This is a genomic window from Hymenobacter cellulosivorans, assembly GCF_022919135.1.
GTDB lineage: Bacteria > Bacteroidota > Bacteroidia > Cytophagales > Hymenobacteraceae > Hymenobacter > Hymenobacter cellulosivorans.
The window spans coordinates 5,522,550-5,580,220 of sequence record NZ_CP095049.1 but is presented as its reverse complement, the minus strand read 5'-3'; the positions used below and the strand labels follow the sequence as shown (position 1 = coordinate 5,580,220).

Annotated in this window: 48 protein-coding genes (2 of these 48 cut by a window edge); 26 read left to right on the top strand and 22 right to left on the bottom strand. The window is 60.6% G+C overall.

The genetic code is table 11. The features are described 5' to 3' along the window. Positions 1-2,317 carry the 3' portion of a TonB-dependent receptor gene (locus MUN80_RS23585; protein WP_244716968.1) on the top strand. 131 nt of this gene lie to the left of the window's left edge, so only the last 2,317 of its 2,448 coding nucleotides appear in the window; its start codon lies off the left edge, out of view; its stop codon occupies positions 2,315-2,317. A 261-nt stretch (positions 2,318-2,578) separates the two neighbouring features. Here the strand turns inward: MUN80_RS23585 and MUN80_RS23580 are convergent, their stop codons facing one another. From MUN80_RS23580 to MUN80_RS23570, 3 genes are all read right to left on the bottom strand, one after another. Continuing rightward, positions 2,579-3,151 carry a DUF6438 domain-containing protein gene (locus MUN80_RS23580; RefSeq protein WP_244716966.1) on the bottom strand — a complete coding sequence of 191 codons (573 nt, stop codon included), beginning with the start codon at positions 3,149-3,151 and terminating at the stop codon, positions 2,579-2,581. 363 nt (positions 3,152-3,514) lie between these two features. After that, entirely contained in the window at positions 3,515-5,395 is a 1,881-nt protein-coding gene (gene yidC, locus MUN80_RS23575; protein ID WP_244716964.1) for a membrane protein insertase YidC, read from the bottom strand. A 271-nt stretch (positions 5,396-5,666) separates the two neighbouring features. Further along, positions 5,667-6,083 (bottom strand): winged helix-turn-helix transcriptional regulator, encoded by a 417-nt coding sequence (locus MUN80_RS23570; protein WP_244716962.1) that lies wholly within the window; start codon positions 6,081-6,083, stop codon positions 5,667-5,669. Between the two features lie 172 nt (positions 6,084-6,255). Between MUN80_RS23570 and MUN80_RS23565 the strand changes: the two genes are divergently transcribed. Next, on the top strand, positions 6,256-7,119 hold the full coding sequence (locus MUN80_RS23565) for an SDR family oxidoreductase (protein ID WP_244716960.1): 864 nt from the start codon (positions 6,256-6,258) through the stop codon (positions 7,117-7,119). A 209-nt stretch (positions 7,120-7,328) separates the two neighbouring features. Here MUN80_RS23565 and pyrG read toward each other — a convergent pair whose 3' ends face one another. Beyond that, entirely contained in the window at positions 7,329-8,975 is a 1,647-nt protein-coding gene (gene pyrG, locus MUN80_RS23560) for a CTP synthase (RefSeq protein ID WP_244716958.1), read from the bottom strand. Positions 8,976-9,254: 279 nt separating this feature from the next. Here pyrG and MUN80_RS23555 point away from each other — a divergent pair, with 279 nt between their 5' ends. The 3 genes from MUN80_RS23555 (at position 9,255) to MUN80_RS23545 (ending at position 13,303) form a co-directional block, all read left to right on the top strand. After that, a complete protein-coding gene (locus tag MUN80_RS23555) occupies positions 9,255-10,610 on the top strand; it encodes a D-alanyl-D-alanine carboxypeptidase/D-alanyl-D-alanine-endopeptidase (protein WP_244716956.1) in 1,356 nt (451 codons plus the stop codon). Positions 10,611-10,655: 45 nt separating this feature from the next. Continuing rightward, on the top strand, positions 10,656-11,351 hold the full coding sequence (locus tag MUN80_RS23550; RefSeq protein ID WP_244716954.1) for a hypothetical protein: 696 nt from the start codon (positions 10,656-10,658) through the stop codon (positions 11,349-11,351). A 332-nt stretch (positions 11,352-11,683) separates the two neighbouring features. Beyond that, the gene (locus tag MUN80_RS23545; protein WP_244716952.1) at positions 11,684-13,303 is read left to right on the top strand and encodes an RICIN domain-containing protein; all 1,620 of its coding nucleotides are present in this window, start codon (positions 11,684-11,686) and stop codon (positions 13,301-13,303) included. Positions 13,304-13,746: 443 nt separating this feature from the next. Here the strand turns inward: MUN80_RS23545 and MUN80_RS23540 are convergent, their stop codons facing one another. Continuing rightward, entirely contained in the window at positions 13,747-13,983 is a 237-nt protein-coding gene (locus tag MUN80_RS23540) for a hypothetical protein (protein ID WP_244716950.1), read from the bottom strand. Positions 13,984-13,992: 9 nt separating this feature from the next. Beyond that, positions 13,993-15,924, bottom strand: a complete 1,932-nt coding sequence (serA, locus tag MUN80_RS23535; protein WP_244716948.1) for a phosphoglycerate dehydrogenase — start codon at positions 15,922-15,924, stop codon at positions 13,993-13,995. A gap of 107 nt (positions 15,925-16,031) precedes the next feature. Here serA and MUN80_RS23530 point away from each other — a divergent pair, with 107 nt between their 5' ends. Next, on the top strand, positions 16,032-16,745 hold the full coding sequence (locus MUN80_RS23530; protein ID WP_244716946.1) for a hypothetical protein: 714 nt from the start codon (positions 16,032-16,034) through the stop codon (positions 16,743-16,745). Between the two features lie 32 nt (positions 16,746-16,777). Here MUN80_RS23530 and gloA2 read toward each other — a convergent pair whose 3' ends face one another. Beyond that, positions 16,778-17,167 carry an SMU1112c/YaeR family gloxylase I-like metalloprotein gene (gene gloA2 / locus MUN80_RS23525; RefSeq protein WP_244716944.1) on the bottom strand — a complete coding sequence of 130 codons (390 nt, stop codon included), beginning with the start codon at positions 17,165-17,167 and terminating at the stop codon, positions 16,778-16,780. Positions 17,168-17,237: 70 nt separating this feature from the next. Then, on the bottom strand, positions 17,238-17,951 hold the full coding sequence (locus tag MUN80_RS23520; protein ID WP_244716942.1) for a DUF421 domain-containing protein: 714 nt from the start codon (positions 17,949-17,951) through the stop codon (positions 17,238-17,240). Positions 17,952-18,138: 187 nt separating this feature from the next. Here MUN80_RS23520 and MUN80_RS23515 point away from each other — a divergent pair, with 187 nt between their 5' ends. Next, positions 18,139-18,819: an alpha/beta hydrolase gene (locus MUN80_RS23515; RefSeq protein ID WP_244716940.1), complete on the top strand. Its 681-nt coding sequence runs from the start codon at positions 18,139-18,141 to the stop codon at positions 18,817-18,819. Between the two features lie 73 nt (positions 18,820-18,892). Here MUN80_RS23515 and MUN80_RS23510 read toward each other — a convergent pair whose 3' ends face one another. Next, the gene (locus MUN80_RS23510) at positions 18,893-19,177 is read right to left on the bottom strand and encodes a hypothetical protein (RefSeq protein ID WP_244716938.1); all 285 of its coding nucleotides are present in this window, start codon (positions 19,175-19,177) and stop codon (positions 18,893-18,895) included. A gap of 248 nt (positions 19,178-19,425) precedes the next feature. Here MUN80_RS23510 and MUN80_RS23505 point away from each other — a divergent pair, with 248 nt between their 5' ends. From MUN80_RS23505 to MUN80_RS23490, 4 genes are all read left to right on the top strand, one after another. Next, the gene (locus MUN80_RS23505; protein ID WP_244716936.1) at positions 19,426-20,649 is read left to right on the top strand and encodes a helix-turn-helix domain-containing protein; all 1,224 of its coding nucleotides are present in this window, start codon (positions 19,426-19,428) and stop codon (positions 20,647-20,649) included. A 107-nt stretch (positions 20,650-20,756) separates the two neighbouring features. Further along, positions 20,757-21,287: a hypothetical protein gene (locus MUN80_RS23500; protein WP_244716934.1), complete on the top strand. Its 531-nt coding sequence runs from the start codon at positions 20,757-20,759 to the stop codon at positions 21,285-21,287. A gap of 44 nt (positions 21,288-21,331) precedes the next feature. Continuing rightward, the gene (locus MUN80_RS23495; protein ID WP_244716932.1) at positions 21,332-21,907 is read left to right on the top strand and encodes a YceI family protein; all 576 of its coding nucleotides are present in this window, start codon (positions 21,332-21,334) and stop codon (positions 21,905-21,907) included. 116 nt (positions 21,908-22,023) lie between these two features. Next, positions 22,024-22,881 (top strand): pirin family protein, encoded by an 858-nt coding sequence (locus MUN80_RS23490; RefSeq protein WP_244716930.1) that lies wholly within the window; start codon positions 22,024-22,026, stop codon positions 22,879-22,881. Between the two features lie 223 nt (positions 22,882-23,104). Here MUN80_RS23490 and MUN80_RS23485 read toward each other — a convergent pair whose 3' ends face one another. Next, positions 23,105-23,515, bottom strand: a complete 411-nt coding sequence (locus MUN80_RS23485) for a DUF983 domain-containing protein (protein WP_244716928.1) — start codon at positions 23,513-23,515, stop codon at positions 23,105-23,107. Positions 23,516-23,708: 193 nt separating this feature from the next. Beyond that, positions 23,709-24,662: an aldo/keto reductase gene (locus MUN80_RS23480; protein ID WP_244716926.1), complete on the bottom strand. Its 954-nt coding sequence runs from the start codon at positions 24,660-24,662 to the stop codon at positions 23,709-23,711. Positions 24,663-24,900: 238 nt separating this feature from the next. Between MUN80_RS23480 and MUN80_RS23475 the strand changes: the two genes are divergently transcribed. From MUN80_RS23475 to MUN80_RS23465, 3 genes are all read left to right on the top strand, one after another. Next, positions 24,901-25,305 carry a YciI family protein gene (locus tag MUN80_RS23475; RefSeq protein ID WP_244716924.1) on the top strand — a complete coding sequence of 135 codons (405 nt, stop codon included), beginning with the start codon at positions 24,901-24,903 and terminating at the stop codon, positions 25,303-25,305. A gap of 139 nt (positions 25,306-25,444) precedes the next feature. Further along, positions 25,445-26,248, top strand: coding sequence for a penicillin-binding transpeptidase domain-containing protein (locus MUN80_RS23470; RefSeq protein ID WP_244716922.1), 804 nt, complete (start codon positions 25,445-25,447; stop codon positions 26,246-26,248). A gap of 28 nt (positions 26,249-26,276) precedes the next feature. Further along, complete coding sequence (locus MUN80_RS23465; protein WP_244716920.1) at positions 26,277-26,729, top strand: hypothetical protein; 453 nt, start codon at positions 26,277-26,279, stop codon at positions 26,727-26,729. An 83-nt stretch (positions 26,730-26,812) separates the two neighbouring features. On the opposite strand, the gene MUN80_RS23460 is transcribed toward MUN80_RS23465, so the two are convergent. Then, positions 26,813-29,818, bottom strand: a complete 3,006-nt coding sequence (locus MUN80_RS23460) for a TIM-barrel domain-containing protein (protein ID WP_244716918.1) — start codon at positions 29,816-29,818, stop codon at positions 26,813-26,815. Positions 29,819-29,938: 120 nt separating this feature from the next. Here MUN80_RS23460 and MUN80_RS23455 point away from each other — a divergent pair, with 120 nt between their 5' ends. Continuing rightward, positions 29,939-30,328 carry a hypothetical protein gene (locus MUN80_RS23455; RefSeq protein ID WP_244716916.1) on the top strand — a complete coding sequence of 130 codons (390 nt, stop codon included), beginning with the start codon at positions 29,939-29,941 and terminating at the stop codon, positions 30,326-30,328. Between the two features lie 39 nt (positions 30,329-30,367). Continuing rightward, positions 30,368-30,721 (top strand): hypothetical protein, encoded by a 354-nt coding sequence (locus tag MUN80_RS23450; protein ID WP_244716914.1) that lies wholly within the window; start codon positions 30,368-30,370, stop codon positions 30,719-30,721. A gap of 235 nt (positions 30,722-30,956) precedes the next feature. Here MUN80_RS23450 and ggt read toward each other — a convergent pair whose 3' ends face one another. After that, on the bottom strand, positions 30,957-32,753 hold the full coding sequence (gene ggt, locus MUN80_RS23445; protein ID WP_244716912.1) for a gamma-glutamyltransferase: 1,797 nt from the start codon (positions 32,751-32,753) through the stop codon (positions 30,957-30,959). Between the two features lie 108 nt (positions 32,754-32,861). Next, complete coding sequence (locus MUN80_RS23440; RefSeq protein ID WP_244716910.1) at positions 32,862-33,641, bottom strand: hypothetical protein; 780 nt, start codon at positions 33,639-33,641, stop codon at positions 32,862-32,864. 300 nt (positions 33,642-33,941) lie between these two features. Between MUN80_RS23440 and MUN80_RS23435 the strand changes: the two genes are divergently transcribed. Beyond that, positions 33,942-35,984 (top strand): alpha-amylase family glycosyl hydrolase, encoded by a 2,043-nt coding sequence (locus MUN80_RS23435; protein ID WP_244716908.1) that lies wholly within the window; start codon positions 33,942-33,944, stop codon positions 35,982-35,984. 78 nt (positions 35,985-36,062) lie between these two features. On the opposite strand, the gene MUN80_RS23430 is transcribed toward MUN80_RS23435, so the two are convergent. Both MUN80_RS23430 and MUN80_RS23425 read right to left on the bottom strand, forming a co-directional pair. Further along, positions 36,063-36,536 (bottom strand): YdeI/OmpD-associated family protein, encoded by a 474-nt coding sequence (locus tag MUN80_RS23430; RefSeq protein WP_244716906.1) that lies wholly within the window; start codon positions 36,534-36,536, stop codon positions 36,063-36,065. A gap of 29 nt (positions 36,537-36,565) precedes the next feature. After that, entirely contained in the window at positions 36,566-37,624 is a 1,059-nt protein-coding gene (locus MUN80_RS23425) for a glycosyltransferase (RefSeq protein WP_244716904.1), read from the bottom strand. Positions 37,625-37,815: 191 nt separating this feature from the next. Between MUN80_RS23425 and MUN80_RS23420 the strand changes: the two genes are divergently transcribed. Further along, on the top strand, positions 37,816-40,257 hold the full coding sequence (locus MUN80_RS23420) for a glycoside hydrolase family 31 protein (protein WP_244716902.1): 2,442 nt from the start codon (positions 37,816-37,818) through the stop codon (positions 40,255-40,257). A gap of 978 nt (positions 40,258-41,235) precedes the next feature. Here MUN80_RS23420 and MUN80_RS23415 read toward each other — a convergent pair. The 4 genes from MUN80_RS23415 to MUN80_RS23400 form a co-directional block, all read right to left on the bottom strand. Further along, a complete protein-coding gene (locus tag MUN80_RS23415; protein WP_244716900.1) occupies positions 41,236-42,315 on the bottom strand; it encodes an esterase/lipase family protein in 1,080 nt (359 codons plus the stop codon). Further along, a complete protein-coding gene (locus tag MUN80_RS23410; protein ID WP_244716898.1) occupies positions 42,312-43,226 on the bottom strand; it encodes a T9SS type A sorting domain-containing protein in 915 nt (304 codons plus the stop codon). Before MUN80_RS23410 ends, MUN80_RS23415 begins: the two co-directional genes overlap by 4 nt. Before the next feature lie 136 nt (positions 43,227-43,362). Beyond that, positions 43,363-44,211, bottom strand: a complete 849-nt coding sequence (locus MUN80_RS23405; RefSeq protein WP_244716896.1) for a rhomboid family intramembrane serine protease — start codon at positions 44,209-44,211, stop codon at positions 43,363-43,365. Between the two features lie 46 nt (positions 44,212-44,257). Continuing rightward, positions 44,258-45,349, bottom strand: a complete 1,092-nt coding sequence (locus MUN80_RS23400) for a porin family protein (protein WP_244716894.1) — start codon at positions 45,347-45,349, stop codon at positions 44,258-44,260. A 156-nt stretch (positions 45,350-45,505) separates the two neighbouring features. Between MUN80_RS23400 and MUN80_RS23395 the strand changes: the two genes are divergently transcribed. The 4 genes from MUN80_RS23395 (at position 45,506) to MUN80_RS23380 (ending at position 49,062) form a co-directional block, all read left to right on the top strand. Further along, positions 45,506-45,814 carry a hypothetical protein gene (locus tag MUN80_RS23395; RefSeq protein WP_244716892.1) on the top strand — a complete coding sequence of 103 codons (309 nt, stop codon included), beginning with the start codon at positions 45,506-45,508 and terminating at the stop codon, positions 45,812-45,814. Positions 45,815-45,921: 107 nt separating this feature from the next. Next, positions 45,922-46,221, top strand: a complete 300-nt coding sequence (locus MUN80_RS23390) for a hypothetical protein (RefSeq protein ID WP_244716890.1) — start codon at positions 45,922-45,924, stop codon at positions 46,219-46,221. Between the two features lie 182 nt (positions 46,222-46,403). Next, a complete protein-coding gene (locus MUN80_RS23385; RefSeq protein WP_244716888.1) occupies positions 46,404-47,150 on the top strand; it encodes an arylamine N-acetyltransferase family protein in 747 nt (248 codons plus the stop codon). A gap of 169 nt (positions 47,151-47,319) precedes the next feature. Continuing rightward, positions 47,320-49,062 carry a glycoside hydrolase family 10-like protein gene (locus MUN80_RS23380; RefSeq protein WP_244716886.1) on the top strand — a complete coding sequence of 581 codons (1,743 nt, stop codon included), beginning with the start codon at positions 47,320-47,322 and terminating at the stop codon, positions 49,060-49,062. Positions 49,063-49,341: 279 nt separating this feature from the next. Here MUN80_RS23380 and MUN80_RS23375 read toward each other — a convergent pair whose 3' ends face one another. Further along, a complete protein-coding gene (locus MUN80_RS23375) occupies positions 49,342-49,920 on the bottom strand; it encodes a hypothetical protein (RefSeq protein ID WP_244716884.1) in 579 nt (192 codons plus the stop codon). Between the two features lie 649 nt (positions 49,921-50,569). On the opposite strand from MUN80_RS23375, the gene MUN80_RS23370 reads away from it, so the two are divergent. Further along, the gene (locus MUN80_RS23370) at positions 50,570-53,533 is read left to right on the top strand and encodes a SusC/RagA family TonB-linked outer membrane protein (RefSeq protein ID WP_244716882.1); all 2,964 of its coding nucleotides are present in this window, start codon (positions 50,570-50,572) and stop codon (positions 53,531-53,533) included. Positions 53,534-53,656: 123 nt separating this feature from the next. After that, positions 53,657-55,312: a RagB/SusD family nutrient uptake outer membrane protein gene (locus MUN80_RS23365; protein WP_244716880.1), complete on the top strand. Its 1,656-nt coding sequence runs from the start codon at positions 53,657-53,659 to the stop codon at positions 55,310-55,312. A 213-nt stretch (positions 55,313-55,525) separates the two neighbouring features. Here MUN80_RS23365 and MUN80_RS23360 read toward each other — a convergent pair whose 3' ends face one another. Further along, the gene (locus tag MUN80_RS23360; protein WP_244716878.1) at positions 55,526-55,957 is read right to left on the bottom strand and encodes a Fur family transcriptional regulator; all 432 of its coding nucleotides are present in this window, start codon (positions 55,955-55,957) and stop codon (positions 55,526-55,528) included. Positions 55,958-56,278: 321 nt separating this feature from the next. Here MUN80_RS23360 and MUN80_RS23355 point away from each other — a divergent pair, with 321 nt between their 5' ends. Both MUN80_RS23355 and MUN80_RS23350 read left to right on the top strand, forming a co-directional pair. Continuing rightward, a complete protein-coding gene (locus tag MUN80_RS23355) occupies positions 56,279-57,376 on the top strand; it encodes an acyltransferase family protein (protein WP_244716876.1) in 1,098 nt (365 codons plus the stop codon). A gap of 118 nt (positions 57,377-57,494) precedes the next feature. Then, a protein-coding gene (locus MUN80_RS23350) for a hypothetical protein (protein ID WP_244716874.1) crosses the window boundary here: on the top strand, positions 57,495-57,671 show its 5' portion. Its footprint extends 384 nt past the window's final position; the window shows 177 of its 561 coding nt (coding positions 1-177); it begins with the start codon at positions 57,495-57,497; the stop codon falls past the right edge of the window.

Here is a 57,671-nt window from a genome sequence, read left to right as displayed (position 1 = left end):
GGTGCTGGAAGGCACGGACTTCGGTACGGCCACCGACGAGCAGGGCCGCTACAAACTGGCCGGCGTGCCTACGGGCTCCTACAACCTGCGGGCTTCTTTTGTGGGCTACGAGGCCCTGCTGCGCAGCAACGTGAGCGTAACCAGCGGCAACGCCAACATCATCAACCTGGAGCTGAGTGCCGGAGCCAAGCAGCTGGGCGAAGTCACCGTGACGGCTAGCCGGGCCATTCGGGTGGCTACGGCCGAAACGCCCCTGAGCGTGCAGCGCCTCAATACCGAGGAAATCAAGACTTACCCGGGCGGCAACTTCGACATTTCGAAAGTGGTACAGAGTCTGCCCGGCGTGGGTGGGGGCGGTACCGGGGGCACGGCCGGCTTCCGCAACGACATCATCATCCGGGGCGGGGCCCCCAACGAAAACGTGTACTACCTCGACGGCATTGAGGTGCCGGTCATCAACCATTTTGCCACCCAGGGCAGCACCGGTGGCCCGGCCGGCATCCTGAACGTGTCATTTATCGAGGACGTGACCTTGAGCAGCTCGGCCTTCGAGGCCCGCTACGACAACGCCCTGAGCAGCGTGCTGCAATTCCGGCAGCGCGACGGTAACCCCGAGCGGATTCAGGGCAACGTGCGCCTGAGCGGGACCGAGGTAGCCGGCACCCTGGAAGGCCCGCTGGCTAAGAACACGACCTTTCTCGTGTCGTTGCGCCGCTCGTACCTGCAGCTGCTCTTCAAGGCCCTGGACCTGCCCATCCGGCCCAACTACTGGGATTCGCAGTTTAAGGTCACGACCAAGCTCTCGGAGAAAACCACGCTGACGGCCCTGGGGCTGGGCGCTTTAGACCACTTCGAGCTGGCCGCCCCGCGCAACTCCTCGCCCGACAAGGAGTACGTGCTGCGCTCCACGCCCACCTACGACCAGTGGAACTACACCACTGGCCTGGCGTTGCGCCACTTGCTGCCCAACGGCTACCTGAACGTGGCCTTGAGCCGCACCCAGCTCGAAAACAAGCTCGATTTGTTTGAGTCAGGCAAAAGCAAGGACGAGGCCAACCGGGTGCTGCTCACTCGCTCGGGCGAAACCGAAAACAAGCTGCGCGTGGACGTAAACCGCACGGCCGGCCGCTGGCAGTACGCTTACGGGGCCAGCGGCCAGCTGATTCACTACGACAACCGCTTTCAGCGCCGCCTGCGAAGCGAAATTCGGGATGCGCAGGGCGCGGTGGTGGCCCCGGAAGTCACGGTGCGGTTTGCCTCCGACCTGAATTTTGTCCGCTTCGGGGCCTTTGCCCAGGCCACGCGCACGTTGCTGCCCTCGGGCCGGCTTACGCTCTCGGCCGGGGTGCGCACAGATGGCAACTCCTTTACCAACGACGGCCGTAACCTGCTCCGCACCCTCTCGCCCCGGGTATCGGCGGCCTACGCCCTGACCGATAAGCTGAACCTGAACGCCTCGGTGGGCCGTTACTACAAGATTCCGCCGTCCACGATTCTGGGTTTCCGGGATGCTAATGGAGGGCTGGTCAACCAAGACAACCGCTACATTCGCTCCGACCACTATGTCGCTGGCCTGGAGCTGCTGCCCCGGCCCAACACCCGCTTTACCCTGGAAGGCTTCTACAAGAAGTACAGCCACTACCCGGTGAGTGTGCGCGACGGTATTTCACTGGCCAACCTGGGCGGCGACTTTGCGGCCCTCGGCAACGAGGCCGTGACCAGTACCGGCCGGGGCCGCACCTACGGCGGGGAGTTCTTCTTTCAGCAGAAGCTGACCCGCAAAACCTTCGCCGTGGTGTCGTACACCGTGTTTCGCAGTGAGTTCAGCGGCCTTGATGGGCGCTACAAACCCTCGGCCTGGGACTCGCGCCACTTGGTGTCGGGGCTGCTGGGGCGGAAGTTGGGGCGCAACTGGGAAGTGGGCCTTAAGTACCGCTTCGCCGCTGGTTCGCCCTATACCCCCTTCGATTTGGAGGCGTCACGCCAGAATTACCTGGCCATCGGCACCGGGGTTCTGGATTACAGTCAGCTCAACACCCAGCGCCTGGGCTCCTTCCAGCAGGTCGACTTCCGTCTCGACAAGAAGTACAACTTCCGCCGTCTGACCCTGGACTTCTACGTCGACGTGCAGAACGTGCTGCTGGCTAAGTCGCCGGCCACGCCCAGCTACAGCTTCCAGCGTACCCCCGATAACTCGGCCTTCGTGAGCACCGACGGTCAGGCCCTGCGCCCCGACGGCGCCAACGCCCTGCCCATCCTCATCGACAACGAAAGCGCCCTGGTTACGCCCACCATCGGCTTTATCGTGGAGTTTTAGGTTCGTGATTAGTTGTTGGTTGTCAGTTGTCAGTCGTTAGGGCTGCCATCCTGAACGCAGTGAAGGACCTTCCTTACCTTCCCCTGCAAAGGCTAGTATCAACGCACAGAAGCCCTTTACCACCCGCGCGGTAAAGGGCTCTTGCACATTTAAGGGTACTTGTCACTCAGGAAAGGAAAGGTCCTTCACTGCGTTCAGGATGACCGCCCTAACAACTGACAACGAACAACCAACAACTAATACCAAACAACCAGCAACGAACTACCGGTCAGCGGCGGCGTTGGTGCCGCCCGATACTTTCTCGATTTCGGCGGCTACGTATTTCATCAGTGCTTCGAGCTCGGGCGGGGTGCCTTCTTCGGCCTGCACGGTTTTGAGCTGCCCGTTAGGCTGGCGTATGCTCAGGATAGTGGCGGGCAGGTCGGTAGAGCCCTGGGAGTAGCGCTCCTCGTAAGTGGCAAAGTTGAGGCGGCGGGCATCGTCCATAATCGTATTGACGGTTGCCACGGGGATTTTCAGCTCGTGGGGCCCCGTCAGGGGCACGTAGCGGTAGCCGATGTAGGACACATGACCATCGGAGAAAACCGTGGCCTCGTAGTGGGGGCAAGTACCAAAGCAGGGCGTGCGCCGAAAGACGATGACGGGCACGGCCTCTACTTTCTTGGCTGCCACAGGCTTTTTGGTCACCACTTTCACCTTGCCTTTGACCGGGGTCCGGCTCAGCGAAACGGTTTTGGTCTTGGTTTTATTTTTATCCGACACCAGATTCTGGGCCGGGGCACTACTGGCGGCCCCGAGCAGAGCGGCCAGCAGAAACAGGAAGGAGAGGCGCATAGTCGGGGCGTTAAAGAGGTGAGCGGCCAGGTAAGTTCCAAAAAACGAGCCACTAACCAAGAGCTCCCTGCCACCTACTACCTACGAAGTTGTGCTTTACCTGGATGGAAGGCGGCGGGTAAAGTCAGGGTAGAACCATGCTGCTTCTCGTCTGCTTCCAGAATGGCTCTAGACTGCTTCTAGACAAACTTCAGTCAGGGCTTATGGTGAACCGAGAGTAAGTGGCTGATAATTGAGGGAACGGAGTTGGACAAAACCCTGGCAAGCCGCCGGTAAGCGGCAGCGAAAAAGCCCGAAATGAACAACGCCCTTCCACCGGGCGGCAGAAGGGCGTTGGGAAAAAAGAGCGGAGCTCAGCGTGGGCTACGAGCGGCGGGTGGGCTTGCGGGGCTTGTCGCCTTTGGGCTCGCGCGGCTCCCGCGGTTCGCGGGGCTCGTTGCCGCCCTGCTTGGCCTGGGCCTCGCGCTCCTGAGCGGCCTTCATGGCCTCGGCCAGGCGGGCCTGGAAGCCCGAGGGCTTCTTGTCCTTGTTCTTGACCTTGTTGGCTTCGAGCTGGGCGCGCAGTTTGGTTTCATCCACAAAGCTGCGGGTAATGAACTGCTGCCCAAACGTGACCATGTTCGAGACAAAGTAGTACCAGGTCAGGCCGGCGGCGAAGCTGTTGAGCACGAACATGTAGATAACCGGCATTACGTAGCCGATTACCTTCATCTGGCCCTGCATCTGGGTGTTGACCTGGTTACTCTGCCAGGTCATGAGCAGGGTGGAAGCCGTCATCAGCAGGGTGAAGAGGCTGACATGGTCGCCGTACCACTTGATGTAGAAAGGAAGCTTGATAAATACGTCGTAGCTGCTCAAGTCCTTGGCCCAGAGGAACTGCTCCTGGCGCAACTCAATGGCGTTGGGGAAGAACTGGAACATGGCCAGCAGAATCGGGATGGTGAGCAGCGTGGGCACGCAGCCGGCCAAGGGGCTTACTCCGAAGGTGGAGTAGAGCTTCATCGTCTCGCTCTGAATCTTGGTCTGGTCGTCGCCGTACTTTTCCTTGAGCTGGTCGATTTCGGGCTTGAGCACCTTCATGCGGGCCTGCGACACGTAAGTTTTATAGGTCAAAGGCCAGGTCACGAGCTTGATGAGCAGCACGAGCAGGGCGATGATAATGCCATAGGAGCCGATAAACTGCTCCAGGAAGTGAAACACGGGCAGAATCACGCCCTTGTTGACCCAGCGGAAAATACCCCAGCCCAGGTACACGTTGCGCTCGAAGCCGGGCGCTACGTTTTCCAGAACCGGCAGGGAATTGGGGCCGAAGTAGTAGCGGAAAGTCGCCTTGTTAGCTTGCACATCGGCCACCGGAATAGCCAGCGTGGAGCTCATCGTCTTGAGGTAGGTCGAGTCTTCCAGGTCGACCTTGGAGTTGAACTGTCCGTTGCTGAACTGGTTGTCGGCGATGATACCGGCAATAAAGAAGTCGTGTTTGTGAGCGGCCCACTTCAGGGGCTCCGCAATCTTGATTTCCTCGGGATTCTCGGAAGCCTCGGCCAGGGCGCCGTGGTCATCAGAGGCCAGGTAGTGATTGATGGTCGAGTGGTTGCGGTTCTGCTTGGCGTCCTGCTCAGTCTGGCGCACGTGGTCCAGGAAGCTGAAGGTAAGTGGCTCGGCGGCCAGCGTGTTGGCTATGCCGGGCATACGCAGGGCATAGCCAACTTCGTAAGAATCGTCAAACAAGGTGTATTCCTGCTCGATGCTGCCCCCAGCCACGGCGGCTGTGAAGGTCAGGCGCTGGCCCTTCCGCTCCCCAACCGTAACGGCCTGGGCGGCCGCGGGCTGGAAGTAGAGGTCCGAGAGCTTGATGGTGCGGCCGTCGGTGGTGCGAAAGCGCGTGTCGATTTGGGCGCTCTGAGCGTCGAGCAAATCCATCGGCTTGCCGAAGAAGGTCTTGTACTTGTTCAGGCGCACGGCTTCCACCCGGCCGCCCTTCGTGGAGAAGGTCACCGTCAGGTTGGGGTTCTGGAGCTGCACCTGCTGGGCCGTGCCCTGGCCGGCAGCGGCAAAGGCACCCAGCGTGCGGGCGGCCGTGGCCGAGTCGAGGGGCGCGGCGGCCGCGGCCGAACCATTTTTGCTGGCGGCGGTGGTCGCCTTAGCGGCGGGTTGTTCTTTCGGCGGCTTAGGCGAGAAAAAGAACAGGTAGACGAGGAGCAAGGCCGAGATAATAAACAGGCCGGTTGCTTGGTTTTTGTCCATCGAAGGAAGGTACTGACGGGAAAAAGTGAGGGGCGCCGGGCGGCGCGAAACACAAAGGTACGGGGAAAGCCGGGCTTGCCTCAAAAATCCGGCTAGCCGGGGCAAAGGTCGGGAATGGCAGTAGAATATTCGCCAACCGGCGTATTTGGCAGAAGGCCGAAGGTGCGGTATGGGACCCTTCTTCCAAAAGGACAGACTTATACGCCAAGACTCTGACTTGCTACGTTCCGGTGGGTTGCGGAAAGCAGTCGGTGGGAAAGGCGCATGCTGGTTACGCCAGGGCCTTTTCGCGGGCCATCTGTTGGTACTTCTCCACGGCTACACCTTTCTCAGTCTGGAGTTCTGCCAGCAAGCCAGGGTCAACAAGGGTGGAGCAATGCTGAGCTCCCCACAGGATGAGTTCAACCATGATGGGGACGATAGCCACGCCTTTTTCCGTCAGGCGGTAGGTGAACTTTGATTTCTTGTCGGCGGCCACGGCCTTGGATACAATACCCTGCGCCTCAAGGCCAGCCAGGCGGTCGGCCAGGATGTTGGTCGCCATTTTTTCGGCCGACTGCAGGAATTGCCCATAGGTTGACTTACCCGCAAACACCATGTCCCGCACAATCAGCAGAGTCCATTTATCCCCGAGTACATCGAGCGACGTGCTGATGGGGCAGGTAGAACGCTGTTTTAGCTCTTTCATAAAAAGTGTTTTTACTTGCAATTCGCAAGTAATATGTTGCATATTTACACTTGCAAATTACAAGCAAATATACGCAGGTTTGGTCCCTGCCGGTAGCTGCTTGGTGTAGCCTTCTTTTCACCACATCGCCTTCTTGCCGACCAAGCAGGAGCGGTTTTTACTTTCTGTTTCCATGATTCTAGTAACTGGAGCCACCGGTGGCCTGGGCCACGAAACCATCGACTGCTTGCTCACAACCACTCCGCCTACGGAAATCGCCGCCCTGGTGCGCGACGTCAGCAAAGCCACCGACCTTGCGGAGCGGGGCGTAGACGTGCGGCAAGCCGACTACTTTGACTACCCCGCACTGGTACGAGCCTTTCGGGGTATCGAGAAGGTGCTGCTGGTTTCTGCCGTAGCCTTTACCGACCGGGTGAGCCAGCACCGCAACGTCATCGACGCCGCCAAGGAAGCCGGCGTGAGTCATTTGTTCTACACCAGCATCCAGCGCAGCTCCGATTTTGTGCTGGCCGAGGTCACAGAAAGCGACCTAGCCACGGAAGCCTACCTCAAAGCGTCGGGGCTGGTTTACACCATTCTCCACAACGGCTATTACTTCGAAGGCCTTGGGTACCTGATTGGAAGCCAGGTGCCGGATGCAGAGATACGTTTTCCGGCGGGAGAAGGCAAGATAGCATTCGTTAAGCGCACCGACCTGGCCGCCGCCACGGCCGCCCTGCTGACCAGCGAAGGTCATGACAATCAAGAGTATACTCTAACTGGAAGCAAGGCCTATTCGTTTCACGACATCGCCCAAGAATTATCCGGGTTAGCGGGCCGGCCCATCACCTACCACAGCAGCGAACTGGCGCCCTATATCGCGCAGCAAGTAGCCGCCGGCTTCCCCGAACCCGTCGCGAACTTCTTCGCCCAATGGGGGGCCGCCACCCGGCACGGCATGCTGGCTGAGCCGCACGATACCGTCGAGCGGCTGCTGGGCCGCAAGCCTATTTCGCTCCGGGAGTACCTGAAAACAACGTATTTCCTGAGTGCCTGACCACTCATAGCGGCAGCCAATGCCTGGTGCCGCTACCAAACTGGGTCCGGCAAGCTAGCACCGAGCCAGTACGTGCGATGCGCCCACGAAAAAGCCCTTTACCGCGCTAGGTGGTAAAGGGCTTTCTAGTAAATGGCAGTGTCGTATTACGCAGAGGACGGATGGCTTCGGCTCTGCCTCCTCGCAATGACACGGGTAACTCTAGTTTTCTACAACTCGTTCTTGTGGTGCTGGATGGCAGCTTTCACGAAGCGCACGAACAGCGGGTGGGGGTTCTGGACCGTGCTTTTCAGCTCGGGGTGAAACTGCCCGGCCACAAACCACGGATGGTTCGGAATTTCGATGACCTCGACCAGCCCGGTGTCGGGGTTTACGCCCGAGGGCACCATGCCAGCTTCCTCGAATTGCTGCAAAAACTGGTTGTTGAACTCGTAGCGGTGCCGGTGCCGCTCACTGATGTGGTTGCGGCCGTAGGCTTTGGCCGCCTTCGAGCCCCGGCGCAGTTCGCAGTCGTATGCCCCCAGACGCATGGTGCCGCCTTTCTGAGTTATATTCTTCTGCTCTTCCATCATGGCAATGACGGGGAAGGGCGAAGCCAGGTCCATTTCGGTGGAAGAGGCGCCTTCCAGGTTAAGCACGTTGCGGGCAAACTCCACTACCGCGCACTGCATGCCCAGGCAGATGCCAAAGAACGGAATCCGGTTTTCGCGCACGTACTTGATGGCCGCTACCTTGCCCTCGAAGCCCCGCTCCCCGAAGCCGGGCGCTACCAGGACGCCATCCACACCGTGCAGCAGCTGCCCGATGTTTTCGGCTGTCACGTGGTCCGACTGAATGCTGCGCACCGTGACTTTGCACTCATTCTGGGCGCCGGCGTGCACGAAGGCTTCGTTGATGGACTTGTAGGCGTCGGGCAGCTCCACGTACTTGCCCACCAGAGCAATGGTGATTTCCTCGGTCGGGTTCTTGAGGCGGCCCAGGAAATCTTTCCAGATTTCCAGGTCGGGGTGGGCACTGCCGCCCGTGAGCTTCATTTTCTTGATAACCCGCTCGTCGAGGTGCTCCTTGAGCATGAGCAGGGGCACCGAGTAGATGCTGTCGGCGTCGAGGGCCTCGATAACCGAGTTGATTTTCACGTTGCAGAACAGCGCAATCTTCTTGCGCATCTCCATCGGAATGGGGTGCTCGGAGCGGCACACCAGGATGTCGGGCTGCAGGCCGGCCTCGCGCAGGTCGCGCACCGAGTGCTGGGTAGGCTTGGTTTTGAGCTCCCCGGCCGCCGCCAAGTAGGGCAGCAGGGTGAGGTGAATCACGATGGAGTCGTTGGGTGGCAATTCCCAGCGCAACTGGCGCACGGCTTCTACGAAGGGCAGGCTCTCGATGTCGCCGATGCAGCCCCCGATTTCGGTGATGACGATGTCGAACTCACCTTTTTCGCCGAGCATGAGCATCCGGCGCTTGATTTCGTCGGTAATGTGGGGCACTACCTGCACCGTTTTGCCCAGGTAAGCGCCTTCGCGCTCCTGCCGGATGACGTGGTCGTAGATGCGGCCGGTCGTCACGTTGTTGGCCTGGGAAGTCGGCACGTTTAGGAACCGCTCGTAGTGGCCCAGGTCGAGGTCGGTTTCGGCCCCGTCGTCGGTCACGTAGCATTCGCCGTGCTCGTAGGGGTTGAGCGTGCCCGGGTCGATGTTGATGTAGGGGTCGAACTTCTGGATGGTGACCCGAAAGCCGCGGGCTTGCAGCAGCTTGGCGAGGGAGGCGGCAATGATGCCTTTACCCAGGGAGGAAGTCACGCCGCCGGTAACAAAAATGTACTTGGCGGTAGTCGCGGGGGGAGGGGTTCTGTCTGGCATAACAGGACGCAAAGCTACTCAAATATGTGGGAGGGGCGCGGCGCAAATTCGAATGTTGCAAAGAATAGTTGTCGAGCGGGCCGCCGAAAAAGGCCGGTTTCGGGCCGGTTGACCAGGGCGCAAGCATCTGTTTTAGTTCTTGTCGGGCGAGTAGTTTCAGTTGGGCCCGTACTGCAACTCTCTGGCTTTAAGTGCTACCAGAGACTAGTGCTCTGCCGCGTGAAAAGCCGTAGAAGTTGTAGTTGAGTTTGCATATTGCGCGGCCCAAACCCGCCGCTCATGTCCTGCCGCCTGTTGCTCGTAATTTTTCTGCTGTGCGCCGGTCTGCTGCCGAAGGCCCGGGCCCAGAGCCGGGCCGACGACAACGTGGGCGAAACCGCGTTGCGGCGCGGTAAAGGGCCCCGCTGGCTCAACCGGCTGTTGACCGGCTCGGCAGTGCTGAGCCCGCACCACGTGGGCCTGAGCATCATCGACGTGACGACCGGAGAGCCGGTGTATGAGCTCAACGGGGCGGAATATTTCCAGCCGGCCAGCACCATGAAGCTCTTTAGCCTCTACGCCGGCCTGCACCTGCTCGGCGACTCCCTGCCCAGCCTGCGCTACGTGGTGCATTCCGACTCGCTTATTTTCTGGGGTACCGGCGACCCCACGCTGCTCCACGGCGATGTGCCCTCGCGCCGGGCGTTTGCGTTCCTGCAAAGCCGGCCCGAAAAGCTGTTTTACACCACTATTCCCAGCGTAGAGGCTTTTGGGCCAGGTTGGAGTTGGGACGACTACAATTATTACTTCCAGCCCGAACGCAGCCCCTTTCCGCTCTACGGCAACACCGTGCGCTTTCGGGCGGCACCCAATCAGGCCCTGCGCGTAGCGCCCCGCAGCTTCGCGGCTCTGGTGGAGCCCGCGCCCCCCGGCACCACCAGCCCCGACCATGTGCGGCGCCCCTTGCTCGAAAACCGCTTTGTGGTGTATCCTTCAGCCCGCAGCTGGACCGATGAAACGCCTTTTCGTACTGACTCCGAGCTGGTAGTCAAGCTACTGCAGGATACGCTGCGCCGCCCGGTGCTGGCCCTGCCGTGGCGCCCCTGGCCTCAGGAGAGCATCCGCACCGTGCAGGGCGTGGCCGTCGATTCCTTGTACCGGCGTATGCTGCAGGTGAGCGACAATTTCCTGGCTGAGCAGTTGCTGCTGCTGTGCTCCAGCCGCCTGGGTGCTGACTCCCTCAGTACAGCCCGCGTCATCCGGACCATGCACCGGCAGTTTCTGGCCGACTTGCCCGACGCCCCGCGCTGGGTAGATGGCTCGGGCCTCTCGCGGCTGAACCTGGCCACGCCCCGCGACCTGACGGCTCTGCTTCTGAAGCTGCACCAGCAAGTACCCGAGCCCCGCTTGCTCAGCCTGTTGGCTGCCGGAGGTGGGCACGGCAGCCTGCGCCGCGGTTACCACGACGCCCGCGGCACCTGGTTCTGGGGCAAAACCGGCACGCTGACCAACGTGCACAATCTTAGCGGCTACCTGCGCACCCACAAAGGCCGGCTGCTGGCAGTGAGTTTCATGAACAACAACCACGTGGCTGAAACCAGCGCAGTCCGCCGGGAAATGGAGCGTATCCTGGCCCAGGTGCGGGAGCGGCTGTAGCGGCGGCAGCTAATCCGGAGTTTCTACAACATTGATTCGAGCGTTATGCGCAAATATTCTCCCAACTATGTTCTAATTGTTGGAGTCGGTATCGGCCTGCTGAGCTTATCCGCCTGTCAGCCGGTGGGCAATGATGCCAAAACCGAGGCCATCAAACCCCGCCCGGGTAAGGGAATTGAACCCACTGCATCGGCGCCGGCTTCCGTCGCCAGTGCTGCAGCTACGCCAGCGGATTCGGTGCGGGAACTGGCCCGCTTTACGCCGGCTGGCTACCGGGTCGAAGCCGTAAGCCAAGGTGATTTAAACCGGGACGCCTTTCCTGACCAGGTAGTAGTGCTCCGCCTGTTGGCGGCCGATAGCAGCATGATGGGCGACGAAACGGCGCGGCCATTGCTGTTGCTGCTGGGCTCGGCCTCGGGCCGCTACACCCTGGCCGCCCGCAACGATCAAGTAGTACTATGCACTGGCTGCGGGGGCATGATGGGCGACCCGTTTCAGGGAATTACCATCAAAAATGGCTACTTCTCCCTGGAGTACTACGGCGGCAGCGCCTGGCGCTGGACCCACGTCACCACGTTTAAATACGACCCGACCGGGCACAGCTGGTTTCTGCATCGGGAAGGCGGGGAGAGTTTTCACGCCACCGACCCCGATAAAGTTGAATCCTACAGCCGCACTACCCGGGACTTCGGCCGCGTGGCCTTCACTAAGTACGACCACGCCAAGGAGTTTGGCCAGTAAGCAGGGTGGCCCGCTGCGGGCCTCAATCCCAACCCTTCACCGGGCTTAGAGGCCGGTGGTTAGTAGTGGTTGCCGGCCTTTTTGGCAGAAACCGAAGACTGGGCAAATGGAGCCTCGGGGAATCGGCTGGTAGTCTGTTATTTGCATTTTATCCAGAACCGTGAGTTAGTTATCAAGGTAAAGCATGGTTGAGTTGGCATGGCTCCCCGATTATCGGTAGATTCATGCCGTCATTTGCTGCTTACTGGCCGCCAAGCTCATCAAGCTGCCGGTTTGTCAACTGTAAAACCTTAAATTATTCCGCTGTGCGTCGCTTGATACTTTGCTCGCTGGTGACCGGTCTTTGGACCGGCGCAACAACATTGGCTCTGGGTGCCACCACGTCTGGTCATACTCCTGGCGACTCGCCGGTACTGCTGGCGCCGCTCCCCGCTCAGGGTGCTGGCACAGGCCTGACGGGCAGCTACTTTGCCAACGGCAGCCTGGCCGGGATGCCCCTGCAGCAGCGCGTCGATCCTTCCATCAATTTCAACTGGGGTAATGGTGCTCCCGGCCCCGACCTGTCGGACGACAACTTCTCCATCCGCTGGGAAGGACTGCTGGCCGCTCCCTCGACGGGCAGCTACCGCTTCATCGGTAAAACCGTGGATGAAGTGCGCGTGTGGGTCAATGGCAAAAAGATAATCGACACCTTCAACGGCAACAAGATCGGGGCCACCGGCAGCAGCGGCATCGGGCTGGCAGCGGGCGAAAAAACCACCATCAAAATTGAATTTGCCGCTGGTGAAGGTGAAGCGCAGTTCCAGATGATGTGGGCCCCGCCCGGCCAGGCGCCCCAGGTGATTCCGACGGCGTATCTGTATCCGCAGGGCTCTTCGAGCATGCCCGACCCGGCCGGAACTGCCGTAGCAGCAGCTCCGGCGGCGGCTCCCAAGCCCGCCCCGGCTCCGGAAAAAGTGGTAGCCAAGGCCAAGGTAGAGCCCAAGCCCCGCGAAGCAAAGCCTGCGCCAGCCCCGGCTCCGGCGCCCGCCGCAAAGCCGGAAGTGAAAGTAGCCAAGGCTACTCCGGCTCCGCCTAAAGTAGACCCTGCCGTAGCTAAAGCCGAAAAAGCTACGGCCAAAGCAGCCGCCAAAGCAGCCAAAGAAACCCCGCCCGCTCCGGCCCTGGAGCCTGGACTGTACGTGCTGACTTCGCGCACCACGGGCAAACCTTTGGAAATTGATGACCCTTCGCGCCCCAACAGCCACGTTTACAACGGGCTGGGCACCGCCAGCAAGGAGGCCGACAGCCGTAACCAGGAGCCGCAGTGGCGCGTGGAACGGTTGGCTGATGGCTACTACCGCCTCGTAGTGCCCGGCAACAACCGGGTGCTGGAAGTATTGGGCAGCTCCACTTCTAACGGGGCTGAAATGGACCTGTGGCCTTATTACAGCGGCAACAACCAGCTGTGGCGCATCGAGCCCACCGAAAACGGCTATTACAAGCTGCTGGCCAAGCACAGCAACAAGGCCCTAACTGCCCGTGACTCGGCTGCCGGCACCGTGCAGCAGTGGCGTTACAGCGGCAAAGAAAACCAGATGTGGAAGCTCCGGCCCGCCAAATCGGAGGAGCCGACTGCCCAGGATATGGCCAGCAGCCGCCCCGGGGTGGGAGCCAACAAGATGAGCATCTACCCCAACCCCAGCAATGGTGTAGTGCAGCTGCGCTACAACCTGCCCGAGGAAATTCCGATGGGCTGGGTACTTTACAACCAGAACGGCGCGCCGGTTCGGGTGTCGGACTACCGTCGTCAGACGGCCGGAGCCCACCACCAGACCCTGGACTTCACTGGCCTGCCCGCCGGCGACTACAACCTGCGCATGACCGTGGGCACCGTCACGACCCGGGAGCAACTGCAGCTGCGCAACCCCAAGGCCGACCCGGTACCGACCGCGCCGATTGGCAGCAACTAAAGCTCGCAGCCAGACTTACATAAGCAAAAAGGCGGCCCTCACCGGGGCCGCCTTTTTTGTTGGTCGCTAAGCCAGGATAATCGGCGGAGGCACGACAACTGACTACCGGAAAAGCCTGGTAAAGGCATCGAGCAAGGACCATGCTGACTTGGAAGCAGGTGAGGGGTTGCTCGCCGGCAACTGCACCGGGCCCAGACTTGCGGTGGCAGACTTCGGAGCTTGAAATTTAGTGGGCAAGTGCGGTAAGGCCTGCTCAAATGCTTCCCGCACCTGCACCTCGAAGTCGGGCAGAAGAGCAGGCAGTTTCGTCTCGTCGGTTATAGAAGCTGCTTGCTCATCAAAGTGCAAGATAATATTGCGGTACTTTGGCCTTATTTCATGCCGCCAGGCATCCCAGGATTCGGAAACGCCGTCGGGAAATAGGGGCGCCAACTTGCCCGCTACTAGGTGCCACCACTTTTCAGGAAGTCAGCATCAGCCGCCGCCAACGCCAGCGCCGCGGCCACGTCGGGCAACAGTGCTACTTTGCTGAGCATCGGCTGCTGGACAACCTGGCCTTGGGCCAACTCAATCAGCAGCGGCTTGGCCCCGAGCTGTCGACAGACGGCCACGAAATCGTCGAGCCGGTGTGTCGGCAGGGCGTCGGTGGTCAAATGCAGCTCGAAGGGAACAAGGTTCACAGCTCGGCCTTAGTAGAGCACCCGAAATTTGATGGTGTGCTCTACCTCGCGCAGGGCTTTGATCACCTCCTGGTCGTACTCCTGGTTGATGTCGGTAATCACGTAGCCGATCTGCTCGTTGGTTTTCAGATACTGCCCCAGGATGTTAACGTGGTGGGCGGCCAGCACGTTGTTGATACGGGCCAGCACGCCGGGCACGTTGGCGTGAATGTGAATCAGGCGGTGGGCCTGCTGGGTGGGCAGCTGAATGTTGGGGAAATTAACGCTTTGCTGGGTGTTGCCGGTGTTGATGTACTGCATAATCCGCTCGGGCACAAACTCGGCAATATTGCGCTGGGCCTCGGCCGTGCTGCCGCCGATGTGGGGTGTGAGCAGCACGTTGGGCAAGCCCCGCAACTCACTCTCGAAGCCTTCGTCGTTGGTTTTGGGCTCGTAGGGAAACACATCCACGGCCGCGCCGCCGAGGTGGCCACTGCGCAGGGCCGCCGCCAGGGCCGGCACATCCACGACGTGGCCGCGGGCGTTGTTGAGCAAAATGGCCCCGGGCTTCATCATAGCCAGCTCGGCGGCCCCGATAAGGTTGGTGTTGTCCTTGCGGCCGTCCACGTGCAGGGTCACGATGTCGGCCTGCTGCAGCAGCTCCGGCAGGGTGCGGCAGCGCACGGCGTTGCCCAGTTGCAGCTTTTCAGCCACGTCGTAATACAGTACCTGCATGCCCACGGCCTCGGCCACCACCGAGAGCTGGGAGCCAATATTGCCGTAGCCGACGATGCCGAGCTTTTTGCCCCGGATTTCAAACGACCCTTTCGCCGACTTATCCCACTCCCCGGCGTGCATCTTAGGGCTTTTTTCGGGGATGCGGCGGGCCAGCATGATGATTTCGCCCAGGGCCAGCTCTACCACCGAGCGGGTGTTGGAGAAGGGCGCGTTGAACACGGCCACCCCGCGCTTCATGGCCTCGGTCAGGTCAATCTGGTTGGTGCCGATGCAGAAAGCGCCGATGGCAATCAGGCGGTTGGCTTTGTCGAGCACCCGCTGCGTGACCTGGGTTTTGGAGCGAATGCCGAGGATGCTTACGCCCTCGATGCGCTCCATCAGCTCTTCTTCGTCGAGGCCGCCGGGCACGGAATCTACCTGGTAGCCTTCAGCGCGGAACAGCTCGGCGGCGCGCACGTCGGGGTTTTCGAGCAGCAATACCTTAATGCGGTTTTTGGGGTAACTCAGGGTCATGGGCAGCTTGTTCTGGTAGAGAAACTCGTCGAAAGAGGGCAGTACTTCGTCGGCGCGGGCCACTACGGCTTCGCGGCTGATATTTTCGGTGAAGGCGTAAAAGCGGTTGGCCAAGCCAGCTTCCCGGATCTGATAGTCAGTATAGCCGTCGCCGAGCACGTACACGTCGCCGCTCAGGTCCAGCTCCCGCAGCTGCAGAATCTTGCCCCCGTCGCGGCTCAGCACGTTGTCGGGGTCGAAGCCGGTGATGCGGCCGTCTTGGTCGAAGGTGAAGGTATTGGCCAGCACGTGGTCGGCCTGGATGCCGAAGTCGGCCACGACGGGCTCGATAAACTCCCGAAAGCCGCTGCTCACGATATAGACCCGCCCCGGAAACCGCTCGAAGAAGCTGCGGTTGCGCACGATGCTCTCCGACACCTTGCCCTTGAGCTGCTCGACGAGTACAGGTAGATGCTCGCGCCGGGCCGGCAACAAAGCCAGCCGCTGCTGCAACGACTCCGAGAAACTCAGACTGCCGCTCATGCCGCGGTCGGTCAGGGCCCGGATTTCGCCGACGACTTTTTCGCGGTCGGGGTGGCCCTGCAGGGCAATATCGGCCAGCTCATCCAGGCCCTCGACCTGGGTGAAGGTGCTGTCAAAGTCAATAATCAGGTAGGGCAGCGGTGTGGTCGGTTGGGGCATAGCGGCGGTAATATCGGGCACAAAACCCATTCGGAGGCGGAAAAAAGTGTGAAAGGAAAATATCGAAGCAGATTTTACAACCTTTGGGGCAAGCCGCGGCTCATTACCCTAACCATCCTTATTTCCTTGCTGGCATTATGAAGAAGTATACTCTGTTGTTCTTCGGGGCTCTGACTGCCCATCTTAGCTACGGGCAGCAAACCGAAATTTCAGCCCATCTAACATCTGGCGCAGCCAATTTCCGGGGCTCGTCGGTTGCGGGGAGCTCCTCCATTATTCTGTCGCAAACGGCCGGCTCCGGGCCGTATACCAACAATGCCTACGGCTCCCGGATAGCCTTTTCCTACGGCGTGGCCGGGCAGGTGCAGCGCCTTACGGCCGGCAGCCGAACGCTAATGGGCGTGCAGGCCGGCTACGAGCTGCTGCGCAGCCGCGTGCAGATTGTCAGCGTCGTTGACCGCACCAATAAGCTGATTCCAACCGCGGGGAAAAGTACCCTGACTAACTCCTTTATCAATGTGCATCCGTTTTTCGGCCACCGCTTCGATTTCTCGAACGTAGACCTGGACCTGACGGCGGGCCCCGAAATGGGACTGTTGCTGCACAGTCAGGAGAAAGGCGAAGCGGTGAACCTAGCTGGAAACCGCTATACTACCAGCCTCGGCCACGACCACCCCGAACTCGACATTCGTTTCCGGGCCAACCTGACGGCCCAGTTCCAGCACGTGGGTGTGTCGCTCGGCTATTCCTACGGGCTGACCAACTACCGGAAAAGTGAGCTGGGCGGCACAGGCGAAGCCTACTCCCAGGTTTTCCGGGTGGGCCTGTCGTACCGGCTGGCAGAGCTATAAGCGGCTAGGCCAGTGCCAGCTTGGTCGGGTAACTACGCCTCGTAAAACTCTACTGGCAGCCCGTCGGGGTCCTGAATGAAGGTGAAGCGGCGGCCGGTAAACTCGTCGGTCCGGATAGGCTCCGAGGTTACCTGGTACTGGTCGAGCCAGGCTACGGTGGCATCCAGATCGGCCACGGCAAAGGCCAGGTGGCGCAGGCCGGTAGCTTCGGGCTGGGTGAGGCGGGGCGGGGGCTCGGGAAAGGAAAACAGCTCGATGACGTATTGCCCCCGCAGGGCCAGGTCCAGCTTGTAGGATTGGCGCTCAACCCGGTACACTTCCCGAATCACCTCCAGCCCCAGCACCTGGGTGTAAAAGCGCTTCGACGCGGCGTAGTCGGCGCAGATGATGGCGATGTGGTGAACGTGCAGCAGTGGAATCATGTCCGAAGGTACGAGTCGTTGCAGCGCCGGGCCGTTTTTACCTTGCCCATATAAGCAGCCGCGGCCCTGACTAGGTAATTCGCTGGGCGTCGCAGGCCGGAATCCACTGGTCGTCCTGGCAGACGGGGCAGCGGGCTACGCCGGCGGCCGGCAGCTCCCGCACTTTGCCGCAGGTAGCGCAGGCGTACGAGCCCGCCTCGGGGGCGCGCTGCTGGGTTTGGCCAAGGCGCTCGGGCCAGATGGGCAAGCCCGGCTGCACGTCTTCCTCACTGAAGAAATAGGCGCTGACTTCTCCCGTGGCCTCAATGTAGGCGCGGCGCACCTGCCCCAGGTGTTCTACCTGCAACTTGCGCAATTCTCCAAACAGCTCTTTCTGGGTCAGGTTTTGCTGCCGAAATTCCTCGATGCAAATACTGCCGTTTTCCACGAGCAGTACCGGTTTGCCTTCCAGCCAGTCGCTGAAGCGCGGATACTTCTCGGTGGCTTTGTTGAAAAGCAGGTACAGCATGGGCACCACCACGAACACCACCGCCGCGTGAAGCAGGGGCGTGTCGTCGTAGAGCATGGCGTCGCCGGCGGCCGAGCCCAGGGCCAGGATGATACTGAGCTCGAAAATGGACAGCTGCCGCACCCCGCGCCGCCCCGTCACGCGCAAGGCCCCGATGACCATGAAGTAGGTCAGGACGCAGCGTAGTGCGACTTCGAGCAAAAACAGGGGCGGGGCATCCTCCGAAAACAGAATTCGATTCCAATCAAAGGGCTCGATAGGGACGGCTAACAACATAGAGCGGCAGAATAGTTGAGCTTGCTAACGCAAGCCCGCCGCCTATAGTTGATCTGTTCTGGTTAGAAAAACCTTAATAATCAATTAAAAAGCAATTAGAACTCCGGCTTTGGCCTAAGCCCGGCTATATCATAATGGCGGCCGACGAGTATACCAGGAAAGGTACTTTCCCAGCCGGCCCCGCGCCATGACACGCAAAAGCAAACCCATCGAATTCATTCTGGAAACCGTGACCCTACACGGCGTTGCGGGCAATGTGGAGGAACTGACCCTGCACACCAACCACGGGGAAATGCCCGCCCGCTTTCACCCCGCCCAACCCACGGCGCCGGTTGTGGTGTGGGTAGGTGGCGCCGGTGGAGGCCTCGACGGCCCGGCCTGCGGCCTGTATCCGCGGCTAGCGGCCCAACTCAGCAGCTTCGGCATAGCCTCCTTGCGGGTGCATTACCGCCGCCCCAACTACCTGGAAGAGTGCGTGGCCGATACGCTGCTAGCGGTACAATACGTGGTGCAGCAGCGCCAGGCTCCGCAGGTAGCGCTGGTGGGGCATTCCTTCGGCGGAGCTGTGGTCATTGCGGCCGGTGCCCTGAGTGCCGAAGTAACCGCGGTAGTCGCCATGAGTAGCCAGACCTACGGTACCGACCTGGCCCCGCAACTGAGCCCCCGGCCGCTGCTGCTGCTCCACGGTACGGCCGACGAAATTCTGCCAGCTGCTTGCTCCGAACTAATTTTTGCCCGGGCCCGGGAGCCCAAAGAGCTGGTGCTTTATCCCGACTGCTGCCACGGCCTGGATGAGTGCCGGGAGCAGGTCGACCGGGATGTGGTGGCCTGGCTTCGGCAGCAGCTTGCCGCCCCGCATCAGGCCTAGGCCAAACAGCACAACGCCCGGGCGCACTGCTGCGGCCGGGCGTTGGCTTAAGGAGAAGAGCTAAGCGGACTGCCTAGTCTTTGGGCTTGATTTTGTCCTTGCGGCGCTTGTCTTTCACTTTCACGTCGCTGGGTACGGTTTGTACCGGGGGGGCCTGCGTAACGGTGGCCGGAGCCTGGTCTACCGTAGTTGTGGTCGACTCCACAGTGGTTGTGGCGGGCGTAGACGGGGTGGCAGGCACGGCCGGAGTAGCCGGCGTTACGGTCGTCTGCTTGGTTGTAGTGGTCGTAGTCGACTGCGCTTGGGCCGAGTATGCACCCGTGGCGAGCAAGGCGGCGAAAACAAATAGCTTCTTCATGGGAGCAGGATTTTCGTTAAACCATCAAACCGGCCCCTAGAAAGGGACGGTTCCGAGTTGCCTTTAACGGAGCTCGACGGCGAAGGTTTAGCTACAACTATAGATTAATCTTGATATTTATATTATTGCCCTGAAAACCAACGAGAAAAAGCGGGCCTACCCCAGGCTAGGCCCGAAATCTGGACCGCCGGAGCCAGTGCTCGGGAGCGGCGTTGCTCGGGGAGTTTGGTTTACTATCTTGCCCGTCTATGCTGCTCACCTTCACGCCCCTGGCCGCTTTGCTGTTTGCCGTTATTGCGCAGGCGGGCTTTGCGGCGGGCCTGCTCTGGGTTGGGTCGGCCAACCGCCAGCCCAACCGGTTTCTGGCCCTGCTGATGCTGACCATTGCTTTGTGGCTGCTCGACGGATTTTTCCGGGTGGCCGGCGTGTATGGGCAGCGGCCAGAGTGGTATTTTCTGCCGATTTACTACTCTTTCGCCTTTGGCCCGCTGCTGTATTTTTACGTGCAGAGCCTAATAAACCACGATTTCCGGTTTCAGCGCGGGCAGTTGTGGCATTTTGGGCCCGTATTGGTGCAGGCGGCACTGTATAGCTGGCTGAGCCTGCAGCCCTACGACTTTCGCAATTGGTTCTGGCAGCACGTACACCGGCCCTACACTTACCGGCTGGAGTTTCTCGGCACCTGGGTTTCTCTTATTCTCTACCTGGTGCTGAGTTTGCGGCTGTTGCGGCAGTACCGGCGCTGGTTGCCCGAGCATTTTTCCGAAATCTCTCAGCTGCGGCTGCAGTGGCTGCGCGGCCTGCTGCTGGCCCTGGCCCTGGTAAGCGGGCAGTGGCTGGTGGAGCTGGTGCTGCGCGAGTTTTTCGGCCTGTACTACCGCTACGACTTTTCCACCGAGTTGCTGGGCATCGTCGTCTTCATCATCGGGGTGGTGGGGCTGCGGCAAGCCAACATGCAGGCCGTGCAGTTCACGCCCGAGGCGCCGGCCGATGAAGCCCTGGAACTAACTGCCCGCCCGGTGAGCAACGTTGGCGCAGAACCCGATGGGGCAATGCGGGCTCCGTTCCCGGCACACCCAGAGGCCCCGCCTCCAACGCCAGTAGCCCCCCGGGAGCCAGTGGAAGTAGATGCCCAAGTACGGGAGCGGATTCGGCGGGCGTTGGAAGACGAGCAGCTTTTCCGCAACCCCACGCTGACCTTGGCCGAGCTGTCGGCCCACACCGGACTGCCGCCCCGCCTGATTTCGTTTACCGTCAACCAGGGCTTCGGTAAGTCCTTCAACGACCTGGTCAACGGGCTGCGGGTGGCCGAAGTGCAACGCCGCCTGTCGACTACCGACGATGCTGCCCGCCTCACTCTGCTGGGTATTGCCTTCGAGTGCGGGTTCAATTCCAAAACGACGTTTAACCGCATTTTCAAGCAGTTTGCCGGGGTTTCGCCAAGCGAATATGTCGCTGGCCGGCGCCCGTAACCTGGTGCCAGATCCGGATATGGGACGTCCCGGCCGCTGATGTGGGGCGCTTTGGCCGGCTGGGCCGCTCACCTTTGGACCGTACTTCAACCTTCCCGAATACGGTCATGAAAAAGCTACTGCCCGCGCTGCTTTTACTCGGCGCTACCACTTCCGCCACGGCTCAGTCGGCGGCTCCGCCTACGGCCTGGACCAACCACAACCGGGCCCTGCCCGACCAGCTGCGCCGGGTGCCGGTGGGCCTGCAGCTCTGGCACACGCCCAATCCCAACTACCCCGAGGCCGACCCAACGCAGCCCGGCCATTTTCTGTGGAAACACAGCACAATGGTGCGCAACGACACCGGCCAGGAGCTGGAAATCGTGGCCTGCGGCAGCTTCATCTGGTACAACGCGGCTGGGTGGCAGGCCAATCTGACCGAAACGCCCGCTGAATTTGCCGAGCTCTTCAACTGCCCTCAGGGCCGGCTCAAGCCGGGTGCTACCTACACCTTTGCCAAAAATTACCGCTACGCCAACAGTGCCCAGAGCCTCTACGGCGGCGACGCGCTCTGGTACATCCTGGCCAAAGACGCCAGCGGCAAACTCTACAAAGGCCTGGGGCTGATTGAAACCGAAGCCGAGGTACTAGCTAAATAAGCCGCTCTGGCAAGTCCTGTTCCACCCATTTCAGCCTACCTATCATGAAACTCAACCCGCTATTCTGCTTTTTGCTCCTGTTCTACTGCCTGGCCTTTCGCCCGGCACCCGTGGTGTACCGCGTGGATACTGCTGCCAGCAAGCTAACCTGGACCGGCTATGCCGAGGTAGGCGCCTGGGCGCCCTCGGGCACGGTGCAGCTGCGCCAGGGCCAGCTGGAGTACGATCAGAAGACGCTGCGCAACGGCCGCTTTGAAGTCGATATGCGCACCATTGCCCATACTAACGCCGACTTGCAAAACCACCTGCGCGGCACCGATTTTTTTGCCGTGGAGCAGTATCCCACGGCCGTGTTTGAGCTGCGCGAAGTAGTAGGTGCCGAGGCGGTGGGTCAACTTACGGTCAGAGGCATTGCCCGGCCCCTGCGCTTTCCGGTGCGCGTCACGCGGGAGGCGGGCAGCAGCCTGCGGGTGCAGGGCACCGCTTCCGTCGACCGGACCCAGTTCGGGGTGCAGTTCAACTCCAGCTCTTTCTTTCAGAATCTGGGCGACCATGCCATTCGCAACGACTTCCAGCTCGCCTTCGATATTGTGGCGGCCCCGGCGCTGGCCCGACGGTAAGCGGCATCTTCCGGGAAAAGGCCACGTAGAGCAGGAATCAACAGATTAGTCGGCGCGGACCGGGACAAAATGGCCCGGCGCCGGTTTATCAGCCGCAACTCTGACTTTCGCCTTTCATGCGCACCATCCAGAAAATTCACCGGGCCGGGTATTCGCCCATTGCCGATTTGATAACCTACTCGCCGCTGCCCTCGCGCACCCTCGACCAGGTCGACCCGTTCCTGTTTCTGAACCACCACGGCCCGCAGGTATACAAGCCCCGCAACAACGGCTTGCCGTTTGGTCCGCACCCGCACCGCGGCATGGAAACCGTCACCTTTATTCTCGACGGCGACATTATGCACAAGGACAGCGGCGGCCACGAAAGTGTTATTACCGCCGGTGGGGTACAGTGGATGACGGCCGGCCGCGGTCTGATTCACGCCGAGGTGTCATCCCAGGAGTTCAAGCAAAACGGCGGCCCCTTGGAAATCCTGCAGCTGTGGGTCAACCTGCCCGCCCGCCTCAAAATGACCGAGCCACGTTATATCGGCCTGCAAAAGGAAGACATTCCCAGCCTGACCCTGGACGGGGGCAAAGTAACGGTCAACCTGATTTCTGGGGAGTGGGAGGGGCAGAAAGCGGCTTTCGAAACGCTGTCGGATGTTGCGCTGAACACGATTTTCTTCCAGCCCGGCGGCCAGCTGACCATTCCCGTGCCGGCCGCACACAACGTGTTTTTCTACATCATTCGCGGCCAGCTCACCGTTGGCGGCCAAACCATTGATGCGCTAAACCTGGTAGAATTCAACCACGACGGCGACGCGCTTCACATCCAGGCCGGCCCTACCGACAGCGTGCTGCTTTTCGGTCATGCCCGGCCCTTCAACGAGCCAGTAGTAGCCCAGGGCCCCTTCGTGATGAATACCGAAGAGGAAATTCACCAGGCCTACGACGACTACCGCCACGGCAAATTCGGTCAGTGGCAGCATTAGTGATTAAGCGAATGAGTGCCTGAGTGAGTTTGTGTGCAGGCAGTGTGAGCAGCGCGCAGCAATCCGTATTCTACGCAGTATGACTCGTTCTTTTACCACAAAGCCCTTTGCTGCTCGTGCGGGAAAGGGCTTTGTGCTGTTACACGAAGTTGCTCTTCGTGAGGCGTGTAGGGTTTGGCTCACAGACTATTTGGTCGGCTCCGGATTAGCTGCTTCAACTGCCTTAGGCCGAAGGCTGGTTGAGCGGGGCGCGGTAGGTGGCCTCCGGGTTGTAGCGCACGCCGCCAAACAGATACAGCATGATGGCCCGCGAATACCGGAACACCAGCGGCATCAGGGCAATACTGGCCACGGCCACCGTCAGCACGTAGACCCACACGGCCGGGTCGCCGAGCAGGTAGTAGCACAGCACCCCGCTGATGGTGAAAATGGCCACCGAAAAGGCGTAGCTCACGTACATGGAACCCCAGTAAAAGCCCGGCTCGGGTTCAAATGCCTGTCCGCACACGGGGCAATGCTCATGCATGTGGGAGAATTTGATGCTCAAGGCCGGGCTGGTAAACAGCGGCCCCTCGTGGCAGCGTGGGCAGCGCAGCGCCAAACAGGCCAAAGCAGATGATTCAATGCGGGACATGGCAAAAGGATGTTGGTACGAACAAGGGCTTGTCGTTTTCCTACGCACAGAACCCGGTCTTGGCTGCTTATAAAGCCATATTAAGAGTGGCGGCAAACAACAACTCCCGACTAGTTAGTAGTCGGGAGTTGTTCCGGGTACCGGTGCAAGCCCGGCAGCAGCGCCAGGCTTGAGCGTTGTGTTGCTACAGAGCCTACGCGCTGGCTTCGCCCAACTGGGTCAGGTCTTCGGGGCTTAGTTGCAACTCGGTGGCTTTGAGCAGCTCCGTGACCTGGTCAGCGCTGGTAGCCGAGGCAATGGGGGCCGTCAGGCCGGGCTGGGCTAGTATCCAGGCCAGGGCCACCTGGGCGGGCGTGGCCTGCTGGCGGGCCGCCACTGCATCGAGGGCGCTGAGGATGCGCAGACCTTTGTCGTTGAGGTATTTCTGGCCCACCCCGCCGCCTCGGGCGCTTTTCTGCAGGTCGGCTTCCGAGCGGTACTTGCCGGTCAGGAAGCCCGCCGCCAGGCCGTAGTAAGGAATTACGCCAATGTTCTGCTCCTTCACCAGCGGCAGCAGGTTCTTTTCGAAATCTTCCCGGTCGTAGAGATTGTAGAGGGGCTGCAGGGTTTCGTAGCGCGGAAAGCCGTGGTTGGTACTGGCTTCCAGCGACTCCCGCAGCCGCTCGGCCGAGAAGTTGGACGCGCCAATAACGCGCACCTTGCCCTGCTGCACCAGTTGGGCGTAAGCCTCCAGGGTTTCGTCCACGGGCACCGTCGGGTCGTCCTTATGTGACTGATACAAATCGATGTAGTCGGTTTGCAGGCGCTTGAGGGAGCCTTCCACGGCCCGTAGGATGTAGTCTTTGGCCAGGCCCTTGTTCTGGGCGTTTACTTCCCAGCCTACCTTGGTGGCAATGATTACGTCGTTGCGGCGGCCGCGCTGTCTAAGCCACTGGCCGATAATGGTTTCTGACTCGCCACCCACGTGGCCGGGCACCCACACCGAGTAGCCGTCGGCCGTGTCAACGGCGTTGCCGCCGCCCGCTACGAAAGCGTCCAGAATGCGAAAAGAAGCGGCTTGGTCGGCCGTCCAACCGAAAACGTTGCCGCCCAGAACGAGCGGGGTAATATGCAGGTCGGACCGACCCAAAGTGCGTGTAGAAGCCATATGAAGTGAATAAATAGTCAGGAAAAGCAATCCGCCGACGCCGGCAGGAGCGTAGTAGTACTGGCCAGCAGACAAATTGTTTTGCCCGCCGGCCAGTGATGCGTGGTAAACGCCTTAGTCTGAGGGAAGGGAGCAGAAGCGTAAAGCCCGGTAGCGCGGAAAGCGCCGGGTGGCAGCTACTTCGGAATTGGATTTACCGTACCATCACCCGTATCGTCACGCTTAAGCTGCTTTTCCCATGAGCAAATCTGGTTTTCTACTCCTGGCACTGTTGCTGGGTTTGGGAGCTGCCCCCACGGTAGCCCAATCGAGAAAGTCGGTATCCGGCCGCCCGGCCCCGGCCAAAACCTATTACCTGGTGCTGCTCAAAAACGTAGCCCAGCGGCAGGCCGACGTTGAGAAGCTATCCGTTATCAGGGCCGGGCACGCGGCGCACTTGCAGCAGCTTACCAAGGAAGGTCGGCTCACGCTGGCCGGGCGTTGTCCGGGCCCCGACAGCGCCTTGGGCGGTATGTACATCCTGAGTGCCGCCAGCCTGGAAGAAGCCCAGCGCCTAACTCAGGCCGATCCCGCCGTGCAGGCCGGCAGCCTGACAATGGAAATTTACCCCTGGGAAAAACAGGAACTGAGCCGGCGGCCGTAGCAGCCGGCCACCGGCATAACTATTCCGGCTAAGCTCAACAACATTTGGGCCGGGGCCGGTAATTGCTGAATTTGGGCACAAAGCTTGCCAGGGCGCTGCTTCTGCCCGTGTGGCATCATCCCTTTCAGCCTGTTGCCTGATGCGTTTTCTGGCCCTGTTTCTTGTGTTGCTCAGCGGCTTCGGTGCCCGCGGGCAGGCGCTTACCGAGCGTGATTTCAAAAAGTACTTCGACAGCTACGGCCTGCGAGGCTCCTTTTTGCTCTACGACCAGAAAGCCAACCGCTACACCGCCTTCGACGTGGCCCGCTGCAACCAGGGCTATTTGCCGGGTGCCACGTTCAACATTCCCAACGTCCTGATTGGCCTCGAAACCGGTGCCCTGCCCGATACCAGCCACGTTTTTGCCTGGGACCAGGTAAAGCGCGACAACCCGGCCTGGAACCAGGACCTGCGCCTGCGCGCCGCCCTGCGCCGCGACTGCCAGCCTTGCATGCAGCAGATTGCCCAGGAAGTAGGCGTACCCCGCTACCAGCAGAGCTTGCTGCGGCTGAAGTTTGGGCAGATGGTGGTGACGCCCGAGGTGCTCCAAACCTTCTGGATGGGTGGTATTTCGCGCATTTCCCAGTTTCAGATGGTGACTTTTCTGCGCCACCTCTACGCCGAGAAACTCCCGCCCGCCCCCCGCAACCAGGCCCTGACCAAGCAGCTATTCTTGCTGAAATCAACGCCCCAGTACAAGCTCTACGGGGCCAGCGGCTGGACCCAGCGCGCCAAGCTCACCAACGGCTGGTTTGTGGGCTGGCTGGAGCAGGCCGGCAACGTGTATATGTTTGCCCTGAACGCCGAGCCCAAGGATGGCAAGCCCGCCGACGAGAAATTCATAACCGGCCGCCAGGCCATTGCCGAGCAGATTTTACAGGAACTGGCCATTTTGCCCAATTAAGGGCCGGAACCAAACTACCCTCGCGCCCATGAAATGGAACGTCAAGGAATGGCTGCGACGCTACGGCTCGGCCGAGGTACTGTCGGTGCTGGCCACGCTGGGTGGCGCGTTCTTGGCGTTTGAACTTACCCGCAATTCCGTTAGCACGGCGCTAGCGGGCACCTGGGCCGGCAACGTAGCCTATTTCGGTTACATCCTGGCGCTGGATATCGGGCAGACGCGCCGGCAATTGCACGCGGCAGGTCAGGCCTATACTTTTCGCACCTTGCTGCGCAACCTGCGGGCCCTGGTCGTGGAATTCGGCCTGGCTGAAGTCTTCGACAGTTTTCTGGTGCGCCCGGCCTTGATGTACTACCTGCCCAAAGCCGTGGGCAATCTGGCGGGCGGCATTTTGCTGGCTAAGATCCTGGCCGATGTCACCTTCTACATCCCGGCCATTGTGAGCTACGAGCTCAGTAAAAAGCGCCTGCGTAGGTTTTAGTTGTTAGTTGTCCGTTGTTAGGTTGTTCTGTTGACTTCTAAACGAACAACTTAACAACGGGCAACTAGCAACTAACAACTAGCTTATTCCCGCAGTAGCACCAGACGTTGGTGCTGGTCTAATAATTGGGCTGTGTAGATGCCGCCGGGTAGCGGCTGGCCCTGGTCGTCATTTCCATTCCACATGACGGTATGAGGTCCCGAGGCTTGCTCCCCAGGCACGAACGTGCGTACAATCCGGCCCGCGGCGTCGCGGATTTGCAGCGGATAACTCCCGGGAGCGTGCAGGGTATAGCGCAATTCCGTACGGTCGCCAAAGGTTCTGTTGCTGGGTGCTTCCAATGTTAGCAGCTCGGGGGCGGGGCTCGCTAGCTGCTGATTGAGCGCCAAGCCCTGAATGGTGACGCGCACAGGCTTTTCGTCCAGTAGGAAGTGCACTAGCAGCATCTGCGTAGCGGTGTTGTACTGCCAGTCGGTAGCGGGCACGGTTTGGTTGTCGATGAGCACTGCCGTGGGCGCGGCCATTACCCGCGGTATTTCTAGGTTGATGGTACGCCACACCGGACTGCCGGCGTAGCCTTTGCCGCTAAGGGCTACCCGAATGCCGGCCTGCCGGCCACGCAGGGTGCCCCAAAACGTAAGCAGGTCGTAGGTGTCGTGCACGGCCGACTGCGTGGTTTTGCCGTCGTCATCGTAGAGTGTGAAGCTCGATTCGGGTACAGACAGGTCGGCGTAGTAGCGCACGTTTAGCGTGTCGGTGCGGTAGTGGGCGGTGGTGGGCACGTAGGGTGCCCGGGGCACAAAGGCCCCGGCCCGCACCAGCAGCGGCACTTGGGCCAGCGGAGCCGCCACGCCCACAGTTTGGTTGCCATTGAAGACTTGGTGGGAGTAAAAGTCAATCCAACGGCCCGGGGGTAGTACCACGTTGCGCCGGCGCTGCCCGGGCTGCAGCACCGGCGCCACCAGCAAGTTGGAGCCCAGCAGAAACTGGTCGTTGACGTTGGTCAGGGCCGCGGTGTTATTGGCGGCAAATTCCTTCGTTTGCTTTTTGGCCAGGCGGTCAGCTCCCCAGCCGGTGGAGGCCCGGGTGTTCCACGTCCAGGTTGGTATGGCCAGGTCAATTTCTTCCGGTAAGTTTTCCTTTTCGTTTTCCGAAACCAGGTCGAACAAGGATTGCGGGTCGAGGGCTGTGGGGCCGTAGTTCATGGGCCGGGCCAGGGGCGAGCCGGTTTCCGAGTTTTCCCAGGCCAGGGTATAGAGGTAGGGCAGCAGCTCGTAGCGCAAGTGGGCATAGCGGCGCACGATGCTCTGGTAAGGCTCCGGGTACCAGTAGGGTTCGGGCGCTACTACGCCGTGGGGCCGCATAACGGGGCCGAAACTGGCCATCTGTAGCCAGCGTGTATACAGTTCCGGGTCGGTGTTGGACCCGGCAAACCCGCCCGCATCGGAGTGCATGTAGCCCACGCCGCCCAACCCCATGCTGAGCATAATGGGCACCTGGGCCTGCAAACCCGACCACGACCGGCTCACGTCGCCCGACCACGGAAAAACGGAGTGGCGCTGCATGCCCGCCCAGCCCGAGCGGGCCAAATTGAAGAGGCGCTCCTGGGGGTAATTCCGGATGTAGCCTTCGTGCAGAATACTGGCCCAGGCCTGCCCGTAGGCGTTGTGAATGCGGCGCGTCGGGCCCAGGTCATAGACCATGTCAGTAGGCTGGTTTTCGGGTTCGCCCAGGTCGCTCCACCAGCCGCCCACGCCGTCTTGCTTCAGCCTATCGTACTGCTGCCAGAGCCACTGGCGCGCCGCGGGCCGAAACATATCCAGTAGGGTAGCTGGCCCTGCCCAGAACGAACTAACGGTATAAGGCTTACCGCTCTGGTCCCGCCCCACCAAGTCCTGGCTGCGCACCAGGGAGTCGTTGAGGGAGGTGCGCATCACGTAGGGCTCCGAAATCAGGATGGTTTTGACGCCGCTGGAGTCGAGGCGGCTCATCAGGCGCTTAGGGTCGGGAAACTGCTGGGGCTGCCAGCGGAAGTCGCCTTGCCGGGTGGTGCCCCCAAACCAGTACAGGTCTAGCACCAGGGCATCGAGCGGGAAACCGGCCTGGCGCATGCGGCGGGCCGTCTGGAGCATTTCCTGCTCGGTTTTGTAGCCGAAGCGGCTTTGAATCAGGCCCAGGCCCCAGCGCGGCGGTAGCGGCTGCTTGCCGGTAAGCATGGTGTAGCGGTCCAGAATTTCGGCGTAGGAACGGCCGGCAATCAGGAAGTAGGACAGACTACCCAGGTTTTCGGCGCGATACTCCAGCGTATTTTTCTCGGTAGCGCCCAAATCGAGCACTGCGGGGGCGTGGTTGTCAAAAAATAGCATGTAGCCCCGGCTGCTGACCACCGTGGGCAAAGTCACGTTCAGCGTGAATTCTCCGTTTTGGTAGCCGTAGTGAGCCTCGTTGTAGAGGGTAAGCTTACGGCCGCGTCGGTCGAGGGGCAGGGCCCGGGAGCCGGTGCCGTAAAGGTGCTCCTCGGGTGCCAAACGAAATGAAACCCTCATTCCGGCTTCCGGACTACCGGAAGCCGCCAGCTGCTGAAACGAGCCAGCGGCCTCCGAGACCAACGCCTCAGGGCCGTGGCGGTAACTGATGCCCAGTGGTTTTTTTTGAACAATAATAGTCAGATCAGAGTCCCGGCGGTAGGGCTGCCATTCAATGCGGGAGCCTCGGTCCTGATACAGCTGCGTAGCTGGCTCCGGCCATAGGGCTGCCCGTTCCAGCCCGGGATACGGCGACTCCTGCACCACGCTAACCGAGGCTGGTGGGCGCACCGGCTGCCCGGCTGGGTAGTATTCCACGCGGACTACCCCAGCCCCGTAGGGTTGAACTCGTAGCGTGCCGCCCGTGGTGGTAAGAATGGTCAGCATACCATCCCGGTACCCCACGCCTTTCAAATTGCCCAGGCCGCGAGTGGGTAACGGCGCTGGGGGGTGGGCAAACGGTTCCTGGCTGGGCGGCCCGCCGCCTTCACGCTGCGCTACGCCGGGCAAAGAAGACAGGAAAAGGCCCAGCAGGACCCCGGCACGGCAAAAAGACGAATGCATAACGGCAGAGCAAATGAAGCCGCCAAGATACGCCGTTGGGTAAAGCTCGCCCAAGCCCCCGCAGCAACGACGTGCGCGCCCGGCCCGTACAGAAAAGCTCAACCCCCAATTCCTACGACCATGGCCCTTTCCTCCGACAACCTCAACGACCACCTCTATTCCACCAACCTCTCGTTGAGCGACCTGTTCAACAACCACACCTTTGCCCACGACCCCAGCGGCCTGATTCCGATTCTGGACAGCTGGGGCCCGCAGCTGCAAAACTCCAACAGCGCCGTGCTGCAAGCCGCCGCCGGGGAGCTGGGCCAGCTGAAAGGCTACCTGCAAAACGGCGACCGGGCCGGAGCTGCCGCCCTGATGCAGCGCCTGGGCGAGCAGGCTTCCCGCGCCGCCAGCAACACCCACGACTGGGCCGGACCCCACCTGCACAACGGCATCGGCGACCAGCTGCGCCACCTGGGCCAGCTGCTGATTATGGCCGCCGGCAACCTTAAGTCGCTAGTAGCCTAGCGGCCGCTTACCTCACTCTTTCCACCAAAACCCTACCGCATGGCCACGCCAACTGATAACCCCGAAAACCACCTCAACGCCGCCATCAACGTCCTCAACGGCAATATTCAGGAAGCCAGCACCGAGGGCCTAAGCAATATTCAGGACTGGATTCGTACCCTGAGCCACAGCGGGGAAGCCGTGCACTCGGAAATACTCCAGGAGTTGCGCAGCCTGCAGCAGCACATCAACAACAACGACGTGGACAGCATCGGCAGCTCCCTGTTTACCCTGGGTGAGCAGGTCACCGGCGCCGCCGACTCCCAGACCGAATCCATTGCCACCCGCCTCAACCTGCTGGGGCAGGCCCTGGCCAACGCCGCCCGCCAGCTCAAGCCCGCTGACCAGGCGTAGTTCTGAAGCTACTCCCTGGGTGTGTCATCCTGAGCAGAGCGAAGAACCTTTCAGCCTCAATGACAAGGCTCCATAAACGCAAAAGCCCTTTACCAGCTGCTGGTAAAGGGCTTTTTTACGTTGGTAGTAGAAGCAGTGGGGTAGGTGAGGAAGCTCCTTTAGCTGCGCCTCAGGATGACAGAGGAGAGAAACGGACAGAACGACAACTCACCATTTCACTAATTCACAATTTCACTTAATACCCCAGGGCCGTATCGTCGCCGCGGGGGTCGGCACCGCCTTCGAGGTGGCCGTTGGGCAGAATGCGGATGGCGTCAATGCGGCCCCAGGCGCCGCGCGGGTGCAAGGTGTAGCCGCGCCGTTGCAGCGAATCCGTGGTGGCCGGCGTCAGGGCATCCTGCTCTACGTCAATGTAGTCGGGTAGCCACTGGTGGTGCAGGCGGGGCACGCTCACGGCCTGCTGCATGCTCATGTCGTAGTCGATGACGTGCAGAATGGCTTGCAGCACACTGGTAATAATGGTGCTGCCGCCGGGCGTGCCTACTACTAGTTGCAGCTTGCCGTTGCGCGAGAGAATAGCCGGCGTCATCGAGGACAGCATCCGTTTGCCCGGCGTAATAGCGTTGGCCGTGCCGCCTACCAGCCCGTAGGCGTTGGGTACGCCGGCCTTCGAGGAGAAGTCATCCATTTCATTGTTGAGCAGAAAGCCCGCCCCGGCCACCACCACTTTGCTGCCGTAGGCCCCGTTGAGCGTGGTCGTGCAGCTCACCGCATTGCCCTGGGCGTCCACGATGCTGTAGTGGGTGGTCTGGTCACTCTCGTAGGCGGGCAGGCCAGGGCCAGCGGTTAGGGCTTTGCTGGGCGTGGCGCGGTGGGGCAGGGTAGAAGCCATACGCTGGGTATTGTAGCTTTTATCGAGCAACCGCGCCACCGGCACTCGGCCAAAATCCGGGTCGCCGAGGTAGGTAGCGCGGTCGGCATACACGCGGCGCTGGGCTTCGGTCATCCAGTGCGTGGCCTGGGGCGAGTGCCAGCCGGCTTTTTTCAGGTTGTAGGGTTCCAGCATCTGCAGCATTTGCAGCAAGGCCACCCCGCCCGAGCTGGGCGGCGGAAACGTCAGCACGTCGTAGCCTCGGTACCGGCCGTGCAACGGGGTGCGCCACTTGGGCTGGTAGCTCTTGAGGTCTTCCTTCGTAATAATTCCTCTGCCCCGCAGCATTTCGGCTACCAGCAATTCGGCCGTCTCGCCCTCGTAAAAACCGGCCCGGCCCTTGCTCCGGATGCGGCTTAGCGTCTGGGCCAGCTCGGCATAGTGGATAGTGTCGCCGGGCTGCCAGGTGCGGCCTGGCTGTTTGTATGGGTTAGCCGGATAATTCCTTTGAGGCAGTACTTCCCCGCTAATTGAGCCGTTGGCTTCCCTCGTAAGGTGCTGAAATGCTGGGGATGTCACAATCGGGGTTGTAATAAACTGGGTGCCGTTGAGGCCCGCTGCTTCTTTGGGAGTCAGCACTACGCCTTTTCTGGCCAAATCCACGGCGGGCTGCACCACTTCGGCCCAGCTAAGCTTACCCAGTTTCTGGTGCAGAGCCACCATGCCGGCCACGGTGCCGGGCACACCCACGGCCAGGTGGCCCGCCGTGCTCAGATCCGGCACCACGTTGCCCTGCTTATCCAGGTACATGTCGCGGGAGGCGGCGGCGGGGGCCGTTTCCCGGAAATCCAGGGCGCCTTCCTGCCCGTCGGCGCCGCGGTACAGCAGAAACCCGCCCCCGCCAATATTACCCGCTACCGGCAAGGCCACGGCCAGGGCAAACTGCACCGCTACGGCCGCGTCGTAGGCATTGCCGCCTTTTTGCAGAATTTCCAGCCCGATGCGCGAGGCGGCCGGGTGAGCCGAAACGACCATAGCCTTGGCCGCCGTTACGCCCAGGGCTTGGGGCGCCGGGGTAGTAGAAGCAGTAGTTGTGGGGGCAGAGGCTCGGGAGCAGGACAGCAGCGCCGCCAGGGCGAGCAGGGAAAGGCGAGAGTTCATCTGGTGAAGATAGAACTGTCGGCGGCAAAAAACGCGGCTTGGCCCGCGTACTACCAGCAATACGTCGGTCTTCTCCCCAGGACTTCTGCTGCCGCCCAAAGCAGTTCGTTAGGTAGGCAGGCCCAGCAAGTAGAGCTTGTTGCCCCGGCCCGTAATCCGGCCTTTTTCCCAGGTGTAGCCTTCGGTTTCGAGGCCGGCCAGCAACTCGTCCATATCCTGCAGAGTGTAGGTGCGGACGTTGGAAACAGCTCCATCCCAGGCAAAGCACAGCGGAATAATTGGAAGTAGGTAGGTAAAGACCAGCTGCCGCCACGTGAGGGGCCGGGCAAAGGGCGTGAGGAAAAAGGCCATTAGAAAGATGAGCGGCAGAGAAACCCACCAGATGGCCGTGGGCAGGCTGTTGTCGCTCATTTCATAGATGCAGATGGGCTGCCGACTGTCGCGGGCGTTTTGCAGAATAGCCCGGGCCAGCGCCGGCCGCATGTGGTGGAAGCTGCCCGTCATGGTCCGTACGCCAGGCAAGTCGGCTCCCACGCGGCTGGCGTCCACGGGCGTAGTGCGGTAGGAAAGGCTGGGCGTATTGGCGCTGTTTAGTGCGGCAGCAACTTCGGCGTTGGGATACAAGTCAGTCAGCACCAGGGTCAGGTACGGACTGCCCGATTGCCGCAGGTTTGCCAACACCTCCAGCATAGGGCCGCCACTGCCCGAGCAGAGGTCTACAAGGGCTGGCTGGCGGCTGTGGGCCAAGGCCTGGGCCACGAGTTTGGTTAGCTCCTCGGGTGAGCCAAGGGCGCGGTGCATCACCACCATCAGCCGGGTGAGGCAGGTGCGCAGCCAACCGGGAAACCAGGCAAAGTCCTCCAGTTCAAACAGGTGTATTCTTTTCATCGGGCGCGGGACTGGTTAAGCGGCGAATATAGCCCCGCAGTACTATTTGCCCCGGCTATATCGTCCGCTGGTGGCAGGCCGGGTACTTCGGCTTGTTGTCTATTCTTTACTTTTATAGAATAACCAACAAGAAGGCCGAGCAGGTGCTGGCTATAGGCTCGCCCCAGCAGCCGGGTGTAAGCAGTAAAAAAGGCCGTGAGGGCGGGCATTAAAACCAGAACCCGCGTAGTGCTACCTTGCGTCGGCCCAGCCATTCCTAAGCCGGGAATCGTAGATTTGGCTTCAACCTCTCCCGTTGCTATGGAATCCTCTGCCTCGACGCTGGCCCCCGAGCCCCAACTGCCCCTGGTGCAAAATGACCCTTGGCTGGCTCCCTACGAACCTATATTGCAGGCCCGGCGGCAGCGCCTGGAGCAGCGCCTGGCCGATATTACCGCCCAGTGCGGCTCGTTGGCCAAATTTGCCACCGCCCACCAGCGCCTGGGCCTCACCTACGACGGCCGCCGCCGCGGCTACTGGTTCCGGGAATGGGCCCCGGCCGCTACTTACCTGTCCCTGATTGGCGACTTCAACCAGTGGGACCGGGGCGCCACCCCCTTGCAGCAGGGCCCCGACGGCGTCTGGGAAACGTTTCTGGCCGACAAGGACTATGCCGGCCGCCTGACTCACGGCAGCCGCTTCAAGGTGCACGTGGGGGCTGCTAACGGGGGCAAGGACCGGCTGCCGGCCACCCTGCGCCGCGCCGTGCAAGACGACGATACCAAGGACTTTTCCGGCCAAGTGTGGCGCCCGGAAGCCCCGTTTGCCTGGACCGACCAGAAATTCCGTATTCAGAATTACGTCCGGGAGCCGTTTATCTACGAAGCCCATGTGGGCATGGCCACTGAGGAGCACCGCCTGGGCACCTACCGCGAGTTTGCCGAGAAAGTGCTGCCGCGGGTGCAGGAGTTGGGCTACAACTGCGTGCAGCTGATGGCCGTCATGGAGCACCCTTATTATGGCTCCTTCGGCTACCACGTCGCCAATTTTTTTGCTGCCTCGTCCCGCTTCGGCACGCCCGAAGACCTCAAGCACCTGATTAATGAGGCCCACAACCGGGGTATTGCCGTGCTGCTCGACGTGGTGCATTCTCACGCCGTGAAAAACGAAGCCGAGGGCCTGGCCAACTTCGACGGCTCGGGTGGGCAGTATTTCCACGAAGGCGAGCGGGGCAACCACCCCGGCTGGGACTCCAAGCTGTTCAATTACAGCAAGCCTGAGGTCCAGCAGTTCTTATTGAGTAACCTGCGCTACTGGCTTGAGGAATTCCACTTCGACGGCTTCCGCTTCGACGGGGTGACCAGCATGCTCTACCACCACCACGGTGAGGGCGTGGCCTTCGGTAGCTACGACCAGTACTTCGGCCCCGACGTGGACGAGGACGCGGTTTTGTACCTGCAACTAGCCACCACGCTGGTCCACGAACTCAAGCGCGGCGCCTTGCTCATAGCCGAAGACATGAGCGGCATGCCCGGCCTCTGCCGCCCGATTCACGAAGGTGGCATCGGCTTCGACTACCGCCTGGGCATGGGCATTCCCGATTACTGGATTAAGCTGCTCAAGCACAAGCGCGACGAAGACTGGAACCTGGGCGAGCTGTGGTACACACTTACCAACCGCCGCCTGGGCGAGAAAACCGTAGCCTACGCCGAAAGCCACGACCAGGCCCTGGTTGGCGACAAAACGCTGGCCCACTGGCTTATGGACGCGGCCGTGTACCATAACATGCACCGCGACGACCCCAGCGACATTGTGGCCCGGGGCCTAGCTTTGCACAAGATGATCCGGCTGCTGACTCTGGCTTTGGGCGGGGAGGCGTATCTGAACTTTATCGGCAACGAATTTGGTCACCCCGAGTGGGTCGACTTCCCGCGGCAGGGCAACGACTGGAGCTACCAGCACGCCCGCCGCCAATGGTCGTTGGCCGACAACCCCGACCTGAAATACCAGTACTTCCAGGCCTTCGATAAAGCCATGGTCACCACGGCCCGACAACGCCGGCTCTTGTCGGCTCCGCCGGCCAAGGAACTCAACCAGGACAACACCAACCAGGTCCTGATTTTCGAGCGGGCCGGCCTGATTTTCATCTTCAACTTCCACGTGAGCAGCAGCATCTTCGACTACCGCTTTTTCGTGCCCCAGCCCGGCCGCTACCGCATCATCCTCACCTCCGACGCGGCTCAGTTCGGCGGCTTCCAGCGCGTCGACGACTCGCTTATCTACGAAACCTTCCGGGAGGACGAGGTCAACAAGCTGAGTCTGTACGTAACGAACCGCACAGCCCTGGTGCTGGCCAAAGTGTAGTCCGGAGGCTATTACCACTAAAAAACAAGCAAGGCCGTCACGCGTGACGGCCTTGCTTGTTAGCTTGTAGCAAGCTTTTTAGTTTAGCTTTTTACCCGCGCTAATCAGCTCCACCGACTCCTTGATACGGCGCATCCGGGTTTCGGGCTTCTTGGCGCGCTCAATCCACTGCACGTACTCGCGGCGGTAGGGGTAGGGCAGCTGGTCGAACTTGGGCCGGTAGCCCGACTGCGACAGGGCCCGGGCCAGGTCTTCGGGCAGCTCAAACGAGGCTTCCTCGGTGTCGAGTTGAATGACCACATCCACTGGTAGGCCCCAGGTTTTGTCGATGGCCCGACGAATCTGCTTGCCCACGGGCAGCATGTACTCGCCGTCCTTGTTCTGCACCAGCGTCAGCCGGAATGGAAACCCGTCGATGGTGCCGCGCACGTGAAACGGGGGTTTCTGCTGAAACGTCTCGCCGGGGGCAAACGGAATTAGGATCTGTACGCCACCGTCAGTGTCGTCGAGCTCCAGAGTGGCGGTAAAGCGTTGTTCGAAAGATTCGGACATGAAAAAGGGAATAAGGTGGACCAAGTCGGTTAGGAGCGGGGCTTCACCTGGGTCAATGCGTCGTTAAGCGCCACCGTATCGTCGGCGGCTACTACCCGGATTCGGGCCGCGGGAATGTTGTAAAAGGACGTCAGGCGCTGGGCCAGCGCGTCGGTATTGGCCAGCACCAGGTCGGCCCGGCGCAAAGCTAAGCGTTCCAGCTCCAGAATCCAGCCCCGGTCGGCCGGCGAGTCCCGGTCGGCGGCCAACGTTTGCACGTGCAGCACCAGGGGCCGACCCGTGAGTTGCCGGATTTCCAGGGCCGCCAACCAGGCGTGCCAGTCGGCCGCGTATACTACCCCAAACGGCTGACTCCCGGCCAGGGGAGTGGCAAACCGGGCGTACTGAATTACCCGAAAGTTGAGGTCGGCGCCGTCTTCGGCATTGTCCAGCGCTTTGAGGGCCTGCACAAATGAAGCCTGAGCCGCCGTTTTTTCGGCGGCCGGGGTGGCTGCTACGGGCTGCTGGCTGGGCGTTACGGGAGCTGTATCTTCCTGTGTAGCTAGCAGCGTCAGGTTGTCGGCAGCTTGGTCAAGCGCGGCGGCTTCTTCGGGGCCCAGCTCGCTCGTAGCCTCGGCAAAGATATCCTCATTCAGCAGGCTCTGCTGGGAAGTAAGAGCCGCGGTAGGAGCTGGTGGAGTAGGGCTGGGGAGTGCCGTTCCCTGTACCACTGCCAAAGCAGGGGTAGAGGCCGTACCCTGCAAGGCAGCCACCGTAGCGGCAGATTCGGGGTTAGCTGATTCCGGGGCAACCGATTGCACGCTGGCCCCGACGTAAGGCGCGGCTGGCGCCTGCCAGGAGCCCGGCAACGCCGACCGCCGCGCGGTAGCGGCAGTGGCTAGCTGGGCCGCACTCAACAGATTCAGGCGAATAACCTGGTCGGCCGAAGTCAGCGCGGCGGCGTTGGGCAGTTGGGGCACGATAACCGATACGGGCCCGTATTCGGCCAGCTGACGCGACAAATCCAGGGCCGGCGAGGTAGGAGGTGCGGCCGCCTGCGCCGCCTCATCCCAGCCCAGCAGTAACACGTTGAGAGGATGATGTTCCATAAGTAGCAGGCGGTAGCGGCGAAAGAGAAGCGAAAGAAAAAGGGCCTGGTAGCCCTCTAATACGGTTTCAACGGTTGAGACGCTAATGTTAGGCAAATTTCGTGGGAATCATTTTTACCTTGCAGGCTTAATTGTTGCGCTTCCGGCCGGGCCGGAGTTTTTTTTGCCCACTTCTTCCAGACGACCCCTCGATGGCCGATTCGATTCAGGAAAATAACTACATGGTCAATGACTTGGCCGCCAAAGGGAAGCAAGAATTCTTCCCCGGCCAGGTTCTTTCCTGCTCCCAACAGGGCAGCGACTTCCTCTTTACCTGCGACAACGGCGTGCAACTTAGCGTGCAGGTCATTACCGACAAAATTCTGCGCTTCCGCTACGCCACTGAAGCCGGCTTCGCCGCCGACTTCAGCTACGCCGTGCCCGCCGACCAGCCCCGGGCCACGCTGGAGTTTCTGGAGTTTCGCGAGAAGCCCGACCACTACCGCATTACCACCGAGCGCCTGATCTGCACCATCAGCAAGCAGAACACCGCCGCCCGCCTTCTGGACCGCTCGGGCACGCTCTTGTCGGCCGACGAGAAGGGCTTCCACTGGGAGTACGACTACGAAACCGGCAACGACATTGTCAAGATGAGCAAGCAGGTGCAAAGCGGCGTACACTACTATGGCCTGGGCGACAAGCCTGACAACATGAACCTGCGCGGCAAGCGCTTCACCAACTGGGGCACCGACACCTACGGCTACACCAAGGGCTCTGACCCGCTCTATAAGAACATTCCGTTCTACCTGGAGCTGCAGCAGAAAATTGCCCACGGCATTTTCTTCGACAACACCTTCAAGGCCTCCTTCGACTTTGCCGCCGAGCGGGCCGACGTGACCAGCTTCTGGGCCATGGGCGGGGAAATGAACTACTACTTCATTTACGGCCCCACGCTCACCGAAGTCACCCAAGAATACACCCGCCTGACCTGCCCGCCCGAGCTGCCGCCTATGTGGGCCCTGGGCTACCACCAGTGCAAGTGGAGCTACTTTCCCGAAAGCACCTTCCGCGGCATCGCCAAGGGCTTCCGGGACCGGAAAATCCCCTGCGACGCGCTGTATCTGGACATCGACTACATGGACGGCTACCGGTGCTTTACCTGGAGCCCCACCCATTTCCCCGACCCCAAAAAGATGGTCAAGGAGCTGGCCGAGGACGGCTTCAAAACCATCGTCATTATCGACCCCGGCATCAAGATTGACCCTAACTACAGCGTCTACAAAGAAGGCCTCGAAAACGACTACTTCTGCCGCCGCGCCGACGGCCCCCTGATGAAGGGCTCGGTGTGGCCCGGCCTGTGCAACTTTCCCGACTACACCCGCCCCGACGTGCGCGAGTGGTGGGCGGGCCTGTTTAAAGGCCTGATTCAGGAAGACGGGGTGCGCGGGGTCTGGAACGACATGAACGAGCCGGCCGTGTTCGAGAAGGGCACTTTCCCCGACGACGTGCGCTTTAATTACGACGGGCACTCGGCTTCCCACAAAAAGGCCCACAACATCTACGGCATGCAGATGGCCCGGGCCACGGCCGCCGGCGTCAAGCAGTTTAGCTACCCCAACCGGCCCTTCACCATTACGCGCAGCACCTACGCCGGCGGGCAGCGCTACTCCTCGGCCTGGACCGGCGACAACATTGCCAGCTGGGAGCATTTATGGCTGGCCAACATTCAGTGCCAGCGCCTGAGCATCTCGGGCTTCAGCTTCGTGGGCTCCGACGTGGGCGGCTTCATCGATACTCCCGACGGCGAATTGTACGTGCGCTGGGTGGCCCTGGCGGCTTTCCACCCGTTCTTCCGCACTCACAGCTCCGGCGACCATGGCGACCAGGAGCCCTGGAGCTTCGGCGAGCAGTACCTGGATTTGGCCCGGAGCTTTATCGAGCTGCGCTACCGCCTGCTGCCCTACATGTACACCACGTTCTGGCAGTATGTACAAAACGGCACGCCCGTGCTGCGGCCCCTCACGTTCCTCGACCAGAACGACACGGAAACCTACCTGCGCATGGCCGAGTTCAGCCTCGGCGACCACCTGCTGGTTTGCCCCATCACCCAGGCCGGCGCCGACGGCCGCTGGATGTACCTGCCCCGCGGTGATTGGTTCTACTACTGGACCGACGAGGCCAAGGCCGGCGGGGCCGAAGTGTGGGCCAGCGCGCCCCTGGACCGGATTCCGCTGTTCGTGAAGGCCGGCGCAGTAATACCCATGTACCCGCTGATGCAGTACGTAGGCGAAAAAACGGTGGAAGAGCTGACCCTGCACGTGTACTATAAGCAGGGCTCGGAAACCAGCGTAGTCTACGACGACGGGGGCGAGGGCTACGGCTACCAGCAGGGCCAGAGCACCACGCGCCGCTTCACCGTGACGGGCACCGCCACTAGCCTGAGCATTACCCAGGCCACGGAAGGCGACTACCAGCCTAGTTTTACTACCTACCGCATCTTGCTGCACGGCCTGAGCTTCGCCGCTGCCCAAGCAACTCTGGATGGAGCCGACGCCGTGGTAACCGAAGAAACTACCGAAACCGGCCTCGTGCTGCCCGCCCTGACCATTAGCAGCGCCTTCACTACGCTCAGTCTGACTGGTAAGGCCAGCTAAGCATAGCATCAGAAGCACCCACAAAAGCCCCGGGCCGAATTCAACGGTCTGGGGCTTTTGTTTGCCTAACACCCGTAGCTCCCTGCCATCGGGGCGGTTTATCCTGCCAAAGCGGGTATTGGTGTAATAAATTTCAGGTGGCTGAAGGTAGATGCTATGTTTGTATCATCACAACGGAAATAGCAGCCGAAAAGAAGATTTAGTAGGTTCTATTAGTGGGTTAATTTACACTATCATTACTAAGTTGATTTTATATTATAAAAGCGTAGTTATTGTATGGTTTCTATTGCTTATATATTTTAGTTTAAATTAATTTTTAGATATAAATTTATTGTTAGTGTAAATAGATTATTTTATCAGGATTAGTTATTTTATGAAGGGCCGACTCGGGGTTATTCCGGGCCGGCCCTTCCTTTTGTATGAATATGGCAAACCAGAACTACGACCCGGCATCAACCAAGCGACATATTGGTACTAGGTGCCTAGGGAAGCAGAAACCAGGCTCTAATCATCTTTCTACATGTATGAAGGGCGGGTCTTCGCCTTAGCAAGCACCGGAGAAGTGGAAGTCACAGGGTCAAACCGGCTAAAGCAAGGCATATAGCCGCCCCAACGCCAGGTTGGTCCCTAGCAAATCCGGCTTGGTGTAATAAATTTCATTTCGCTTCGAGCCTAGTATATGTTTGTATCATCAGAAAGGCACTAAGTACTCAGCAATACACTAAGAACAGAGTAGCTATGAAAAAACGATACTGGAGCAGGGTTACGTCAATCATTAATAATGTATTTGATTTTATACTATTTGAGTTATAAGGTGCTATTATTATAGTGTAATTGTTATTCAATGTTTTATAATTATAGGTTGTTATTATTATTTAGTGGTTATTATTATCTATAAAAAAACAGCCCGGTCGATTTACGACTGGGCTGTTTTTTTATGGCCTGTTGTAGCTGTAGCTAGCTAAGGTATTACGCTGCTTAGAGTTGCTCACGCAGGTACTGATATACTTCCGGGTTCGATAGTAGGCCGGCGTGGCTTTGCTGGGCAAACACGCGGGTCTGTACCTGGGCCTCGGGCGGCAGGGCTGGGTCGCCGAATACCCGGCCCAGGGCACTGCCGGCGCCTACCAACCCGTCGCCGAAGTAATGGTGCAGGGCAGAAGTGGCCGTTTTGAGCAGGGAGCCTACCAATACATGATAACGCACCCTGGGTAGGGGTGGCACTACCGTGCGCGGCGGCATGAGCAGGTCATCAGCATGCGGATTCTGCCAGTCAGCATCCACCAGAAAAGCGTGGCGCAGGTCCTTGATGCCGTTGCTGCGCTGGTCCATGGCTTTGCTCAGAAAGCGGGTCGGGGCCACATTTATCTTGCGCAGCATCACGGAAGTTAGGTGGCTGTTCTGTTCCAGAAACGACCCGTCGTTGGGAACGCCCAGCAAAAACACCGACCGGAGCCGGCTCACCCACTCGGCCGGGGCTCCGGTAGCGGTGTGCGTACCATAGTAGCCCGCGCTCCGGATGACCAGGCCGCCCATAGAGTGGCCCACCAGCACCAGCTCGCCCACGCCCGAGGGGTGGGCCTGAACCAAGTCAGTGAGCAGGCTGGCCAGCAACTGCCCGTTTTGCGAGATGTGCAGGCCGCTGTTGTAGCGCACGTACAGGCAGCGCACGCCGGCTTCGCGCTGCAGCAACGGGCCGTAGCGGGGGGTATCCGGGGTGCCGGCCTGCCAGATCATTTCGTCGCCCATCAGGCCGTGCAAAAATACCACGGTGGTAAGCGGCGGGCCCGGCAGGTGCAGGTCGGCTACGGCTACATCGGCCCCGAGCTGCCGGAAGCTCATCTGAATGGCGCGGGCGTCGTGGCGGGCGGCCAACTGGTCGCCGATGGCGCCGTTGAGAATCGGGAGGGTAAAGTGGCGGTAGGCCTGCCCGGTGTGGTAGAGGTAATCGAGGCCTTGGGCCGGAAGCGAAACCGCCCTTCGGGCCGCCGCCGAAAATCGGCGCCAGCGCGAAGGGCGGTCGGAAGAATCACCGGAAGGTGAGGTTACATCGGTCACTGCAGCAAGAGTTTGTGTACTACCGGTCCTTCGGGCGTATCGAGGCGTAAGGTATACATACCTGCCCGCTGCCCGCGTAGGTCTACGGTGCGCTGGCCCGAAGCGTTGACGGGCGCTGCGGCACCACGCTGTACTACCCTGCCGGCTACGTCGGTTACGGTGTAGGCCGAGCGGGTCCAGCTGGCGTCGCGCGAGGTGCTGAGCGTAAACACGCCCGTGCTGGGGTTGGGCGAAACGGAAACAGCCGCGTTGCGGGCAGCATTTACCGTAGCCAGCGCCGTACCGGTCATTACCACGTCATCAATCAGCAGGGCGGTGCCCACCGTCGGCTCGTCCGAGGTGCCGGAGGCAAAAATGATGCGGATAGAATCGGGCGTCGCACTCGACTCGTATTCCAGCGGAACCGTTTCGAGGGTGTAGTTGGCTGCAGGAGCCAGCTCGGCGCCGCCAGCGGCCACAATCACCGTCTCGGTACCCGTCCAGCGGGTGAGAGCCACCTGAACGCCCGCTATTTCGGAAGCGGCTGTCGTCCCGGTCAGCTTATAGTGGAATTGCATGTTAGCCGGCCGTCCCGTGAAGGGAACACCGCCCGGGAGGTCGGCTTCCGGATCGGCATTGGTGCCGATGGCCAGCACGCCAGGGAAGGTAACACCTGGCAGGATGTAGGGTTTGTTTTCCAGCAAAGCTGCGTATTGTCCACCATTTTTGTCGCTAGAGCGGGTGACGGTGCCAGACGAAATTGGAAGGCCAAACGCGTCATCCAGTGTAACCCAGCCCACTGGGGCGAGGGTAGCGCCGCGGGTTTCCCAGTTTTCAAAGTTGCCGTTGGGCAGGGCCTGAGCCGAGGCCGCCGTCAGGGCGCCAGCGCTGGTCAGGGCCGTAAGAAGAAAGCGTAGAAAAGTTTTTTTCATAGCAGGTAAGGAAATGAGAGGTTGTAAAAAAGACTAAAGTTGTTTGGGACTAGATGAGGAAATAAGGCATAAGGTTGCCAAGGGCCCAAAGATAGGGCTCCCACAATATACGGTACAACCACATCTTCAGGGGGTGCTATTCCACGGGTTTATTCTTACGCGTAAAAGCCGCATAGATCAGCCCCAGCACGCTACCGGTGAGCAAGCCACCGAGGTGAGCCGCATTATCAGTGGGGCCGTTGCCTTCCAGCCCGGCCTGCAACTGACTTGGAACCAGGAGCAGAACAAGCCAGAGCAGGCCGTAGCGCTGCTGCCGGCTCTGGGGCACCGCCCCAGTGAGAGCCAGCGCCAAGAGTAAACCATACAGCCCAAAAATAGCCCCGGAAGCCCCTACCGAGTTGACGCCCAACTCGTGCCACAAGGCGCTGGCTAGGCTGCCGCCCACGCCGCTGGCCAGGTAGAGGAGCAGTAGGGCCCGCGGGCCAATAAGGGATTCGGTGAGGCGGCCCAGAAACAGCAGTGCCAGGCTATTGAGCAGCAAATGCGTCAGGCCGCCGTGTACGAAGCAGCTGGTCAGCAGACGCCAGGGCTGCTGGTGCAAACTCAGAGGGGAAAAGTTGGAACCCCAGCCAATCAGGTCGGTGGCCCGGGGCTGAAAGGCGTCCACACCGGCCCCGACCATCAGGCCAAACACCAGAAAGTTCAGCAGCAGCAGCAGCGGGGTAACGAAGTACGTGGCCGAGGGCCACAGCAGGCGGCCCAGCGTATCGGCAGCTAGCTGGTACCAAGGTTGCTCAAGTGTCGTCGGGGCGGGTGGCGCAAGGGGCTGAGTCAGCTCCGTGGGCACGAGGCCGCGCTGCTGCAGTTCCCGCACGGCGGCCTCGCCCAGGGCCGGGGGGTAGCGGCGGGCATTCTGGGCGAAGTACAGCAGTTCCGCGTCCGTTTTTTGGGCGAATAACTCCGCTAATGTTGACTCGGCTGCCATGGTGGTTCTGTAAAGCCGCAAGGCCGGAAAAAGTTTGCCCCGGCCCTTAGTCCTGGCTTTCGGCGGCCTCTTTGGTCACGACGACAACCGCGCCGGCGTGGGCCCGGGGCCCAAACGCGCGCATCGCCATGGCCCCGTCGAGCACCGTCACGCGCTGAATGTCGTCGGGGGCCAGGCGCGTAACCTGGGGCGGCGCTTCCCCGGTTTGCGGGTCGCTGGCTAGCAGCTCGCCATCCAGCACATATACCGGGTTGTGGCCGGGTCGCGTCGGGGGCAGTTCCGTCAGCAGCTTAACGGCCGGGGCCACTTTGGTGTGGGTTTTAGTGATGGTGCCGGGTGTCAGGCGCTGATCCAGCGGCACACCCAGCAGGGCCTGGCGCATATACAGAACCGAGTCGTTCATCAGCATGGAATATTCATTCAGCACCGGGGCCCCGGCCTGGAAGTCAGATAGTTGACAGGCCAGCGTAGTTGTGCGGATGATGGCCACACGCCGCATCTGGGCCAGCTCCCGCAGCATGGTAGGCTGCAGGCGGTGGCTATACACGAGCACGCTGGTTAGGCGCCGCCATTGGCCCTGATTCATAGCCACCTGGCCGGGGAAAGTGGCGTCTATTTTTTCCGCCACTACTTGGTCGAAGAGGTAGTTCGACTGGTTTTCTGCCTCCCAGAACCGGCGGGCCAAAATCAAAAATTTACGCTGAGCAGTGGTATCGGCCCGCTCGGCGGTGGGCAGGGTGGCTGTAAGCTTTTGCAGCTGGGCAGTGGTCAGCGTATCGAAGGACGGCAGCTGGTGCGTGGCTACCGAGGCCAGGGGCGCGGGCTGGGGTTTGGCCGTTACGACGGGCTTGGGCGTCGTCGTTGGCCAGAAAAACAAGCCCACTGCCGCGGCAACCAGGCCCGCGCCCAAAGCCGGCGCCAGCCAGCGGCGGGATGGGACTTCCACATAAGCCTGCTCCCCGGCCGGAGTAGTAGCCAGGGGAGGCGGGGCCACCGAGATGCCCCGGCGGCTAAGCTCATGGCGGGCCCGCACAATAAGATCGGCGTGGTAAAAGCCGGGATTCTGTACCAGGTACAGCAGTTCCGCGTTGGTTTTGGAAAGCAGGAAATCGGAACTCGGGGAAAGCGGGGCTGACATGCGCGAAGCTAAACTATACGGAGGCGTCTCAACCCGTAAGATGGGAAAAAGCGCAGGCAAATCCAGCGGACTCGTGTAAACCAGCCCGGCTGCCCGGCGTATAGACTAAGGCACGGCCCCCAAGGCGGTGCTTTGCCCACCTAGTCCCACCAGCTCATGCAAGATCCTCAGGAAATACCTGCCGACGGCCGCAACATTCAGCAGGCCAGCACGTCGCAGTCGGAGCAGCGCCAGCCCGAAGGCCGGCAAGCTACTGGCACCGAAGCCCTGCGCGGCAATAACGCCGACGACAACTCCGGCAGCGGCGGCACCGAAGGCGGCCACGAAATAAGCGGCAAGCGCGTAAGTACCGGCCCCAACTACGACCAGCCCGGCAACGCCGCCGACGGGGACGTGGGCGGCAGCTCCACCTCAACCGGCACCGGCGTATCGGGCGGCGAAACCGGCCAGGTCCCGCAGCTTTAATTTTAGTTGTCAGTTGTTGGTTGTCCGTTGTTAGAACGACCTAACTACGGACAACCAACAACTGACAACCTCAACCTAACAACTGCCAACTAACAACTAAAAAAGCCATGTCAAACAAACCCAATAATACCGACACTACTTCCGAAGACAGCGGCGCCCGTCGCGTGAGCACCACCAACCACGGTCAGGACGGCACTTCGAAAAACGAAGCCTATGCCGCCGCCCAAAAGGCTCAACAGGAAGAGCAAGACCAGCAGAACGATGCCACCACCAGCACCCAGAGCAACATGGGCAACGGTGACGGTATCCGCGGCGAATACGGCGACGCCAGCCAGACCAATGGTATGGAAGGCGGTAGTAACGCTGGCAACAAAGACCAGAACGACACCCGCCAGAACCACAACTAAGGCTTCCCACCAGAAACCGTAGCCTAGAAGCCGCCCCATCCCGGGGCGGCTTTTTTGTGCCGCGTCGGGTCGGCAGACGGCCCAAGCTTCAGCCCCGGTGGCATCTTTGGCGCCGGTTGCTAGCTTTACGCCCCGCGCCGCCTGCTACCGCCGCGGTTTGTCTTCCTGCTGACCGACTTTCGATGAACTCACTTGCGTATCTGGCACGCCTGCAGTACTCCGGCCAGCCCGGCGCAGACCTGCAGACGCTGCGGGAACTGCAGGCGGCCCATTTGTTTCGGGTGCCCTTCGAAAACCTGGATATTCATTTGGGCCGCCCCATTGAGCTGGCTGGCAGCTACGCCAAAATCGTGGAGCAGGGGCGAGGCGGCTTCTGCTATGAGCTTAACAGCGCGTTTGCCGGCTTGCTACGCGCCCTGGGCTTTACCGTCCGGCTGATTTCGGCCCGGGTGCACACTGCTCAGCAAGAATTTGGGCCCGAATTCGACCATCTGGCCTGCCTCGTCACCCTGGGCGGCACCGATTATTTGGTCGACGTTGGTTTCGGCGAGTTTACCCTGGGGCCGCTGCAGCTCACGCTCGACCTGGAGCAAACCGACTCGCGCGGCGTATTCCGCATCCGCCGCCACGACGCGCAGTATCTGGTGGTCGAGAAGTCCGACGGCGCCCGTTTTCAGCCCGAATACCTATTCCGGGACACGCCGCGGGAGCTGTCCGAATTTGCCGCCATGTGCCAGTTTCACCAAACTAGTCCGGATTCCCACTTCACCCGCAAGCGGCTGTGCTCCCTGGCTACGCCCACGGGGCGCATCACCATTACCGGCAACACGCTTCGTATCAAGGAAGGAGAGAGCCTGACCGAAACCGAGTTGGCTGGTCCGGCCGAGTTCGATGCTGCCTTGCACCGGTATTTCGGAATGCAGCTGTAAAATAGCTGCGCTAGCCTGTGGCCCCTAAAGACTGTATGCAAGGGAATGGGAAGGTTTTTGCGGGAAATCAATGACGCAATCCAGCTACAGGGCCTGATTTTAGGCGCTTAACCGTGGCAAGCGGCGGGCGGGTGCGTAATTTGCGGACGTTTTTCCCGTTTCTGTGCTGATGTTCCGATTGACTGCCGCTGGCCGCCCCTTTGCTCTTTGGTTTGCTTGTTTTCTGATTCTGCTCGGCTTGGACCGGCCGCTCCGAGCCCAGGACGGGCCGCCCAAACGGGAGCTGCGCGGGGTCTGGATTGCCACCGTCGAGAATATTGACTGGCCCAGCAGCCGCACGCTCACCCCTGAGCAGCAGCGCCGCGAGTACCGCCGCATCCTAGACGTGCAGCAGCGCAACGGCATCAACGCCGTGTTTGTGCAGGTGCGCCCCGCCGCCGACGCCTTTTACCAGAGTGAGCTGGAGCCCTGGAGCAAGTGGCTCACCGGCCAGCAGGGCAAGGCCCCTAGCCCGGCCTACGATCCGCTGCCGTTCCTAATTGAGGAGGCCCACGCCCGGGGCATGGAGTTTCACGCCTGGTTTAACCCTTACCGGGCCAGCATGGACTCCGTGACGCGCCGCCTGGCCCCGAATCACCCGTTTAAGCAGCACCCCGAGTGGTTTTTGCGCTTTGGCGGCAAGCTGCTCTTCAACCCCGGCCTGCCTGAAGTGCGCAACTACATTACCCAGGTCATTCTGGACGTGGTGCGCCGCTACGACATCGACGGGGTGCACTTCGACGACTACTTCTACCCGTATCCCGAGCCGGGCCTGAAAATCCACGACGAGGCGGCGTTTCAGCTCTACAACCCCGATAGCCTGAAGCTGGCCGACTGGCGCCGGCAGAACGTGAATAAGCTGATTCAGGGCCTGCACGACACGATTCAGGGCACGAAGCGCTGGGTAAAGTTCGGCATCTCGCCCTTTGGCGTCTGGATGAATAAGTCGGCCCACCCCGAGGGCTCCGACACCCGCGCCGGGCAGCCCAGCTACGCCAACCTCTACGCCGACTCCCGCCTCTGGCTGCAGGAAGGCTGGATCGACTACATCGTACCCCAGCTGTACTGGAGCACCAATTTCAAGCTGGTGCCCTACGCCACGCTGCTTGAATGGTGGACGCGCAACCACTTCGACCGTCACCTTTACATTGGGCAGGGTGCCTACCGCATGCTGGAAAACACCCGCTCCGACACGACCTGGCGCAACCCGCGGGAACTCCCGCGGCAGGTGCGCCTGAACCGCTCGTACCCCACGGAAGTCAGCGGTAGCGTGTTTTTTAGTGCCCGCTCCCTGATGGCCAACCCGCTGCACACCCGCGACTCGCTGCGCCAGAACCTGTTCCGCTACCCGGCTTTGGTGCCCACCATGCCCTGGATGGATGCCGTACCACCCCGCCCGGCCCAGAACCTGGTGCTGGCCCGCGCCGGGGCAGTCACGACCCTGAGCTGGCAGTCCGGCCCCGTGGCTGCCGATGGCGACGTGGCCCGCTACTTCGTGGTGTACCGCTTCACCAAAGATCAGCAGCCCACCCCCGACGACCCCCGCAACATCGTGGCCCTCGTGCAAAACCGCCCCGGCACCGCGCCCACGCTGGTGGATACCAGCGCCACGCCTGGCACCGACTACGCTTACTACCTCACCGCCGTGGATAGGCTGCACAACGAAAGCACTCCGATTCGGGTAACGACTCAGGGCAAAGCAGCCGAAGTAATTGTAGCCCAGACGCCTGCACCTGCAACTGCTCCACCCGCGTCGGCCCGGCCTGTTCCCACACCGAGTCCGACAGTAGATTCTGAAACGGCTGAGGTTACCAAAGTCAAGGTCAAGACCAAGAAGCGGGGATTCTTTGGTCGGCTGTTCGGTAAAAAGTAAGGGTAGCCCTGTCGTTGGGGAAACCCGGCCCAGTAGGCTTGTTCTTATTCCTATTTTCTAAAGCGTTCTGGCCACATGCCGGAACGCTTTTTTAGTGTTGTTGGCAGCCTTTTAGAATACGGAAATCGTAGCACGCTGAGCCCCACACTGCTCGTGTCAACGTAACGCGCCGTTTGGGTGATATTAAGTAGACCTCTCAGACTCACCTCGGCATAGTGGTGTTTACCCTTCGCTTCCTGCTTCTGAATGTGGCTTATAAGGAAGCAGACGGGCTTTGGCTTATTGTGCCAGCGTAATAGCAACCGTTTCAGCGGTATATATCTCTCCGTTCGTTTGCCGGTAGTACACGCGAAACTTTTGCGGACCTGTCGTCGCAGGAGCCTCTCGCAAACTGAGTTCCACAAACCGGAAAGGCTCCAGCGGCATTTGCCGTGACGGTACTAGAAGGGAATACCGCTCATCAACTAGCAACAGGTCGGCAAGTTGGGTGCCCGCGGGATGAAGTGCATCGAAATCATAGTCGCTCGTGATACTTAAGCTGTCCATCTGCTCGGTTGAGCCCAAGCTGCCAGCCGGCACGGGGTCACAAGCATAGGCGGCTGGCAGCAGCCCTGCAACTGGTACAACGGTGTAATGGCGCTCTTTTAGCGTCAGACGCAGCCGTAATTCCCGACTAGGCACGGTGTTACCCGCCGCCGCAAATTCCCATGATTTATCACGTGGCTGCCGGGCCACAGAGAAGCCTATTCCCTGCACGTCATAATAGGTATCGGGCCGATTACGGCCACAGTCAGTCCCCAAGAGGCTACACGCAGGCAGGCCTACTACCAACACGGCTAAAGTCACATACTTTCTCATTGTCTCGCGTTTAGTAGTTTGATCCTGAAAGTAGGCAAAAGGTTGTCTTTGCGTACTTGCAACCCTTACGCCAACCATCCGACAGCGGCCTACTCGGGTATGCCCGCAATGCCTATAGCAGTATTTGACCTTCTTTTCTTGGAAGGCTTGCTCAGAGGGCTCTGCGGATCAGTAAAGCACCCCTGTACCTTCGGCCAAGTTTAAGCAACTGGTTGCCTTTTCAACGATCAAGAAACCCCGATTGGCGATGCGTTTCCTGACCTCCTCGCTTTTCGAAAAGATTGGGGTAAAGCAAAGAAGCTCTGTAAGCTGAGCTTTTGCCTTGTGTGGCCGGGCCGACGGCAGCACACCCGGCTCATTGCGAGGCCAAAAGAAGGCGGTAGTGTTTATATAGTACAATTATTATATGGCTGTTGCTAGGTGTCTAAGTCCTCGCAGCAGCCCTATTCGGGTATCCGGGAGTGAGTAATTACTCATCAAGTATCCTAAAAACCCTATTTGGCAACGTTCCCGACAACGTTTGCATAAAATATTCCGGCCCAATTCTGTGGTTTCTGGCTGATTACGGCAACCTTATGAGGGAGGTGCGTGTCGACTCACGCCCGTTGGTTCTTCGACAAATCTAACTTCCACCCAACTCCCTTCCCACATGAAAAACTGGTTACTACTCATGGTGCTGCTGCTCGGCCTGGTTGGGCAGGGCTGGGCCCAGCAAGCCCGGCAGCTGACCGGGCAAGTTCTCGACGAAGCCTCAGGTCAGGGGCTGCCGGGCGTGACGGTAGTGGTGAAAGGCACTACTATCGGCACCGGTACCGACGGCAGCGGCAACTTCTCCTTGAGCGTGCCCGCCGGCACCGACCCCACGCTGGTACTCAGCTACGTGGGCTACCTGCCCCAGACTGTGACCGTCGGCAGCTCGAATGCCGTGACGGTAAAGCTCAAAACCGACCAAAAAGCCCTGGATGAGGTTGTGGTAATCGGCTACGGGGAGGTGAAGAAGAGCGACGTGACGGGAGCCATCGTGTCGGTGAAGGAAGCTGACCTGAAAAAGATTCCGGCCGCCAACGTCATGGAAACCCTGCAGGGCCGCCTGCCCGGCGTGGATATTACCAGCGCCAGCGGCTCGGCTGGGGCGGCCGTCAACATTGCCGTGCGCGGCAACCGCTCGATTCTGGCCAGCAACGGCCCGCTCTTTATCGTGGACGGGGTGCAGTACAACTCGATTCAGGACATCAACCCCAATGATATCCAGAGCATGGAAGTGCTGAAAGACGCCGCTTCCACGGCCATCTATGGGGCCCGGGGCGCCAACGGCGTTATCATCGTAACCACCAAGAAGGGCGCGGCCGGCAAAACCACTATTTCCCTGAACTCCTACTATGGCATTACCGACAAGGTGTACTACCCCAAGGTGAACAACGGCGCCGAGTACGTGGCTCAGAAGCGGGAAGCCAACCGCACCACCGGCCGCTGGAACAGCCCTGCCGACGACTCGAAAATCTTCACGCCCCTGGAGCTGCAGGCTATTGAAAACGGTACGTCCACCGACTGGGCCGACCTGCTGCTGCGCAACGGTGTGCAGCAGGAGCACCAGATTGGCGTAGCGGGTGGTTCGGAGAAAACCAAGTTCTACCTCTCCGGCGACTACTACAACGAGCAGGGTTTGTTCCGTAACGACAAGCTGAACCGCTATTCCTTCCGGGCCAACATCGACCAGGCCATCAACGACAAGGTGCGCATCGGGCTGCAAAACCAGCTCACCTACTACAACCTCGACACCCGGCGCGACCCCACCAACCTGGCCAACAAAATCAACCCGCTGTTTACGCCCTACGACGCCAACGGCAACTTCGTGAACTACCCCAATAACGCGGCCTTCCTCAACCCGCTGGCCGACGAACAGACCGACGCCTACTCCAACAACACCCGCCGGACCCGCACGTTCTCGACGGCCTACGTGAGCTACCAGATCCTGCCCAACCTGAACTTTCGCTCCAACGTGGGCCTGACGCTTTCCAATGAGCGCACCGGCATCTACCAGGGCCAGTACTCGATTGACCGCAACGGACAGGTCAACCAGGCTTCTTACGGCACCGGCTTCGAAACCAACTGGAGCTGGGAAAACATCCTGAACTACAACAAAACCTTCGGCGACCATTCCATTTCAGCTACCGGCGTTACCTCGCTGCTCACGTTCAACCTGGAAAAATCGACGGCCCAGGGCCGCGGGATTCCGGTACCTTACCAGCAGTATTACGCCCTGGCTAACGCCGCCCAGGTCGTGACGCCCTACACCAACCTGACGCGCAGCAAGCTTATTTCGCTCACCGGCCGGGTGCAATACGGCTTTAAGAGCCGCTACCTGCTCACGCTCACGGCCCGTGAAGACGGTTCCTCGAAGCTCTACCAGGGCAACAACTTCGCCTTCTTCCCCTCGGCCGCCGTGGCCTGGCGCATCGTCGACGAGGAGTTTATGAAAGGCGTGACGCCCGTAACCGACCTGAAGCTGCGCGTGAGCTACGGCAAGGCCGGCAACTACGACGTGGACCCCTATTCGTCGCAGAGCGTGCTGACGCGCATTCCCTACAGCTTCGGCGAAACCAGCGCCGCCGGCTACGGCTTCGACAAGCGCGTAGGCAACACCGAGCTGAACTGGGAAATTTCCTGGACCAAGAACGTGGGTCTGGACTTCGGCCTGATCCGCAACCGCGTTACGGGCTCCATCGACGTGTACGAAACGATGACCAAGGACCTGCTGCTCGACAACTTCCTGCCCTCGACCACGGGCCGCGGCAACATCATCGAGAACATCGGGCAAACCCGCAACCGGGGCGTGGAAGTGGGCCTTAATGCCCTGGCCGTCGAAACGCCCGACTTCCGCTGGAACGTGGGCCTGACCTGGTTTAAAAACCAGGAGCGTATCCTGGAGCTGGGTGGGGCCGACGATTTGGTCAATAACCGCTTCGTGGGTTACCCCGTGCGCGTGTTCTACGACTACGAGAAAATCGGTATCTGGCAAAACGACGAGGCTGACCTAGCCAAAACCTTCGGCCAGAAGCCCGGCCAGATCAAGGTGAAAGACCTCAACGGCGACGGCAAAATCACGGCGGTGGCCGACCGCCGCGTGCTGGGCTCGGCCGTGCCCAAGTGGAGCGGCAGCTTCAACAGCGACTTCAGCTATAAAGGCATTGACCTCTCGTTCCAGGTATTCGCCCGCATCGGCCAGATGATCAACTACGAGTACGCCCAGATCTTCGACCCCCAGGGCATCGAAAACAGCGGCGCACACAACTACTGGACCCCCGAAAACCCCAGCAACGAGTATCCTCGCCCCGACGCTGCCCTCTCGAAGTCGACGATGCAGAGCAGCCTCTACGGCACCACGCTGCAGTACCGCGACGGCTCGTTTGCCAAGCTGCGCGGCGTGACGCTGGGCTACAACCTGCCCAAGGGCTGGCTGGAGAAAGTCGGCGTGGGCACGGCCCGCATCTACGTGCAGGGCAAGAACCTCTACACCGTCAGCAAAATCGACAACTACGACCCCGAGCGGGGCGGCCCCATCACCACGCCCATCCCGCGCGTGGTGCTGGCCGGTATCAACCTCGGTTTTTAAGAGTTAGTTGATAGTTGTTCGTTGTCAGTTGTTAGCTCGTTCTGGTATCCAATAGAACAACTATCAACTAACAATCAGCAACTAACAACGGACAACGAGCAACTGACAACTAACAACGCTCCCATGAAATTCTCGAAATACATATACAGCACCCTGGCCGCCGTAGCGCTGGCCGGACTTACTTCCTGCGAAAAGCAATTGGAAGAGTACAACCCTTCAGGTTTGACCCCCGAATCGGTGTATACCACGCCGGCCGGCTTCGACAACCTGGTGAATGCCGCCTACTCCTACACCCGCTGGTGGTACGGCAAGGAAGACGGCTACAGCATGTCGGAAATGGGCACTGACCTGTGGCTGCGCGGAGCCGGTGACGTAAACCCCGACCTGACCGACTACACCACGCTGCAATCCAACTCCCGGGCCGTGGAGTCGCTGTGGAGCAAGCTCTACATCGGCATCAACGTCTGCAACGCCGGCATCAGCCGGGTGGGGCAGTCGGGTATGAGCGACGCTACGAAGAAAATCCGGGAAGGCGAGCTGCGCTTCCTGCGGGCCTTTTACTACTGGCACATTGTGGAAAGCTGGGGCGGCGTGCATTTCACCACCGCCGAAACCCTGGGCGCCGTCAAGACGGCCAACCGTACGCCGGTAGACGAGTTCTACAAGCAGATTTTCGAAGACTTAGCTATTGCCGTAGCTAACCTGCCCACCACGCCCCAGGTAGCCACCGAGTACGGCCGCGTGACCAAGCCCGCCGCCGAGGCCTTCCTGGCCAAAATGCACCTGACCCGCGGCAACAATAAGGAAGCCGCCGAGCTGGCCCAGAAAGTAATTTCGAGCTACGGCTTTTCCCTCCAGCAGAACTATGCCGACCTGTGGTCGATGAGCAACCTGGAAAACAAGGAAATCGTGTGGGCCGTGAACTACTCCCGCGACCTGACCCTGAACGACCGGGTGGATGCCAACCTGTACCCCGACGGCCACTCCCGCGGCGGCAATAACGGCCACCTGGTGTGGATGATGAAGTACGACGACCAGCCCGGCATGACCCGCGACATTGTCAACGGCCGGCCCTTCAACCGCTTCATGCCCACCAAGTTTCTGCTCAATCTCTTCGACGAAACCAAGGACTCGCGTTACGCGGCTTCCTTCCGCACGGTGTGGCGGGCCAACACGGCTGTGGCCGGCAAGCTGGCCGTCGGCGACACGGCCATTCTGGCCACCAAAAAGGCCATTCCGGCCGCGGTACGGGCTAGCAAAAAGTATGTCATCTACGATGTCAACGACATCTATGGCCCCAACGGAGCCGGCAAAAACCGCCTGCAGTACGTGTGCCTGCGCAAGTTTGACGACCCAACCCGGCCCACGCCCCAGGAAGAGCAAAGTGCCCGTGACGCCTACGTGATTCGCCTGGCCGATGTGTATTTGATGGCCGCGGAAGCCAACTTCAAGCTAGGCAACACCGGCGACGCCGTTAAGCAAATCAACACCGTGCGGGAGCGGGCCGCCCTGCCCGGTAAGGTAGCCGACATGCGCATCAGCGCCGCCGACCTGAGCCTGGACTTTATCCTCGACGAGCGGGCCCGGGAGCTGGCCGGTGAGCAGCTGCGCTGGTTTGACTTAAAGCGCACCAACAAGCTGGTAGAGCGGGTCAAGAAAAACAACCCCGAAGCCGGCGCCAGCATTCAGGACTACCACACGGTGCGTCCTATCCCGCAGCGCCAGCTCGATGCCGTGACCAACAAGGGCGAATTTCTCCAAAACCCGAATTATCGGTAGGAGGGAAGACTACGAATAGAAAAAGGCCCGCCTGGAATATCCAGGCGGGCCTTTTTTATGGCGTTCAGCGGACGTCATGTCGAGTAGCGGGCAACGGGCAATGGTAATCAGATTACTGCGGCAACGTCAGCACGCAAGATTCCTCGACTGCGCTTTGCTCCTCTCGGAATGACGTTCTGCCCAGCCTAATTAACTCACCATCTCACCATTTCACTATTTCACCGCATGGCACTTCTCGCACACGCCCGACATGAGGTAGTCGCGGTGGGTGGCCTGGAAGCCGCCGGGGAGCTGCACGGCCGGAATGGCGACTTGTTGCAGGCAGTAGGTGTGCTGGCACACGGAGCACTTGAAGTGGACATGGTCGTCGGCATGGGCCTGCTCGGTGCAGGTGGCCGAGCAGGCAGCGAAACGGATAACGTCGGAGCTGTCGAGCACCCGGTGAATGACGCCTTTCTGCTCGAACGTGCGCAGGGTGCGGTAGAGCGTAATCCGGTCGGTGTCTTCTGCCAGGGCCTGCTCAATGTCGTTGCTGGAGAGGGCAAACGCCTTGCTGAACAGCACGCTGAGCACGGCCCGGCGCATGGGCGTCTGGCGAAGGCCGTGGCGGGCGAGAGTCAGCGTAACGTGGTCGGGAGTTGCCATGAGGTTGCCAAAAGTACGAGGTTGGGGCCGAAGCCCGGCTAGGCGGGCCGCCCACCGCGCGTGCAGTCCTGACACTGAAGCTCCCGAAAAGTGCGCCGGGCTGCTACTACGCCGAAATTTGCCATCTTTAGAACAGGCAGTAGCCCGGTAGGTTTGCGCCACTACCGCCTTCCTGAAAGCTTTCACCGGCCCGGTCGCGGCCATTATATCCGTATCCGCTATGTCCAGTCTGCCTGCTGCCCCCGCTACTCCTGCTGCTCCCGTTCTTGCTGCTACCACGCCCCAGAACGGTCGGGTGGTAGCCGGCTGCCCGGCCGCCTGATGTCGCTCGACGTATTCCGGGGCCTGACCGTCATGGCCATGCTGCTGGTCAACAACCCCGGCGACTGGGGCCACATCTACGCCCCGCTGGAGCACGCCAAGTGGCACGGCTGCACTCCGACCGACCTGATATTTCCCTTCTTTCTCTTTATTGTGGGCGTGTCCATCGTCTACGCCCTGGACTCGGCCCGGCAGGCCGGCCACCACGGGCCGCTGCTCAGGCGCATTGCGCGGCGGGCGGCGGTGCTGTTTGGCCTGGGTCTGTTTGCCTCCCTGTTTCTGCTCTGGGACCTGCGTACCGTCCGGATTCCGGGGGTGCTGGCCCGCATTGCGCTGGTGTTTCTGGCCTGCGGAGTGCTGTTCGTGAAAACCACCTGGCGGCAGCAGCTCGGGGTGCTGGCCCTGCTGCTGGTTGGCTACAACGTGTTGATTCAGCTGGTGCCCGTGCCCGGCATCGGGGCGGCCAACCTGGAACCCGCTACCAACCTGGGCGCCTGGCTCGACCGGCTGGTGCTGGGGGAGGCCCACCTCTGGCAGGAAAGCCGCACCTGGGACCCGGAGGGCCTGCTCAGCACGCTGCCCGCCATCGGCACCGGCCTGCTGGGCTTGCTGGCCGGGCAATTGCTGCGCCTGAAGAACCTGGACGCTGCCTCGAAGGTAGCCTGGCTGCTAGTGGCCGGGGGCGCGGCCCTGCTGCTGGGCCTGGTGTGGAGTAACTGGCTGCCGCTCAACAAAAGTCTCTGGACCAGCTCCTTTGTGCTCTACACCGGCGGCATTGCGGCGATGGTTCTGGCCGCCTTCTACTGGCTTATCGACGTGCAGGGCTACCGGCGCGGCCTCACGCCCTTTGTCGCCTTTGGCGTCAACGCCATTACCGCTTTTTTCCTGTCCAGCCTGCTGGCCCGGGGCCTGAACCACTGGCAGGTAGCCGGCCCCAATGGGCCCGTCGGGATGAAGGACTGGCTCTACCAGACCCTATTCGTGCCCTTCATTCCCGACCCCTACCTGGCTTCCCTGGCTGGCGGCCTGGCCGGCGTGCTGATCTGGCTTGGGGTGCTGTGGATGATGTACCGGCGCGGCATCATTATCAAGGTGTGAGCCCGCGGGCCGGCTACGTGCCGGCCTTACTCGGTGCTGGGTGTAACAGCTTAATTACTAGTTATTATTCGGTAGAATATTCATCTTCAGCATCCCTTAACTACTATCTTATTATCCTATGGCTCGGGTAACCGGAAACAGCCTCCTACAAGGCCTCAGTGGCACTATCGGCGGTATCACCGTTCGCCAGGTTGGCAAGCAAACCATCGTCTCGGCAGCCGAGGGGCCCAAGAAGGCTCCGCCTTCTGACAAGCAGCTCACCCAGCGTCTGCGCATGCACTATGCCCAGTGCTAC

Coding starts and splice junctions, on each gene's coding strand:
- MUN80_RS23580 (WP_244716966.1), bottom strand. CDS start 3,151: ATGCGCCTCTCCTTCCTGTTTCTGCTGGCCGCTCTGCTCGGGGCCGCC.
- yidC (WP_244716964.1), bottom strand. CDS start 5,395: ATGGACAAAAACCAAGCAACCGGCCTGTTTATTATCTCGGCCTTGCTC.
- MUN80_RS23570 (WP_244716962.1), bottom strand. CDS start 6,083: ATGAAAGAGCTAAAACAGCGTTCTACCTGCCCCATCAGCACGTCGCTC.
- MUN80_RS23565 (WP_244716960.1), top strand. CDS start 6,256: ATGATTCTAGTAACTGGAGCCACCGGTGGCCTGGGCCACGAAACCATC.
- pyrG (WP_244716958.1), bottom strand. CDS start 8,975: ATGCCAGACAGAACCCCTCCCCCCGCGACTACCGCCAAGTACATTTTT.
- MUN80_RS23555 (WP_244716956.1), top strand. CDS start 9,255: ATGTCCTGCCGCCTGTTGCTCGTAATTTTTCTGCTGTGCGCCGGTCTG.
- MUN80_RS23550 (WP_244716954.1), top strand. CDS start 10,656: ATGCGCAAATATTCTCCCAACTATGTTCTAATTGTTGGAGTCGGTATC.
- serA (WP_244716948.1), bottom strand. CDS start 15,924: ATGGGTTTTGTGCCCGATATTACCGCCGCTATGCCCCAACCGACCACA.
- MUN80_RS23530 (WP_244716946.1), top strand. CDS start 16,032: ATGAAGAAGTATACTCTGTTGTTCTTCGGGGCTCTGACTGCCCATCTT.
- gloA2 (WP_244716944.1), bottom strand. CDS start 17,167: ATGATTCCACTGCTGCACGTTCACCACATCGCCATCATCTGCGCCGAC.
- MUN80_RS23520 (WP_244716942.1), bottom strand. CDS start 17,951: ATGTTGTTAGCCGTCCCTATCGAGCCCTTTGATTGGAATCGAATTCTG.
- MUN80_RS23515 (WP_244716940.1), top strand. CDS start 18,139: ATGACACGCAAAAGCAAACCCATCGAATTCATTCTGGAAACCGTGACC.
- MUN80_RS23510 (WP_244716938.1), bottom strand. CDS start 19,177: ATGAAGAAGCTATTTGTTTTCGCCGCCTTGCTCGCCACGGGTGCATAC.
- MUN80_RS23505 (WP_244716936.1), top strand. CDS start 19,426: ATGCTGCTCACCTTCACGCCCCTGGCCGCTTTGCTGTTTGCCGTTATT.
- MUN80_RS23500 (WP_244716934.1), top strand. CDS start 20,757: ATGAAAAAGCTACTGCCCGCGCTGCTTTTACTCGGCGCTACCACTTCC.
- MUN80_RS23495 (WP_244716932.1), top strand. CDS start 21,332: ATGAAACTCAACCCGCTATTCTGCTTTTTGCTCCTGTTCTACTGCCTG.
- MUN80_RS23490 (WP_244716930.1), top strand. CDS start 22,024: ATGCGCACCATCCAGAAAATTCACCGGGCCGGGTATTCGCCCATTGCC.
- MUN80_RS23485 (WP_244716928.1), bottom strand. CDS start 23,515: ATGTCCCGCATTGAATCATCTGCTTTGGCCTGTTTGGCGCTGCGCTGC.
- MUN80_RS23480 (WP_244716926.1), bottom strand. CDS start 24,662: ATGGCTTCTACACGCACTTTGGGTCGGTCCGACCTGCATATTACCCCG.
- MUN80_RS23475 (WP_244716924.1), top strand. CDS start 24,901: ATGAGCAAATCTGGTTTTCTACTCCTGGCACTGTTGCTGGGTTTGGGA.
- MUN80_RS23470 (WP_244716922.1), top strand. CDS start 25,445: ATGCGTTTTCTGGCCCTGTTTCTTGTGTTGCTCAGCGGCTTCGGTGCC.
- MUN80_RS23465 (WP_244716920.1), top strand. CDS start 26,277: ATGAAATGGAACGTCAAGGAATGGCTGCGACGCTACGGCTCGGCCGAG.
- MUN80_RS23460 (WP_244716918.1), bottom strand. CDS start 29,818: ATGCATTCGTCTTTTTGCCGTGCCGGGGTCCTGCTGGGCCTTTTCCTG.
- MUN80_RS23455 (WP_244716916.1), top strand. CDS start 29,939: ATGGCCCTTTCCTCCGACAACCTCAACGACCACCTCTATTCCACCAAC.
- MUN80_RS23450 (WP_244716914.1), top strand. CDS start 30,368: ATGGCCACGCCAACTGATAACCCCGAAAACCACCTCAACGCCGCCATC.
- ggt (WP_244716912.1), bottom strand. CDS start 32,753: ATGAACTCTCGCCTTTCCCTGCTCGCCCTGGCGGCGCTGCTGTCCTGC.
- MUN80_RS23440 (WP_244716910.1), bottom strand. CDS start 33,641: ATGAAAAGAATACACCTGTTTGAACTGGAGGACTTTGCCTGGTTTCCC.
- MUN80_RS23435 (WP_244716908.1), top strand. CDS start 33,942: ATGGAATCCTCTGCCTCGACGCTGGCCCCCGAGCCCCAACTGCCCCTG.
- MUN80_RS23430 (WP_244716906.1), bottom strand. CDS start 36,536: ATGTCCGAATCTTTCGAACAACGCTTTACCGCCACTCTGGAGCTCGAC.
- MUN80_RS23425 (WP_244716904.1), bottom strand. CDS start 37,624: ATGGAACATCATCCTCTCAACGTGTTACTGCTGGGCTGGGATGAGGCG.
- MUN80_RS23420 (WP_244716902.1), top strand. CDS start 37,816: ATGGCCGATTCGATTCAGGAAAATAACTACATGGTCAATGACTTGGCC.
- MUN80_RS23410 (WP_244716898.1), bottom strand. CDS start 43,226: ATGAAAAAAACTTTTCTACGCTTTCTTCTTACGGCCCTGACCAGCGCT.
- MUN80_RS23405 (WP_244716896.1), bottom strand. CDS start 44,211: ATGGCAGCCGAGTCAACATTAGCGGAGTTATTCGCCCAAAAAACGGAC.
- MUN80_RS23400 (WP_244716894.1), bottom strand. CDS start 45,349: ATGTCAGCCCCGCTTTCCCCGAGTTCCGATTTCCTGCTTTCCAAAACC.
- MUN80_RS23395 (WP_244716892.1), top strand. CDS start 45,506: ATGCAAGATCCTCAGGAAATACCTGCCGACGGCCGCAACATTCAGCAG.
- MUN80_RS23390 (WP_244716890.1), top strand. CDS start 45,922: ATGTCAAACAAACCCAATAATACCGACACTACTTCCGAAGACAGCGGC.
- MUN80_RS23385 (WP_244716888.1), top strand. CDS start 46,404: ATGAACTCACTTGCGTATCTGGCACGCCTGCAGTACTCCGGCCAGCCC.
- MUN80_RS23380 (WP_244716886.1), top strand. CDS start 47,320: ATGTTCCGATTGACTGCCGCTGGCCGCCCCTTTGCTCTTTGGTTTGCT.
- MUN80_RS23375 (WP_244716884.1), bottom strand. CDS start 49,920: ATGAGAAAGTATGTGACTTTAGCCGTGTTGGTAGTAGGCCTGCCTGCG.
- MUN80_RS23370 (WP_244716882.1), top strand. CDS start 50,570: ATGAAAAACTGGTTACTACTCATGGTGCTGCTGCTCGGCCTGGTTGGG.
- MUN80_RS23365 (WP_244716880.1), top strand. CDS start 53,657: ATGAAATTCTCGAAATACATATACAGCACCCTGGCCGCCGTAGCGCTG.
- MUN80_RS23360 (WP_244716878.1), bottom strand. CDS start 55,957: ATGGCAACTCCCGACCACGTTACGCTGACTCTCGCCCGCCACGGCCTT.
- MUN80_RS23355 (WP_244716876.1), top strand. CDS start 56,279: ATGTCGCTCGACGTATTCCGGGGCCTGACCGTCATGGCCATGCTGCTG.